General features: G+C 70.5%; 41 protein-coding genes (2 of these 41 only partly in view). 27 read left to right on the top strand and 14 right to left on the bottom strand.

What is annotated here, in order from left to right; all coding sequences use genetic code 11:
* On the top strand, positions 1 to 691 hold the 3' portion of the coding sequence (locus ACE3SG_RS00700; RefSeq protein ID WP_374561952.1) for an FIST signal transduction protein. The gene continues 482 nt to the left of window position 1, outside the view; the window shows 691 of its 1173 coding nt (coding positions 483-1173); its start codon lies off the left edge, out of view; its stop codon occupies positions 689 to 691.
* Positions 688 to 1977, top strand: a complete 1290-nt coding sequence (locus ACE3SG_RS00695) for a sensor histidine kinase (protein ID WP_374561951.1) — start codon at positions 688 to 690, stop codon at positions 1975 to 1977. The genes ACE3SG_RS00700 and ACE3SG_RS00695 overlap by 4 nt, the downstream gene beginning before the upstream one ends.
* A 195-nt stretch (positions 1978 to 2172) precedes the next feature.
* On the opposite strand, the gene ACE3SG_RS00690 is transcribed toward ACE3SG_RS00695, so the two are convergent.
* The 7 genes from ACE3SG_RS00690 to ACE3SG_RS00660 all read right to left on the bottom strand — a co-directional run bounded on the left by ACE3SG_RS00690 (position 2173) and on the right by ACE3SG_RS00660 (position 10344).
* Positions 2173 to 3069: a hypothetical protein gene (locus ACE3SG_RS00690; RefSeq protein WP_374561950.1), complete on the bottom strand. Its 897-nt coding sequence runs from the start codon at positions 3067 to 3069 to the stop codon at positions 2173 to 2175.
* A gap of 171 nt (positions 3070 to 3240) precedes the next feature.
* The gene (locus ACE3SG_RS00685; RefSeq protein ID WP_374561948.1) at positions 3241 to 4386 is read right to left on the bottom strand and encodes a BMP family ABC transporter substrate-binding protein; all 1146 of its coding nucleotides are present in this window, start codon (positions 4384 to 4386) and stop codon (positions 3241 to 3243) included.
* Between the two features lie 55 nt (positions 4387 to 4441).
* A complete protein-coding gene (locus ACE3SG_RS00680) occupies positions 4442 to 5362 on the bottom strand; it encodes an ABC transporter permease (protein WP_374561947.1) in 921 nt (306 codons plus the stop codon).
* Between the two features lie 67 nt (positions 5363 to 5429).
* Positions 5430 to 6506, bottom strand: coding sequence for an ABC transporter permease (locus ACE3SG_RS00675; protein ID WP_374561946.1), 1077 nt, complete (start codon positions 6504 to 6506; stop codon positions 5430 to 5432).
* Positions 6493 to 8040 carry an ABC transporter ATP-binding protein gene (locus ACE3SG_RS00670; protein WP_374561944.1) on the bottom strand — a complete coding sequence of 516 codons (1548 nt, stop codon included), beginning with the start codon at positions 8038 to 8040 and terminating at the stop codon, positions 6493 to 6495. Before ACE3SG_RS00670 ends, ACE3SG_RS00675 begins: the two co-directional genes overlap by 14 nt.
* Entirely contained in the window at positions 8040 to 9368 is a 1329-nt protein-coding gene (guaD, locus tag ACE3SG_RS00665; protein WP_374561942.1) for a guanine deaminase, read from the bottom strand. Before guaD ends, ACE3SG_RS00670 begins: the two co-directional genes overlap by 1 nt.
* 4 nt (positions 9369 to 9372) lie before the next feature.
* Positions 9373 to 10344: a LysR family transcriptional regulator gene (locus ACE3SG_RS00660; protein WP_374561941.1), complete on the bottom strand. Its 972-nt coding sequence runs from the start codon at positions 10342 to 10344 to the stop codon at positions 9373 to 9375.
* 71 nt (positions 10345 to 10415) lie between these two features.
* Here ACE3SG_RS00660 and xdhA point away from each other — a divergent pair, with 71 nt between their 5' ends.
* From xdhA to ACE3SG_RS00635, 5 genes are all read left to right on the top strand, one after another.
* Positions 10416 to 11978, top strand: coding sequence for a xanthine dehydrogenase small subunit (gene xdhA / locus ACE3SG_RS00655; RefSeq protein WP_374561940.1), 1563 nt, complete (start codon positions 10416 to 10418; stop codon positions 11976 to 11978).
* A gap of 5 nt (positions 11979 to 11983) precedes the next feature.
* Entirely contained in the window at positions 11984 to 14329 is a 2346-nt protein-coding gene (gene xdhB, locus ACE3SG_RS00650; protein WP_374561939.1) for a xanthine dehydrogenase molybdopterin binding subunit, read from the top strand.
* Positions 14330 to 14741: 412 nt separating this feature from the next.
* Complete coding sequence (gene xdhC / locus ACE3SG_RS00645; protein ID WP_374561937.1) at positions 14742 to 15539, top strand: xanthine dehydrogenase accessory protein XdhC; 798 nt, start codon at positions 14742 to 14744, stop codon at positions 15537 to 15539.
* A 289-nt stretch (positions 15540 to 15828) separates the two neighbouring features.
* Entirely contained in the window at positions 15829 to 16605 is a 777-nt protein-coding gene (locus ACE3SG_RS00640) for a sulfite exporter TauE/SafE family protein (protein WP_374561936.1), read from the top strand.
* Positions 16606 to 16703: 98 nt separating this feature from the next.
* Positions 16704 to 17285, top strand: a complete 582-nt coding sequence (locus ACE3SG_RS00635; protein ID WP_374561935.1) for a hemerythrin domain-containing protein — start codon at positions 16704 to 16706, stop codon at positions 17283 to 17285.
* On the opposite strand, the gene ACE3SG_RS00630 is transcribed toward ACE3SG_RS00635, so the two are convergent.
* The 3 genes from ACE3SG_RS00630 to ACE3SG_RS00620 form a co-directional block, all read right to left on the bottom strand.
* Complete coding sequence (locus ACE3SG_RS00630; protein WP_374561934.1) at positions 17282 to 18721, bottom strand: aldehyde dehydrogenase family protein; 1440 nt, start codon at positions 18719 to 18721, stop codon at positions 17282 to 17284. The two genes, ACE3SG_RS00635 and ACE3SG_RS00630, sit on opposite strands and share 4 nt — an antisense overlap.
* Before the next feature lie 269 nt (positions 18722 to 18990).
* Positions 18991 to 19902 carry a 5-dehydro-4-deoxyglucarate dehydratase gene (gene kdgD / locus ACE3SG_RS00625; protein ID WP_374561933.1) on the bottom strand — a complete coding sequence of 304 codons (912 nt, stop codon included), beginning with the start codon at positions 19900 to 19902 and terminating at the stop codon, positions 18991 to 18993.
* A gap of 204 nt (positions 19903 to 20106) precedes the next feature.
* Positions 20107 to 20850, bottom strand: coding sequence for a FadR/GntR family transcriptional regulator (locus ACE3SG_RS00620; RefSeq protein WP_374561932.1), 744 nt, complete (start codon positions 20848 to 20850; stop codon positions 20107 to 20109).
* Positions 20851 to 20973: 123 nt separating this feature from the next.
* Here ACE3SG_RS00620 and ACE3SG_RS00615 point away from each other — a divergent pair, with 123 nt between their 5' ends.
* The 7 genes from ACE3SG_RS00615 (at position 20974) to ACE3SG_RS00585 (ending at position 31299) form a co-directional block, all read left to right on the top strand.
* A complete protein-coding gene (locus tag ACE3SG_RS00615) occupies positions 20974 to 21804 on the top strand; it encodes an NAD-dependent epimerase/dehydratase family protein (RefSeq protein ID WP_374561931.1) in 831 nt (276 codons plus the stop codon).
* A 12-nt stretch (positions 21805 to 21816) separates the two neighbouring features.
* Positions 21817 to 22680 carry an SMP-30/gluconolactonase/LRE family protein gene (locus ACE3SG_RS00610; protein ID WP_374561929.1) on the top strand — a complete coding sequence of 288 codons (864 nt, stop codon included), beginning with the start codon at positions 21817 to 21819 and terminating at the stop codon, positions 22678 to 22680.
* 38 nt (positions 22681 to 22718) lie between these two features.
* Complete coding sequence (locus ACE3SG_RS00605; RefSeq protein WP_374561927.1) at positions 22719 to 23696, top strand: TRAP transporter substrate-binding protein; 978 nt, start codon at positions 22719 to 22721, stop codon at positions 23694 to 23696.
* Complete coding sequence (locus ACE3SG_RS00600; protein ID WP_374561926.1) at positions 23693 to 24223, top strand: TRAP transporter small permease; 531 nt, start codon at positions 23693 to 23695, stop codon at positions 24221 to 24223. The genes ACE3SG_RS00605 and ACE3SG_RS00600 overlap by 4 nt, the downstream gene beginning before the upstream one ends.
* Positions 24223 to 25518: a TRAP transporter large permease gene (locus ACE3SG_RS00595; protein ID WP_374561924.1), complete on the top strand. Its 1296-nt coding sequence runs from the start codon at positions 24223 to 24225 to the stop codon at positions 25516 to 25518. The genes ACE3SG_RS00600 and ACE3SG_RS00595 overlap by 1 nt, the downstream gene beginning before the upstream one ends.
* Positions 25519 to 25619: 101 nt before the next feature.
* Positions 25620 to 28580 (top strand): PAS domain-containing protein, encoded by a 2961-nt coding sequence (locus ACE3SG_RS00590; protein ID WP_374561922.1) that lies wholly within the window; start codon positions 25620 to 25622, stop codon positions 28578 to 28580.
* A 70-nt stretch (positions 28581 to 28650) separates the two neighbouring features.
* A complete protein-coding gene (locus tag ACE3SG_RS00585) occupies positions 28651 to 31299 on the top strand; it encodes a PAS domain-containing protein (protein ID WP_374561921.1) in 2649 nt (882 codons plus the stop codon).
* Between the two features lie 43 nt (positions 31300 to 31342).
* On the opposite strand, the gene ACE3SG_RS00580 is transcribed toward ACE3SG_RS00585, so the two are convergent.
* From ACE3SG_RS00580 to uraH, 4 genes are all read right to left on the bottom strand, one after another.
* Complete coding sequence (locus tag ACE3SG_RS00580) at positions 31343 to 36235, bottom strand: PA14 domain-containing protein (protein ID WP_374561919.1); 4893 nt, start codon at positions 36233 to 36235, stop codon at positions 31343 to 31345.
* A gap of 165 nt (positions 36236 to 36400) precedes the next feature.
* A complete protein-coding gene (locus ACE3SG_RS00575) occupies positions 36401 to 40900 on the bottom strand; it encodes a PA14 domain-containing protein (protein ID WP_374561917.1) in 4500 nt (1499 codons plus the stop codon).
* Positions 40901 to 41077: 177 nt separating this feature from the next.
* A complete protein-coding gene (locus ACE3SG_RS00570) occupies positions 41078 to 42271 on the bottom strand; it encodes a urate hydroxylase PuuD (protein ID WP_374561916.1) in 1194 nt (397 codons plus the stop codon).
* A gap of 8 nt (positions 42272 to 42279) precedes the next feature.
* Positions 42280 to 42627, bottom strand: coding sequence for a hydroxyisourate hydrolase (uraH, locus tag ACE3SG_RS00565; protein WP_374561914.1), 348 nt, complete (start codon positions 42625 to 42627; stop codon positions 42280 to 42282).
* Positions 42628 to 43018: 391 nt separating this feature from the next.
* On the opposite strand from uraH, the gene ACE3SG_RS00560 reads away from it, so the two are divergent.
* The 13 genes from ACE3SG_RS00560 to ACE3SG_RS00500 form a co-directional block, all read left to right on the top strand.
* Positions 43019 to 43780 (top strand): GntR family transcriptional regulator, encoded by a 762-nt coding sequence (locus ACE3SG_RS00560; RefSeq protein ID WP_374561913.1) that lies wholly within the window; start codon positions 43019 to 43021, stop codon positions 43778 to 43780.
* Positions 43777 to 44715, top strand: coding sequence for an allantoinase PuuE (gene puuE / locus ACE3SG_RS00555; protein WP_374561912.1), 939 nt, complete (start codon positions 43777 to 43779; stop codon positions 44713 to 44715). The genes ACE3SG_RS00560 and puuE overlap by 4 nt, the downstream gene beginning before the upstream one ends.
* Positions 44716 to 44720: 5 nt before the next feature.
* Positions 44721 to 46493 carry a 2-oxo-4-hydroxy-4-carboxy-5-ureidoimidazoline decarboxylase gene (uraD, locus tag ACE3SG_RS00550; RefSeq protein WP_374561911.1) on the top strand — a complete coding sequence of 591 codons (1773 nt, stop codon included), beginning with the start codon at positions 44721 to 44723 and terminating at the stop codon, positions 46491 to 46493.
* A complete protein-coding gene (locus ACE3SG_RS00545; protein ID WP_374561909.1) occupies positions 46490 to 47731 on the top strand; it encodes a M20/M25/M40 family metallo-hydrolase in 1242 nt (413 codons plus the stop codon). Before uraD ends, ACE3SG_RS00545 begins: the two co-directional genes overlap by 4 nt.
* A 110-nt stretch (positions 47732 to 47841) precedes the next feature.
* Positions 47842 to 49746 (top strand): DUF1631 family protein, encoded by a 1905-nt coding sequence (locus ACE3SG_RS00540; protein ID WP_374561907.1) that lies wholly within the window; start codon positions 47842 to 47844, stop codon positions 49744 to 49746.
* On the top strand, positions 49743 to 50621 hold the full coding sequence (locus ACE3SG_RS00535; RefSeq protein ID WP_374561905.1) for an urease accessory protein UreD: 879 nt from the start codon (positions 49743 to 49745) through the stop codon (positions 50619 to 50621). The genes ACE3SG_RS00540 and ACE3SG_RS00535 overlap by 4 nt, the downstream gene beginning before the upstream one ends.
* A gap of 221 nt (positions 50622 to 50842) precedes the next feature.
* Entirely contained in the window at positions 50843 to 51721 is an 879-nt protein-coding gene (locus ACE3SG_RS00530) for a BadF/BadG/BcrA/BcrD ATPase family protein (RefSeq protein ID WP_374561903.1), read from the top strand.
* Positions 51718 to 52461 carry a GntR family transcriptional regulator gene (locus ACE3SG_RS00525; RefSeq protein WP_374561901.1) on the top strand — a complete coding sequence of 248 codons (744 nt, stop codon included), beginning with the start codon at positions 51718 to 51720 and terminating at the stop codon, positions 52459 to 52461. Before ACE3SG_RS00530 ends, ACE3SG_RS00525 begins: the two co-directional genes overlap by 4 nt.
* A gap of 189 nt (positions 52462 to 52650) precedes the next feature.
* The gene (nagA, locus tag ACE3SG_RS00520; RefSeq protein ID WP_374561899.1) at positions 52651 to 53775 is read left to right on the top strand and encodes an N-acetylglucosamine-6-phosphate deacetylase; all 1125 of its coding nucleotides are present in this window, start codon (positions 52651 to 52653) and stop codon (positions 53773 to 53775) included.
* Positions 53768 to 54778 carry an SIS domain-containing protein gene (locus ACE3SG_RS00515; RefSeq protein WP_374562440.1) on the top strand — a complete coding sequence of 337 codons (1011 nt, stop codon included), beginning with the start codon at positions 53768 to 53770 and terminating at the stop codon, positions 54776 to 54778. Before nagA ends, ACE3SG_RS00515 begins: the two co-directional genes overlap by 8 nt.
* 5 nt (positions 54779 to 54783) lie before the next feature.
* Positions 54784 to 56280 carry a beta-N-acetylhexosaminidase gene (nagZ, locus tag ACE3SG_RS00510; RefSeq protein WP_374561898.1) on the top strand — a complete coding sequence of 499 codons (1497 nt, stop codon included), beginning with the start codon at positions 54784 to 54786 and terminating at the stop codon, positions 56278 to 56280.
* A gap of 48 nt (positions 56281 to 56328) precedes the next feature.
* Complete coding sequence (locus ACE3SG_RS00505; RefSeq protein WP_374561896.1) at positions 56329 to 57657, top strand: MFS transporter; 1329 nt, start codon at positions 56329 to 56331, stop codon at positions 57655 to 57657.
* Positions 57654 to 57671, top strand: partial view of a glycoside hydrolase family 16 protein gene (locus ACE3SG_RS00500; RefSeq protein ID WP_374561895.1) — the start only. 939 nt of this gene lie beyond the right edge of the window; only the first 18 of its 957 coding nucleotides appear in the window; its start codon is at positions 57654 to 57656; its stop codon lies off the right edge, out of view. Before ACE3SG_RS00505 ends, ACE3SG_RS00500 begins: the two co-directional genes overlap by 4 nt.

Below are 57671 nucleotides of genomic sequence, written 5' to 3'. Positions count from 1 at the left end.
CGACAACCAGATGCAGCAGTGCTACGTGTTCTGCAACGGCCAGATCCTGACCGACCACGTGGTGATGGTGGCGATCGACGGCGAGCTGAGCTTCGACATCTCGATCGGCAACTCGCTGAACCCGGTCGGCAGCGCCGGCCGCGTCGACCGCGCCAGCGGCACCAACGTGATGCAGATCGACGGCCTGGAAGCGATGGCCTTCATCGAGCGCGAAACCGGCAAGCAGGTGCTGCAGACCGACCGCGGCGTGCTGGCGTTGACGGTGATCGACAGCGACCGCCGCGACGAAAAGATCCTGCGCGCGATCGTGCCCGACTTCAGCGTCGAATCGGGCTCGCTCGGCCTGTACGGCGGCATCCGCACCGGCAAGCATGTGCGCGTGTGCCTGGCCGAGCCCGAGCAACTGATCAGCGAGGTCTACCGCATCGCGGCCGAGGCGCGCTCGCGCCATTTTGAGCCGGCCGCCGCGTTCTTCGTCAGCTGCAATGGCCGCAAGTGGCTGCTGGGCGAGCAGATCCGCCATGAAACGCTGGCGCTGTCCGAGACCTTCGGCCAGAACCTGCCGCTGATCGGCTTCGCGTCGTTCGGCGAGATCGGCCCGCTGAAGGCCGCCGACGGCGGCTACACCCGCAACCTGTTCCACAACATGACCTACGTGCTGCTGCTGATCGGCCAGACCCGCGCCGCATGACGGACCCCGCCAGCCTGTTCTACAGCACCATCGACCCGGCACCGCCGGGCTTCGAGCGGGTGCGCTTGAGCAAGCGCCACCTGCTGGGCGGCACGGTGGTGGTGCTGGTGGCCTCGCTGGACGAGTTGCGCGCGGTGCTGCCGGACTTCGACCAGCGCATGCGCGGCGTGGTGCTGCTGCGCCGGAGCACCACGGCCTGCGACGACCAGCCCGCGCCGGGCGGCGCAGGCGCGCTGGGCCCGCTGCTGTGGTGCCTGACGACGCCGCACGAACACTGGGGCGACATGCGGGCCTGGCTGGCCGCGCTGCTGTCGGCGATCGACCGCGCCTGCACCCACGAAGAAGCGCAGCGGGTGGCGCTGCTGGACAACGACCGCCTGCGCTTCGAGCTGGGCCGCGTGCGCGACGACTACAACCGCGTCACCAACAAGCTGCAGAAGCAGGTCAACGAGCTGACCGGGGCCAAGGCCCTGCTCGAATCGTGGAACGAGCAGCTGGAGGTCAAGGTCACCGAGCGCACCGCCGAGCTGGCCCGCTCGCGCAAGCTGGCCAGCCTGGGCTCGCTGATGGCCGGCTTCGCGCACGAACTGAACACGCCGCTGGGCAACGCGCTGCTGTCCGGCACCACGCTCGGCGACGAAGCGCGGCGGCTGGAGGCCGACCTGGCCGGAGCGCGCCTGAAGCGTGCCGAGCTGGAGTCATTTCTGCAGATGTGCCACGAAACGATGGACGTGATCCAGCGCAACCTGCGGCGCGCGGCCGACCTGATCCAGCACTTCCGGCACGCCGAGGGCGACACCGTGAGCGAGCCGCGGCAGCGGTTCTCGCTCGCTGACGTGGTGCAGGACACCGTCACCAGCTTCGACCCCAGCCTGCGCGCCGGCCAACACGAGGTGGCGCTGGACGTGCCGCCGGACCTGGCGCTGGAAAGCTACCCCGGCGCATTGAGCCAGGTGCTGTCCAACCTGATCAGCAACGCGCTGCGCCACGGCTTCGAAGACGGCCCGCCCGGGCGCATCACGGTGACGGCGCAGGCACGACCCGACGACATGGTGGCCCTGCAATTCGCCGACAGCGGCCGCGGTATCCCGAGCGGCCAGCTGGACAAGATCTTCGACCCCTTCTACACCACCCGGCTCGGCCAGGGCGGCTCAGGCATCGGCCTGTACCTGGTCTACAAGCTCGTCTACCGCGTGCTCGGCGGCACGGTCCACGTGCGCAGCGAGCCCGGGCAAGGCACGCATTTCGAAATCACCTTGCCCCGAAAAGCCGAACCTGCCCCATAAACACCAACGGCCCGCGCAAAGCGCCGGGCCCCCCAAGTGGCGTGCGCGGATCCGGCTTTGCCGGGCCGCTGCGCGGTCTTGCAGACCGCGGCGGGCCAGTGGCCCGCCCCTTCGCCAGGCACGAAAGGTCCACTGGACCTTTCATGTCCGGGCTCAGCCCCTTCGAGGGGCAGCCCCCGGAGGGGGCGTGGGGGCTCAAGCCACCCTGTCGATCTGCATGAAGGTACTGCGCGTCGCCTGCAGCACGGTGCCGGTCACCTTGTGGCGAATCATCCCGTAGACCCGGTCGCCGGGGAAGATCTCGGTCGACGCGCTGTGCGAGATCTGCCAGGCGTCGCCCGAATTGCCGCGGGTGGCCGTGGCGCTCATCGCAACGACCTTCAGCAGCCCGGGGCTGACCTGCACCGCCGTCGACAACGGGTTGTGGATCGACACACTGATCGTGTCGTCGGCCACCACCTTGGCATGCACCACCAGCGACATCACGGCCTCGGGCGGCAACGCGTCGGGCGCGACCTTGGTGTGCGAGGCCATCACCATGTCGCCCAGCCGCACGGTGCCGGCCGGCTCGACCTTGATCTCGGTGCTGACCGTGCCGCCGGCCGCGATCGCCGGTGGTGCCCAGGCACCCTGGTAACGCGCCATGCGCGGCGGGTCGGAGGCCGGCGTGTTGAAAAAGCCGATGCGCTCATGCGGCGGCAGCGGCTCGTCGGGCTGGTCGGCGCGCTGCAGCCGCAGGCCGATCTGCCGCAGGTCGATGTCGAACCCGGTCTTCAGCTGCCAGTCGGCCGAGAACACCAGCTCGTACAGGCCGTGGGTGTGGAACAGCACCTTGCCGTCCGGCTGCAGGCTGAAGTCGGCACCGGTCTGGAACTGCACCAGGTTCCACGGCACCAGGTTGTCGCTTTCGGGCGGGCAGCCGAAGTCGGCCTTCAGCTTGTAGCGCCCGCGTGAATCGAAGCGGCTTTGCGCCCAGGCGCTCAGCGGCGCGAGGCCGGCCAGCGCCAGGCCCGCCGCACCCTGGCCGAGCAGGCGCCGGCGGCGCAGGTCAAGGCCCAGGTCGAGCCTGGGCTCGGGTCGTCTTGCGGTCATCACACTCTCCCTGTCAATCGAAGGTTAGCGCCATGTGGCGCCCCCGGGTTGTAGCCGCGCACGGGGCGTGTGTCGATGACGGGTGATGACAAAAGAGAAACAAAAAAGCCGCCGGGCGGGCGCCGGCGGCTGGGGTGGTGCAGTGCGCGAAGGTTGCGCTGACTCGGCGGGTTACTTGCCGTCGCCCGGCACCTTGCCTTCGACACCCTTGACGTAGAACTTCACGCCGCCCAGGAAGTCGTCGTCGGCGACCACGTCCTTGGCGAGTTGCTCCTTGCCGGTGTTGTCGACGATCGGGCCCTTCCAGATCACGAAGCTGCCGTCCTTCAGGCCGGCCTTCACCGCGTCGAGCTTGGCCTTAGCCTCGGCCGGCACGTCGGCCGCGAGCGAGACGAAGTCGATCGCGCCTTCCTTGACCCCCCACCAGGCCTTGCCGGTGGCCCACTTGCCTTCGAGCGCGTCGCGCGTGGCCTTCACGTAGTACGGGCCCCAGTTGATCACCGCCGAGCCGAGGTGGGCCTTGGGGCCGTAGGCCGACATGTCCGAATCCCAGCCGACGGCACGCTTGCCCTTGTCTTCGGCCGTCTTCAGCACCGCGGCCGAGTCGGTGTTCTGCATCAGCACGTCGGCGCCGCCGTTGATCAGCGAGGTCGCGGCCTCGGTCTCTTTCGGCGGGTTGAACCACTCGTTGACCCAGACCACCTTGGTCTTGATCTTCGGGTTCACGCTTTGCGCGCCGAGCGTGAACGAGTTGATGTTGCGGATCACCTCGGGGATGGGGATCGAGCCGACCACGCCCAGCGTGTTGGTCTTGGTCATCGAGCCGGCGATCACGCCCGCCATGTAGGCGCCCTCGTAGGTGCGCGAGTCGTAGGTGCGCAGGTTGGCGGCTGTCTTGTAGCCGGTGGCGTGCTCGAACTTCACCTCGGGGTGGTCGGCGGCCACTTTCAGCATCGGCTCCATGTAGCCGAAGGTGGTGCCAAAGACCAGCGTGTTGCCCTGGCCGATCATGTCGTTGAAGACGCGCTCGGCGTCGGCGGCCTCGGGCACCTTCTCGACGTAGCTGGTGACGATCTTGTCGCCGAACTCCTTCTCGAGCGCCTTGCGGCCGTTGTCGTGCGCAAAGGTCCAGCCACCGTCGCCGACCGGGCCGACGTAGGCGAAGGCGATCTTCAGCGGCGCCGGCTTGGCCGGCTCGGAGGCAGCCGCGCTCGCAGCCTCGGGTGCTGGCGCTTCCTCCTTCTTGCCGCAGCCCACCAGCGCGGCAAGGGCGGCGACCGCCGCAGTGGCGAGCAGGGTTCGCTTCGAGAGGGTCATGAAGGGCTCCGTGGGGTGTTGGAAAAGACGGGCGGAATGATAGGCGCGGCGTTGGTCAATTGCCCGGAAAGAAAGGCTTGCCGAGCGACGCCGGCATATTGACCTTGATCCAGTTCGGGTTGCGCGAGATCAGCACCAGCACGACGATGGTCGACAGGTAGGGCAGCATCGTCAGCCACTGGCTGGCGATCTGCACGCCTTCGCCCTGCAGGTGGAACTGCAGCATCGTGACGCCGCCGAACAGGTAGGCGCCGAGCAGCACGCGCGTGGGCCGCCAGGTGGCGAAGGTCGTCAGCGCCAGCGCGATCCAGCCCTTGCCGGCGACCATGCCCTCGACCCACAGCGGCGTGTAGATGACCGAGATGTAGGCACCGGCCAGCCCGCACAGCGCACCACCGGCCACCACCGCGGCCAGCCGGATGCGCCGCACCGGGTAGCCCAGCGCATGGGCCGACTCGGGCGACTCGCCGACCGCGCGCAACACCAGCCCGGCCCGCGAGCGGTACAGGAACCAGGCCAGGCCGAAGGCCAGCGCGATCGCGCCGTAGACCAGCGGGTGCTGGCGAAACAGCGCCGGCCCGGCCAGCGGAATGTCGGACAGGAAAGGTATGGCGAACTGCGGCCGCGTGCCGATGCGCTGCTGCGTGAACGAGATGCCGACGAAGGCCGAGAAGCCGCCGCCGAACAGGCTTAAAGCGAGCCCGGTGGCGTACTGGTTGGTGTTGAGCCAGATCACCAGCACGCCGAAGGCCGCGGCCATCAAGGCGCCGGCGCCCATGCCGGCGGCAAAGGCCAGCGTGTCCGAGCCCGAATGCACCGCGGTCGCGAAGCCGGCGATTGCGGCGACCAGCATCATCCCCTCGGCACCGAGGTTGACGACGCCGGCGCGTTCGTTGATCAGCAGGCCGAGGCCGGCGACGGCCAATACCGTGCCCGCATTGAGCGTGGCGGCCAGCAGCAGCGCAATTTCATTCATGTTGCCCCCAAGACGCTGCGCGTCGTCCCCCCGAGGGGGAATTCGCCCTTGGGGCGGCCCTGCGCGCTCATGCCGGCACCCTCTTGCCGAAGCGGACCCTGTAGTGGATCAAGGTGTCGCAGGCCAGCAGCGAGAACAGCAGCATGCCCTGGAACACGCCAGTCAGCGCCTTGGGCAGCCCAAGCCGCGACTGCGCCAATTCGCCGCCGATGTAGAACATGCTCATCAGCACAGCCGAGAAGACGATGCCCACCGGGTGCAGCCGGCCGACGAAGGCGACGATGATCGCGGCGAAGCCGTAGCCGGCCGGCACGTAGGGCGTCAGCTGGCCCAAGGGCCCGGCGGCTTCCAGCGCGCCGGCCAGGCCGGCCAGGCCGCCCGACATCAGCAGCGCCGTCCACAACGCACGGCGCGACGAAAAGCCGGCGTAGCGCGCCGCCGCCGGCGCCAACCCGCCGACCTGCAACGCAAACCCACGGTAGGTGCGAAACAGGAACACCCACAACGCCCCGACCGCCGCCAGCGCCACGACCAGCCCGATGTTCATGCGCAGCCCTTGCACCAGGCGCGGGATCTTGGTCGTCGCGTCGAAGGTGATGGTCTGCGGAAAGTTGTAGCCCGCCGGGTCCTTCCACGGCCCGTAGACCAGGTAGGCCAGCAGCATGTCGGCCACGTAGACCAGCATCAAGCTGACCAGGATCTCGTTGGCGTTGAAGCGGTCGCGCAGCAGCGCCACCAGCGCCGCCCAGGCCATGCCACCCAGCACGCCCGCAAGCAGGATCGGCACGACGATCCCTTTGCCCAACCACGCCGTTCCGGGCCCGGCCTGCATCGCGACCCAGCCGGCCGCCAGCGCACCGACCACGAACTGCCCTTCGGCACCGATGTTCCAGATGTTCGAGCGAAAACACACCGCCAGCCCGAGCGCGATCAGCACCAGCGGCACCGCCTTGATCGACAGCTCGGACAAGGCGTAGGCGCTCTTCACCGGCTCGATGAAGAAGACCTGCAGGCCCCGCACCGGGTCCTTGCCCAACGCGGCGAACAGAGCGATGCCGATCAGCACGGTGATCACCAGCGCCAGCAACGGCGAGCCGATCGACATCGCCTTCGACGGCTGCGGCCGCGCCTCAAGCCGCAGCATGGGCCACCTCGCTCGCGCTTTGCGGCCACAGGCCCGACATCCACTCGCCGATCTGCTCCACCGTGGCTTGCGAGGTGGCGATCGGCGGCGACACACGGCCCCGCGCGATCACCAGCAAGCGGTCGCTGATCTCGAACAGCTCGTCCAGCTCTTCGCTGACGATCAGCAGCGCGCAGCCCTCGTCGCGCAGGCGCAGCAGCTCGCCGCGGATCTGCGCCGCGGCGCCCACGTCGACGCCCCAAGTGGGTTGCGCGACGATCAGCAGCTTCGGCTTGGCATCGATCTCGCGGCCGACCAGGAACTTCTGCAGGTTGCCGCCCGAGAGTGAGCGCGCCACCGCGTCCGGCCCACCGGCCTTGACGTTGAAACGCGTGATCAGGTCGGCGGCCAGCGCGCGTGTCTCGGCCAGCCGCAGCCAGCCGCCGCGGCCCACCGTCTGCGTGCGCGTCAGCAGCGTGTTCTGCGCCAGGCTCAGGCTGGGCACGGCACCACGGCCCAGCCGCTCTTCGGGCACGAAATGCAGACCCAGCAGACGACGCTGGCGCGGTGACGCCGCCGCGATGTCGCGCCCGAACAGCGCCACGCTGCCGGCCGGCGCGCGCCGGTCTTCGCCCGACAGCGCGGCCATCAGCTCCTGCTGGCCGTTGCCCGACACGCCGGCGATGCCGACGATCTCGCCCGCCCGCACCTGCAGCGACACATCGGCCAGGCTGACGCCGAACGGATCGAGTTGCGGCAGGCTCAGGCGCTTCACGTCCAGCGCGACGGCGCCGGTTTTCTCGGGCGTGGCGCTGCGGTTCTTGAGCACCGGCGGCTCGGCGCCGATCATCAGGCGGCTCAACGAAGCGTTGGTCTCCAGCGTCGGGTCGACCTCGCCGGTGACCTTGCCACCGCGCAACACCGTGCAGTGGTGGCACAGGTGGCGGATCTCGTCGAGCTTGTGGCTGATGTAGAGGATGCTGCAGCCCTCGCTGCTGAGCTGGCGCAGCGTGACGAAGAGCTTGTCGACCGCCTGCGGCGTCAGCACCGAGGTCGGCTCGTCCAGGATCAGCAGGCTGGGCCGGGTCAGCAGCGCACGCACGATCTCGACCCGCTGGCGTTCGCCCACGCTCAGCGTGTGCACCGGGCGCAGCGGGTCGACCTCGAGCCCGTAGCCGGCCGCGACCTGGCGGATGCGCTCGGTGACCTCGGCCAGCGTCTCGTGCTTGCCCAGGCCGAGCCACACGTTCTCGGCCGCGGTCAGCGTGTCGAACAGCGAGAAATGCTGGTAGACCATGCTGATGCCCAGCGTGCGCGCCGCCGCCGGGCTGGGCACCTTCACAGGCTCGCCGTTCCACAGCAGCTCGCCCGCATCGGGCTGGGTGGCGCCGTAGATGATCTTCATCAGCGTCGACTTGCCGGCGCCGTTTTCACCCAGCACGGCGTGGATCTGGCCGGGCGCCACGCGCAGCGACACACCATCGTTGGCGCGCACGGCGGGGTACTGTTTGGTGATCCCTCGCAGTTCGAGGCGCAACGGGACGGCGGGCGGCATCAGCAAATGTCGTTGGCGGTATTGGAAGAGTAGGCGCCGCGACGATATCGCTCGACGCCAGCGACACGGGTGCTCACCACGTGGCGCTCGTCGCCCAGCATCAGCCAGGCGAAGACCGCATCATGCAAGTCCCGCGCCACCGATTGTCTGCGAGCTTCCACGGGGCTGGCCGCGCGGTCCCAGACGACGATGTCCGCTTGGCTGCCCGGCTCGAGCGAGCCGATCTCGTGGCCCAGGTGCAGCGCCTCGGCCGCGCCGCGCGTGGCGGCATGCAGCAGCGCCCAGGCCGTGACCCGCCGGTTGGCCATGGCCTGCACCTTGTAGGCATCGGCCAGCGTGCGTGGCATCGACAGGCTGCAACCACCGCCGACATCGGTGCCCATGGTCACCGCGACCCCGGCAGCGCGCGTCGCGGCCCAGTCGAACAGCCCACTGCCGAGAAACAGGTTGGACGACGGGCAATGCGCGATCGCGGCGCCGTGGGCCGCCAGCAAGGCGCGGTCGTCGGCATCGAGCCAGATGCCGTGGGCCAGCATCGCGCGCGGGCCCAGCAGGCCGAACTGGCGGTAGACGTCGAGGTAGCTGCGCGCCTGGGGGAACAGCTGCGCCACCCAGCGCACCTCGTCGGTGTTCTCGGCCACGTGGGTCTGCATGTACAGGCCCGGTGCGGCCGCCATCAACGCGCCGGCCATCGCGAGCTGCGCCTCGGTCGAGGTGGGGGCGAAGCGGGGTGTCACCGCGTAGGCGATGCGCCCGCGGCCATGCCAGCGGGTGATCAGGTCGACGCAGTCGCGCTCGGCCTGGGCCACGTCGTCGCGCAGAAAGTCCGGCGCGTGGCGGTCCATCAGCACCTTGCCGCCGATCAGCCGCATGCCACGCTGCTCGGCCGCGCCGAAGAGCGCGTCGACCGACACCTTGTGCACCGTCGGGAAGACCATCGCCGCGGTCGTGCCGGCAGCCAGCAGCCCGTCGAGGAACAGCGCCGAGATGGTCGCCGCGTGGGCCGCATCGGCCATGCGCGATTCGGCCGGGAAGGTGTGCTGCTCCAGCCAGTCGAGCAAGGCCGTGCCGTAAGCGCCCAGCACGTCGACCTGGGCGCTGTGCACATGGGTGTCGATGAAACCGGGCAGGATCAGCCGGCCGGGGTGTTGCTCGCGCGGCCAGGCCTCGCCCGGCGCGTCGGCCTGCACACCGGCGACGCGGCCGTCGTCGCCGATCAGCAGCCAGTGGCCCGGGCGGTAGCGCACGGCGGGGCTGGTGGTGTCGTCCAGCGCCGGCGCGGCGGTGAAGTCGAGCAGGTCGCCCTGCATGGCCAGGCGTTGGGTCATGCGTTCATGGTCTCGCTTTGGCGGTGCCCGGCGCAGCCAACTCGCTCGCCACGCCGCGCACCTGCTCGCGCAGCCAGCGCTGCGCGGCCGACGCGTGGCTGCGCTCGTGCCAGAGTTGGTAATACGCCATCGGCGGAAACGCCAGCGGGCATTTGACGATGCGCAGCGCCGCCGGGCCGCCGGCAAAACGCTGGCAGAACTGGCGCCCGGTCGTCAGCACCAGCCGGCTTTGCGCCACCATCTGCGGCGCCAGGCTGAAGTGGGCGCAGCGCACGGTGATGCGCCGCTCCAGCCCCTGCAGCGCGAGGTGCTCGTCGATCACGCCGCGGGCGCCGGGGTGCAGCGGCGTGGGTGCGATGTGGTCGCTGTCGAGGTAGCGCGCCACCGTCCAGCCCCGCGGGTTCTTGACGGCCGGGTGGTCGGCCGCCACGAGGCAGACCACCTCGTCGGCCGACAGCCGGCCCAGGTGCAGCTCACCCGGCGGCTCGAGCCAGTTGCCGATCACCAGGTCGACTTCGCCGCCGGCCAGCTTGCGCCGGTAGTCGAACTCGGCCGACAGCGGGTGCAGCTCGAGTCTGGCCTGCGGCGCCAGCTGCTGCAGCCGGGCCACGACGCCGGGCAGGAACAGCGGGTCGAGGTAGTCGCTGGCGGCGATGCGCATCGTCAGCGTCGCCTGGGCCGGCTCGAAGGCGCGGCCGGGGCGCGCGGGGCCGAACAGCGTCTCTGCCTCGCGCAGCAGCCGCTCGGCCGGTGCCAGCAGAGCCAGCGCGGTGTCGGTGGGCGCCAGGCCGGCGCCGGCGCGCACCAGCAGCGGGTCGCCGGTCAACGCCCGCAGACGCCGAAGCTGCGCGCTGACCAACGGTTGCCCGCTGCCCAGCCGCAAGGCGGCCCGCGAAACGCTTTGCTCGGAAACCACGGTGTACAGCACCTTCACCAAGTGGAGGTCGATGTTCGCGAAATCCGGCGGCTGTGCCATACGTCTTGGCGCATGATACGCAGTCGCTTGAAGACACGCCAAGATCCACCGACCAGAGTACCTTCGCAAAGATGAGTGACACGCGCACCGTCCAGTTCGTCTACCGCGGCCAGCCGGTCCGCGTGGCCGTGCCCGAGCCGACCCGCAGCGTGCTGCAATGGCTGCGCGAAGACGCGCGGGCCTGCGGCAGCAAAGAGGGCTGCGCCGAGGGCGATTGCGGCGCCTGCACCGTGATCGTCGCCGAGCTGGCCGACGAGGTGCCCGAGCCGAGCCGCGCGGTGCGCGTGGCGGGCCTTGCGCTGCGGCCGGTCAATGCCTGCATCCGGTTTCTGCCCACGCTGCACGGCAAGGCGCTGCTGACGGTGGAAGACTTGGGGAAACAGAGCCCCCAGGGGAGCCCGTTGGGCTCCCCGCCCCCCGAGGGGGTGAGTCGGCTCGGGAGCGGCCCTTCACCGACTCACGACGAGCTTCATCCGGCGCAACGCGCGCTGGTGCAGCACCACGGCTCGCAGTGCGGCTTTTGCACCCCGGGCTTCGCGGTGTCGCTGGCGCTGTGCCACGAGCGGCATGCCCAGAGCGGCACCGTGCCGACGCGGCCCGAGCTGGCCGACGCGCTGAGCGGCAACCTGTGCCGCTGCACCGGCTACCGGCCGATCCTCGATGCCGGTGAGGCGATGAACACCCTGCCCGGCCCGCGGCTGCCGCTAGAGGGCCTGGCCGATCAGCTGCGGGCGCTGCGCGACGGGCCTGCCCCGTCGATCGACGGCTTCCACGCACCGCGGTCGTTGACGGCACTGGCAGCGCAACGCGAGCAGCAGCCCGACGCGACGCTGCTGGCCGGCGCGACCGACATCGGCCTGTGGGTCAACAAGCAGTTCCGCGCGCTGCCGCAGCTGATCTACCTGGGCGACGTGGCCGAGTTGCGCACGATCGCGGACGATGGTCATGCGTTGCGCATCGGCGCTGCGGTGACGCTGGAAGACGGCTGGGCCGCGCTGGTTCAGCGCTGGCCGGCCCTGGGCGAAATGCACCGCCGCTTCGCCGGCCCGCCGGTGCGCCACGCCGGCACACTGGTCGGCAACCTGGCCAACGGCTCGCCGATCGGCGACACCGCGCCGGTGCTGATCGCACTGGGCGCGACGCTGACCCTGCGCAAGGGCCCGGCGACACGCGAGCTGCCGCTGCAGGATTTCTACGTCGACTACATGAAGAACCAACTCGCGCGCGGCGAGTTCGTCGAGGCCGTCTCGGTGCCGCTGCCGGCGCCGGGTTGGCAGGTGCAGGCGCACAAACTCTCCAAGCGCTTCGACTGCGACATCTCGGCGGTCAGCGCGGGTTTCGCGATCCGGCTCGATGGGGAGCTCGTGGCCGAAGCACGGCTGGCTTTCGGCGGCATGGCGGCGATCGTCAAGCGCGCGGCGGCCACTGAGGCCGCGATCGTCAGCCAGCCGTGGGTCGAAGCCACACTGCGCGCCGCGCAGAAGGCCCTGGCCACCGACTTCCACCCGCTGACCGACCTGCGCGCCAGCGCCGACTACCGCCGCCAGGCCGCCGCCGCCTTGCTGGAGCGGCTGTGGCTGAGCACGCGGCCCTCGCAGCCGCTGGCGCTGCACGACCTGCGGGTGTTCGCCTGATGGACATGACCCCGCCCCGAAGCGCCGGCGCACCGGTCGTCGGCTCGGCACTGCCGCATGAATCGGCCACGCTGCACGTGACCGGCCGCGCCGCCTATGTCGATGACCTGCCCGAACTCGCCGGCACGCTGCACTGCGCGCTGGGCCTGTCGCCGGTCGCTCATGGGCGCCTGCTGACGATCGATGTCGACGCGCTGAGGCGCGAGCCGGGCGTGGTCGCGGTGCTCAGCGCCGCCGACATCCCCGGCCGCAACGATTGCGGGCCGATCGAGCACGACGACCCGATCCTGGCCGACGGCGTGCTGCGCTACCTTGGCCAGCCCGTCTTCGCCGTCATCGCGCACGATCGCGAGGCCGCGCGCCGCGCCGCCGCGAAGGCCAAGCAGGTGCTGCGCATCGAGCCGCTGCCCGCGGTGCTCACCGTGCGCGAAGCGCATGCGAAGCAAGACTACGTGGTGCCGCCGATGCACCTGGCGCGCAGCCAGTCGGGCGACGGCGAGGCCGGCGTGAGGCGGGCGATCGCCGCCGCGCCGCACCGGCTGGCCGGCCAGTTCTCGCTCGGCGGCCAGGAGCAGTTCTACCTCGAAGGCCAGATCGCCTATGCGCTGCCGCAAGACGATGGCGGGCTGAAGGTGCATTGCTCGACGCAGCACCCGAGCGAGATGCAGGCGGTCGTGGCGCATGCGCTGGGGCTGAGCGCGAACCAGGTGCTGGTCGAATGCCGCCGCATGGGCGGTGGCTTTGGCGGCAAAGAATCGCAATCGGCGCTGTTCGCCTGCGTGGCCGCGCTGGCCGCGAAGACACTGAACCGCCCGGTCAAGCTGCGGCCCGACCGCGACGACGACTTCATGGTCACCGGCCGCCGCCACGGCTTCGAGTTCGATTGGGAGGTGGGCTTCGACAACGAGGGCCGGGTGCTCGGCTACGAACTCACGCTGCTCGGCCACGCCGGTCACTCGGCGGACCTGTCGCCGCCGGTGATGACGCGCGCGATCTGCCATGTCGACAACGCCTACTGGCTGCCCGAGGTCGCGATCCACGGCTACCTGCCACGCACCAACACGCAGAGCAACACGGCGTTCCGCGGCTTCGGCGGGCCGCAGGGCGCGTTGGTGACCGAGGTGGTGCTCGACACCATCGCCCGCCACCTGGGCCGCGACGCCCTCGATGTGAGGCGCGCCAACTGGTACGGCGTCGACGAGCGCAACGCCACCCCCTACCGCCAGACTGTCACTGACAACATCATGGCGCCGTTGGTCGACGAGCTGGCCACCAGCGCCGACCACGCCGCGCGGCGCGAGGCGATTGCCCGGTTCAATGCAGCGAGCCCGGTGCTGAAGAAGGGCCTCGCGCTGACCCCCGTGAAGTTCGGCATCTCGTTCAACGTCAACCACTTCAACCAGGCCGGTGCGCTGGTGCATGTCTACACCGACGGCTCGGTGCTGGTGAACCATGGCGGCACCGAGATGGGCCAGGGCCTGAACACCAAGGTGGCGCAGGTGGTGGCGCACGAGCTGGGCCTGCCACTGACACGCGTGCGCTGCACCGCGGCCGACACCAGCAAGGTGGCCAACACCTCGGCCACCGCCGCGTCGACCGGCTCGGACTTGAACGGCAAGGCCGCGCAGGACGCGGCACGCAAGATCCGCGACCGGCTGGCCGCGTTGGCGGCTGACACGCTGGGTGCGCCGGCCGACCAACTGCACTTCGCCAACGCACAGGTCATCGCACCCGGCGGTGCGACGATCCCATTCGACACGCTGGTGCAGAAGGCCTACCAGGCCCGCGTGCAGCTGTGGTCCGACGGCTTCTACGCCACGCCGGGCTTGCACTGGGACCGCGTGACACTGACCGGCCGGCCGTTCTACTACTTCGCCTACGGCGCGGCATTGAGCGAGGTGCTGCTGGACACGCTGACCGGCGAATGGAAGCTGACGCGCGCCGACCTGCTGCACGACGTCGGCGCTTCGCTCAACCCGGCCATCGACATCGGCCAGATCGAGGGCGCCTTCGTGCAAGGCATGGGCTGGTTGACGACCGAGGAACTGGTCTGGCACCCACAGACCGGCGCCCTGCTGACCCACGCCCCGTCGACCTACAAGATCCCGACCGCGAACGACGTACCCGACGCGTTCACGACACGGCTGTATGCCAACCGCAATGCCGAAGACAGCATCCACCGCAGCAAGGCGGTCGGCGAGCCCCCGTTGCTGCTGGCGTTCTCGGTGTTTCTGGCCTTGCGCGACGCGGTGGCCGCTTGCGGCGCACCGCGTTGCCAGCCGCCGCTGTCGGCGCCGGCGACGCCGGAGGCTTTGCTGCGCGCCGTCAACGCCGTGCGCGGCAAGGTCTGAGAGGGCACCCGGTATGCGTGCTGCTGCCATTGGCGCGTGGCCTCGACCGGGTCTGGGTGGCGGCTTGAGCGGGCCGACGGGGCACTCTGCTCCGCTCGTGTCCCCCGCCGCCGGCCTTTGGCCGCCGGCTCCTCCTTTACCTCGCTGCGCAGAGCGCCCCGTCGACCCGCTCAGGCACCGTGTCCGCCGTGCGACCGCAGTCCTCCAACGATGGTCGCCGTGGGGGGCGGGTGACCGGCGCAGCGAAGTAAAGGAGGAGCGCCGAGCACCGCTCGGCGCGGGGGACATGAGCGGAGCCGGTCACCCGCCGCCCTCGGCCCGCGTTGACCTCAACCTGCGTCCCCCCTCGAAAGTCGCGACGCATCGAACGTCTCCAGCCCGCACACCGCGCCACGACGCGCGGAGCACCTGAGTGCTGGACCCGGACCGCCACACCGCCGCGCGATGGCTCGCCCGCGGCACCCGTGCGATGCTGATCGAGGTCATCGACGCACGCGGCTCGGTGCCGCGTGAAGCCGGCACGCGCATGCTGGTCGGCGCTGACGAGGTGGCCGGCACCATTGGCGGTGGTCACCTGGAATGGCAGGCAATCGCACGGGCGCGCGAGCGGCTCGCAGCCGGCGACACCGCTCCACTGGATTGGCCGGTCGCGCTGGGCCCGTCGCTCGGCCAATGCTGCGGCGGCGCGCTCACGCTACGGCTGTCGCCATTGACCGACGCCACGGTCGCGGATTGGCCCGCGCCGCGGCCGCTGTTTCGCCTGCACCTGTTCGGCGCCGGCCACGTGGGCCGTGCGTTGGTGCAGGTGCTGGCGGGCGTGCCGTGCGAGATCGTCTGGGTCGACGAGCGTGAGAGCGAGTTTCCGAGCGGCCCGCTGCCGGCCCAGGTGGAGCGTGTGTGCGTCGAGCCCGTCGAGGCCGAGGTGGCGAGCGGCCGACCCGGCGACGCCTACCTGGTGCTGACGCACAGCCACGCGCTCGATCTGGCGATCACCGAAGCCATCTTGAAACGCGGCGACTTCGGCTGGTTCGGCCTGATCGGCTCGGCCACCAAGCGTGCCCGCTTCGAGCACCGCCTGCGCGAGCGCGGCATCGCAGAGGCGGTGCTGGCCCGCATGAACTGCCCCATCGGCCTGCCGGGTATCGCCGGCAAGCAACCGGGGGTCATTGCTGTGGCGGTCGCCGCCCAGCTGCTAAGGACTTACCCTTAGTCAAACTGGGGGTGACGCGCACCTCGGCGCGACGCCCGCCTCATGCGAATTTCGCGCTTGGATCCCGGTTTTTAGCAGGGCAGCGCCCATGCGCAGGCCAGACTCGAAAGCCGTGCGAGTCCATCGGCCGAAGGTGCCCGACATGCGAAGTTATGCCGGGGCCGTGTATCGATAGCCGCTTTTCGCATAACCCGGCCCGCACAATGCCGCCACGCACAGGGCAGCGCAACGGCGACCGGTCCCAGTTTGCGCATTCAACGGGACGGGAGCAGTTGTGGAAATTAATGGCATGAGGGCCGCGGCCGGCCTGATGGTCGGCACCATCGTCGGGATCACCGGCGTGGGCGGCGGGGCGTTGATGACGCCCTTGCTGGTGTTGATGTTCGGCATCGCGCCGCAAACCGCGGTCGGCACCGACCTGCTGTACGCGTCGATCACCAAGATGTTCGGCGTCGCCGTGCACCAGAACCACGGCACCGTGGACTGGGGCATCGTCGGCCGCCTGGCGATGGGCAGCCTGCCCGCCGCCGCCGCCACGCTGGCGTGGATGCACTACAGCGACGCGCACCAGGTCAAGAGCGGCTTCATCATCAGCTCGGTCGCGATCGCGCTGATGATCACCGCGGTCGGCATGCTGGCCAAGGACTACCTGCACCGCGTCGGCCGCAGCCTGCGGGTGACGGACGCGAGCTACTTCAAGCACGTGCAACCGGTGGCCACGGTCGTCGCCGGCATCGTGCTGGGCGTGCTGGTCACGCTGACCTCGATCGGCGCCGGCGCGCTGGGCACCGTGATGCTGGTCTACCTGTACCCGATGCGGCTGAACGCCAGCAAGCTGGTCGGCACCGACCTGGCCCATGCGATCCCGCTGGCGCTGATCGCGGGCGTGGGCCACCTTTCGCTGGGCCACACCGACTACGGCCTGCTGGGCAACCTGCTGCTGGGCTCGATCCCCGGCGTGCTGATCGGCTCGTACATCAGCACCCGCGCCCCGCTGACCTTCATCCGCTACGCGATCGCCGGCGTGCTGGGCCTGGTCTCGCTGAAGATGTTCGGCCTGTTCTGAACTGACGCCGCCACCGGCACGACGATGAGCCTGCCGGCGCCAGGCCCTTGACGGGGCGGCGCCGGCAGGCTTTTTCACGAGAAGCAGAGAATGCCGGGATGGCCACCTCTCTGCCCTTTCCGACCAGCGGCTCGCCCGCGCGCGACGGCACGCTGCACACGGCCCCGGCCGCCGGCCTGGACGAACCCTTCGAACTGCTGGCCGCCTGCCACGAGCGCGTGAAACGCTCGCTCGCGCTGCTGCTCAAGCTGGTGGCGCACGCCGAGCAGCACGGCGCCGACGCGCAGGCCGCCCAGGCCGCGCGCGACGTGCTGCGCTACTTCGGCCTGGCCGCGCCGCTGCACCACGAAGACGAAGAGAAGCACCTGCTGCCCCTGCTCTACGCCAGCGAGCGGGCCGAGCTGGTCGAGGCGGCCGAGCAGATGGCGGCCGATCACCGGACCTTCCGCGCGCTGTGGGCCGCCCTGGCCGACGGCCTGCAAACCCTGGCCGACGGGCAGTTGCCCGACCTACCCCGGCTGCGCCGCGAGGCCGAGAGTTTCTCGGCGCTGCACGACAGCCACCTCGCGCTCGAAGACAAGCTGGTGTTCCCGGCCACCGCCGCGCTGGCCGGGCCGGCCCAGCGGCAGGCCATGTCCGAAGACATGGCCGCGCGCCGAGGCGTGAAACTGCCGCGTTAGGCCAGCGTGTAGGCCGTTTTGACCGTGGTGTAGAACTCGGCCGCGTAGCGACCCTGCTCGCGCGGCCCGTAGCTCGAGCCCTTGCGGCCGCCGAAGGGCACGTGGTAGTCGACCCCCGCGGTCGGCAGGTTGACCATCACCATGCCGGCCTGCGCGTGGCGCTTGAAGTGGGTGGCGTACTTCAATGACGTGGTCGCGATGCCGGCCGACAGGCCGAACGCGGTGTCGTTGGCAAAGGCCAGCGCCTCGTCGTAGTTCTTCGCCCGCAACACGCTGGCCACCGGGCCGAAGATCTCTTCGCGGTTGATGCGCATCGAGGCCGTGGTCTCGGTGAACAGCGCCGGGGTCAGGTAGTGGCCCGGCGCACCGTCGGCGTTGGTGCCCAGCGCCACGCCACCGGCAACCAGCCTGGCGCCTTCGGCCTGGCCGATGGCGATGTACTCCAGGTCTTGCGCGAGCTGGCTGTCGTCGACCACCGGGCCGATGTCGGTGCCGGCCGCGCGCGCGTCGCCGATCTTCAGCGCCGCCATGCGCTCGACCATCGCGGCGACGAAACGGTCGTGGATGCCTTCGGTGACGATGATGCGCGACGACGCGGTGCAGCGCTGGCCGGTCGAGAAGAAGCCCGAGTTGATCGCCGCGCCGACCGCGACGCCGAGGTCGGCATCGTCGAGCACGACGAACGGGTTCTTGCCGCCCATCTCGAGCTGCACCTTGGCGCCGCGCGAAACGGCCGCCGCGGCCACGCGCTTGCCGGTGGCCACCGAGCCGGTGAAGCTGATGCCGGCGATGCGCTCGTCTTCGAGCAGCACCGCGCCCACGTCCGAGCCGCGCCCCATCACCAGGTTGAACACGCCCGGCGGGAAACCGGCGCGCGACAGGATGTCGGCCAGCGCCCAGGCCGAGCCCGGCACCAGCTCGGCCGGCTTGAAGACCACGCAGTTGCCGTAAGCCAGCGCCGGCGCGATCTTCCACGCGGGGATCGCGATCGGAAAGTTCCACGGCGTGATGATGCCGATCACGCCCAACGGCTCGCGCGTGACCTCCACGCCCACGCCCGGGCGCACCGAGGGCACCACCTCGCCGCCGGTGCGCAGCGCTTCACCGGCGAAGAACTTGAAGATGTTGCCGGCACGCACGACCTCGCCCACCGCCTCGGGCAGCGTCTTGCCTTCTTCGCGCGCCAGCAAATCGCCCAGCTCGGCCTTGCGGGCCAGGATCTCGCTGCCCGCCGCGTCGAGCGCATCGAAGCGTTGCTGCGGCGTCGACAGGCTCCAGGCGGGGAACGCGGCGTGCGCAGCGGCCACGGCGTCCAGCGCCTGCTCGCGGCCGGCCACGGTGTAGTCGCCCACCACGTCGCGGGTGTCCGACGGGTTGATGTTGCGGTAGCTGCGCGGGCCTTCGGTCCAGGCGCCGCCGATCAGGTTCAGCTTCATGGGATCTCCTCGTTGGAATGGGAAGCGCCCGCGCCAGTGCAGTGATTCGTGCTGGGTGGTGCTTATGGGCCAGCGGATTTGGCTTCGTGGCGAGGCGCAAACCACAGCGATACCCCTTGGTATCGCGAGGATTTGCAACACTGCCACGGGGGCAAAGCTGCGGCTCCACAAGTGCCAGCCAGCACGAATCACTGCACCGGTGCACCAGTGCGGCGGGCGGCATGGGCTGGATTGTGCGGCGGCCGCCGCGGCGCGCCGGCAATGGCCGGCTACTGCGGGCCGAGCGTGGCGATCAGCGTGGCCAGCGTGTCGACCTCGGCCGGCTTCAGGCCCGACAGCGGCGGGCGCACCGGGCCGGCCGAATGGCCGACGATCGTCGCACCGGCCTTCACGATCGACACCGCATAGCCCTCGCCCTGGTTGCGCAGCGCGATGTAGGGCAGGAAGAAGTCGCGCACCAGCCGGTCGCAGGTGGCGGTGTCGCCGGCCGCATGCGCGTTGTAGAAGGCCATCGCGGTCTTCGGGATGAAATTGAAAACGGCCGACGAGTACACCGGGCAGCCCATCGCCTTGTAGGCGCCGGCAAAGACTTCGGCCGTGGGCAGGCCGCCGAGGTAGGCGAAACGCTCACCCAGCGTCTGGCGAATGGCGACGAACTTCTCGATGTCGCCGACACCGTCCTTGAAGCCGATCAGGTTCGGGCAGCGTTCGGCCAGTTGCAGCAGGCTGGCGGGCGTCAGCCGGCAGGCGCCGCGGTTGTAGACCACGACACCGAAGCTCACGCTCTTGCAGACCGCTTCGACATGCGCGACCAGCCCTTCCTGGCTGGCCTCGGTCAGGTAGTGCGGCAGCAGCAGGATGCCTTGGGCGCCCCGGGCTTCGGCCTCTTGCGCGTACTTGATCGCCAGCGTCGTGCCGCCGCCCGCGCCGGCGATGATCGGCGTGCGGCCGCGGCAGGTGTCCAGCGCCACCTGGATCACCTCGGCGTATTCCTGCGGCTCGAGCGAAAAGAACTCGCCGGTGCCGCCCGCGGCGAACAGCGCCGAGGCGCCATAAGGCTGCAGCCATTCCAGCCGCTGGGCGTAGGCCCGCGGCGCAAACCGCAGCTGGGCGTCGAAGTCGGTCAACGGAAACGACAGCAGGCCAGCCTGCAGCACGCGCTTGAGTTCTTGGGGTGACATGGGCTGGGCCTCCGGTGGGGTGAGAGCGGGGAATCGCGACAGGTTTTGCGATTAGTTGTATGTCATCGTACAACTAGAATCCAGCCGAGGTCTACGTGAGACCGCGTAGGTCGGTGAACTGGACGCGGGCCGGGGAGCGTGCCCCTCGCCGGCACAACGCCGCGCCGCGCCGGTTGCGGCGTGGCGCCGCCGGTCGGCCGATGCTCAGCGGCCTTCGGCCTGCTGGGCCCGGCGCCTGCGTTCGCGGCTGTTCGCCAGGTGGGTGCGCATCGCCGCGCGGGCGGCGTCGGCATCGCCGGCGCTGATCGCGTCGAAGATGCTCTCGTGCTCGCCGTTGACCCGGCGCAGGTACTGCAGCCGCTCGTCGCTCATCGGCTCGTTCAGCCCCTCGGCCTGGGCCAGCCGGGCGCGCGGAATGATCGAGCTGCCGAGCGTGGCCATCATGTCGGCGAAGTGGCTGTTTTGCGTGGCCCGCGCAATCTCGAGGTGAAACTGGAAGTCGGCACTCACCGCGTCGCGGCCTTCGTCCACCGCCTGCGCCACCGCGTCCAGCGCCTGGCGCATCGCGGCCAGGTTGGCCGGCGTGCGTCGCTGGGCGGCGAGCGCCGCGGCCTCGGTCTCGACGCCAATGCGCAGCTCGAGCACCGCGATCACGTCGCGCAAGGTGCTGTACTGCTCGGGCCCGATCTTGAAGCCCGGGGCGTCGCCCAGGCCGATGACGAAGGTGCCGATGCCGTGGCGCGTCTCGACCTGGCCCGAGGCCTGCAGCTTCGAGATCGCTTCGCGCACCACCGTGCGGCTGACCTGGAACTCGCCCATGATCGCGGCCTCGGTCGGCAGCTTGTCGCCAGGCGCCAGGCGGCCATCGCGGATGCGGTCACCCAGCGCCTCGACCAGCTCGAGGGCCAGCGTGCGGGGCTTGCGGCGGGTGGGCGAGGTCAGGCTCATCGTGCTCGGTGTTATCCCTATCGGGCGTGTCGCATCAGGGCCGTACAGTCGACTCAAGTTGTACGACAACAGACGACAGACCACAAGGCTGGTTGTCACTGTAGCGAAGGTCTGCCGCCCCCCATGCCCGCCCCCGCTCCCGCCCACCCCACGCCGATCCGCTTCGGCCGCCTGCTGTTGACCGGCGCCGCCGGCGGCCTGGGCCGCACGCTGCGGCCCCGCCTGGCGGCTTATTGCCAGCGGCTGCGGCTGTCGGACATCGCGCCGCTGGGCGACGCCGCCGCCCACGAAGAGCTGCACCCCGCCCGGCTCGAAGACGCCGCCGCCGTGCAGGCGCTGCTCGACGGTGTCGATGCCGTGGTGCACCTGGGCGGCGTGTCGACCGAGCAGGCCTGGGCGCCGATCCTGCGCGCCAACATCGAGGGCGTCTTTCATCTCTACGAGGCCGCGCGCAAGCAAGGCGTGAAACGCATCGTCTTCGCCAGCTCGAACCACGTGACCGGCTTCTACCGGCAAGACGAGGTGATCTCGCCGCAAGACCCGGTGCGCCCCGACGGGCTGTACGGCGTGTCCAAGGCCTTCGGCGAGAACCTGGCCCGGCTGTACTTCGATCGCCACGGCATCGAGACGGTGTGCCTGCGCATCGGCTCGTCGTTCGCCGAGCCGAAGAACCGCCGCATGCTGGCCACCTGGCTCAGCTTCGACGATCTCGAGCGGCTGGTGGTCGCCAGCCTCACCGCGCCGGTGGTCGGTTGCTCGGTCATCTACGGCCTGAGCGACAACACGACGAGCTGGTGGGACAACACCGGTGCCCGGCACCTCGGCTACCGCCCGCAAGACAGCTCGGAGCCCTTTCGCGCCGCGCTCGAAGCCGCCGAGCCGACACCCGATGCCCGCGACCCCGCCACGCTGTACCAGGGCGGCGCCTTCGTGCGCACCGACCCGTTCGACTGAAGAGCCTGCGCGATGGAAAGGCTGGTCGCCGACCACCAGGACAGCGTGGGCGAAAGCCCGTTGTGGCATGCCGCCGAGGCCGCCTGGTACTGGGTCGACATCGAGGGCTGCGCGCTGCGGCGCTGGCGCGACGGGCGGCTGCGCAGCTGGCCCTTGGCCGAGCGCATCGCCTGCCTGGCGCTGCATGCCGAGGGGGGCCTGGTGGCGGGGCTCGAATCGATGCTCGTGCACCTGCGCCCGCGCGACGACGGAGGCTTGGCGATGGCCCCGCTGGCCACGGTGGACCACGCGCTGCAAGGCATGCGCTTCAACGACGGCCGTTGCGACCGCGCCGGCCGCTTCTTCGCCGGCACGATGCTGCGCGACATGGCCGCCGCCGCGCCCGCCGGTGCGTTGTACCGGCTCGATGGCTGCGGGCTGAGTGCGCCATTGGTCGACGGCCTGATCGTGCCCAACGGCCTGGCCTTCAGCCCCGACAACCGCACGATGTACCTGAGCGACAGCCACCCGACCGTGCGCCAGGTCTGGGCCTTCGACCTCGGCGACAGCGGCCGGCCGGCGAACCGCCGCCTGTTCGTCGACATGAACCAGCACCCCGGCCGGCCCGACGGCGCGGCGATCGACATCGACGGCGGCTACTGGGTCTGCGCCAACGACGCCGGCCTGGTGCACCGCTTCAGGCCCGACGGCCGGCTGGACCGCTCGATCGAAGTGCCCACCGCCAAGCCCTCGATGTGCAGCTTCGGCGGCGCCCGGCTCGACGAGCTGCTGATCACCAGCATCCGCCCGGCGGGCGACACCAGCGCCACCGCCGGCGCCGTCTTCATCACCCGCCCCGGCACGCAAGGCCTGCCCGAAGCGCCGTGGCGGCCCTGACCCGTTTCACACCCCATCCTCAGACGCGGAGACACCCCATGCGCCATCCCACCCCGTTCGTCACGGCATCGTTGCTGGCCTCGTTGATCGCCTGGGCCGCGGCCGCCCAGGCGACCGAGTTCCGCTCGTCCGACATCCACCCCGACGACTACCCGACCGTGATGGCGGTGCGCCACATGGGCGAAACGCTGGCCAAGGCGACCAACGGCAAGCACACGGTCAAGGTCTACGCGAAGTCGGCGCTGGGGGCCGAGAAAGACACCATCGAGCAGACCAAGCTCGGCGCGATCGCGATGACGCGCGTCAACGTGGCGCCGATGAACAACATCTGCCCGGCCACGATGGTGCCGACGATGCCGTTCCTCTTCCGCTCGACCGAGCACATGCGCAAGGTGCTGGACGGTGCGATCGGCGACGAGATCCTCAAAGACTGCGAGGCGCAGGGCTTCATCGGCCTGGCCTTCTACGACTCGGGCTCACGCTCGATCTACACGGTCAAGAAGCCGGTCAAGACGCTGGCCGATGCCAAGGGCCTGAAGATCCGCGTGCAGCAAAGCGACCTGTGGGTCTCGCTGATCGAGGCGATGGGCGCCAACGCCACGCCGATGCCGTTCGGCGAGGTCTACACCGCGCTGAAGACCGGCCTGGTCGACGCGGCCGAGAACAACTACCCGAGCTACGAGAGCTCGCGCCACTTCGAGGTCGCCAAGTTCTACAACAAGACCGAGCACTCGATGGCGCCCGAGATTCTGCTGTTCTCGAAGAAGGTGTGGGACACGCTGTCGCCCGACGAGCAAAAGGCCATTCGCGCTGCGGCGAGGGAATCGGTCAGCTACATGCGCAAGCTGTGGGACGAGCGCGAGGAGAAGTCGCTGGCCACCGTCAAGGCCGGCGGCGCGCAGATCGTCGACGTCGACAAGGCCAGCTTCCAGGCGGCGATGAAGCCGGTCTACGACAAGTTCCTGAAAGACCCGCACCTGCAGGACCTGGTCAAGCGCATCCAGGCCGTGCAATGACGCAAGCCGCTGCCTTGATCGACCTCGTCACGCCGCCGCGCACGCCCGCCTACAGCCGGCTGTGCGCGGCTGTCGCGCGCGTGTGCCTGCGCATCGGCATCGGCGGGCTGGTGCTGCTGGTGGTCGCGGTGCTGTACCAGGTGGTCGGCCGCTACGTCTTCAACGACACGCCCACCTGGGCCGAGAGCGGCGCCGTGCTGCTGGTGCTGTACGTGACGATGCTGGGCATGGCGGTCGGCGTGCGCGAAGCCAGCCACATCGGGCTCGAATCGTTCCTGGTGCTGGCGCCGCCCCGGCTGCGCCACGCGATGGAATACCTGATCCACGCGCTGGTCGGCGTGTTCGGCCTGGTGATGGCGTGGCAGTGCGCGCTGCTGGCCGAGTCGGTGGCCGGCTACAAGATCCCGACGTTGGGCATCTCCGAGGCCTTCAAGTACGCGCCACCAGCATTGGCCGGCGTGCTGGTCGCGATGTTCTCGCTCGAACACATCCTCGCGCTGGCGCGGGGCAGCGAGGTGAGCTCCTGATGGCCTTGAGCATCTTGTGCATCAGCTTCACGCTGCTGCTGTTGATGGGCGTGCCCGTCGCGTTCTCGATCGGGCTGTCGTCGCTCGCCACGCTGCTGTACGAAGGCCTGCCGATGGCGGTGGGCTTCCAGCAAATGATCTCGGGCATGAACCCGTTCTCGTTCCTGGCGATCCCGTTCTTCATCTTCGCCGGCGAGATCATGATGTACGGCGGCATCGCAGACCGCATCGTCGCCTTCGCCAAGAGCCTGGCGGGCCACGTGCGCGGCGGGCTGGGCATGAGCAACGTGCTGGCCTGCACGCTGTTCGGCGGCGTCTCGGGCTCGCCGGTGGCCGATGTGTCGGCGATGGGCGCGGTGCTGATCCCGCAGATGAAGAAAGAGGGTTACCACGCTGACTACGCGGTCAATGTGACGACCCACGCCTCGCTGGTCGGCGCGTTGATGCCGACCTCGCACAACCTGATCATCTTCACGCTCGCGGCCAGCGGCAAGGTCAGCATCGCGGCGCTGATCCTGGCCGGCATCGTGCCGGCGCTGGTGCTGACGATCTGCAACCTCGTCGCGGCCTACGCGGTGGCGGTCAAGCGCGGCTACCCGGCCGGCAGCTTCCCCGGCTGGGCGATCGTCGGCCGCTCGTTCGCGCAGGCACTGCCGGGACTGGCGGTGGTGGCGATCATCGTCGCCGGCATCCTGTCGGGCGCGTTCACCGCCACCGAGTCGGCCTCGGTCGCGGTGCTGTGGGCGTTGTTCCTCGCCGCCGTCGTCTACAAGAGGCTGACGCGCGAGCAGTTCATGAAGGCCGCCGCGAAGGCGGTGAAGACCACCGGCACCGTGCTGCTGCTGATCGGCATCTCGTCGATGTTCGGCTACCTGATCGGGCTGTACAGCGTGGCCGAGCTGACCGGCCAGGCGCTGGCCTCGATGAGCTCGCAGCCGTGGGTGATCTTCCTGCTGGTCAACGTGATCCTGTTCCTGCTCGGCACCTTTCTCGACATGGCGGCGACGATCCTGATCTGCACGCCGATCTTCCTGCCGATCTGCCAGCAGTTCGGCATGAGCACCGAGCAGTTCGGCATCGTGATGCTGATCAACTGCGCGCTCGGCCTGAACACGCCGCCGGTGGGCACGACGCAGTTCGTGGGCTGCGCGATCGGCGGGGTCTCGGTCGGCACGGTGATGAAGACGATCTGGCCGTTCTACGGCGGGCTGCTCGCCGCGCTGATGCTGGTCACCTATGTGCCGGCGTTCTCGCTGTGGCTGCCGAACCTGCTGTTGAAAGGCGGCGCACCCTGACGGGTTGACCGCGGCCGCGGCCGCCCTCGCGTGACGGGCGGCACGGCGGTTTCGCGTGCGCCCGCTTGTCGCATGAAACGGCGCCGTGCTGTAATTCCCCGATGGCTGCTGAGCACGGTGCCGTTGCCTTCTGGTTGGCCGTGGCGGTCGTCCTGGGGCTGCTGGCATTGCTGTGGGGCCTGACGATGCGCCGCATCGTGGCGCGCCGCACGCGCGAGCTGGTCGACGAGCGCCAGCGCCTGCACACCCTCGTCAGCACGCTGCCCGATCTCGTCTGGCTGAAAGACCTGCAAGGCGTCTACCGCTTCTGCAACCCCGCGCTGGCACGCCTGCTCGGCCGCAGCGAAGCAGACATCGTCGGCCACCTCGATCTCGACCTGACCAGCCAGGCCCGCGCCGAGGCCTTTCGCCGCAACGACCTGGCGGCGCTGAACGCCGAGACGCCGATCCGGGTCGAGCAGAGCATGCCCAGTGCCGGCGACGAGAACGGGCTGTACGAGGTCATCAAGACGCCGCTGCGCGACTCGACCGGCCGCGTGATCGGGGTGCTGGGCGTGGCGCGCGACATGAGCGTGCAGCGCGCGGCCGAGCGGCGGCTGATCCGCATCAACCGCCTGTACAAGGTGCTGACCGAGGTCAACGGGCTGATCGCGGCGCGGCCCGACCGGCGCCAGCTGTTCCAACAGGTCTGCCAGGTGGTGGTCGACGACGGCGGGCTGCCGCTGGCCTGGATCGGCGAGCCCGACCCGGTGCGGCGCGTGTTGCGCCCGGCCGGCTGCGCCGGCGATGCGTCGGCCTATGCCGACGAGGCCACGCTGTCGATGGACGACGTTCCGCAAGGCCGCGGCCCGGGTGGGCGGGCCTTCCGCGAGGGCCAGCCGCGGGTCGCGCGCGATTTCGGCAGCAACGACGCCATGAGCCCCTGGCGCGAGCTGGCGCAGCGCTTCGGGCTGGCGGCGGCCGGCGGGTTCCCGATCAAGGTCGGCGGCGAGACCCGCGCGGTGCTGCTGGTCTATTCGCGCCAGCCCGATTTCTTCGACGACGAGCAGGTGGCGCTGCTGGCCCGGCTGGGCGCGCAGCTCGGGCTGGCCTGGGGCGCGGCCGAAGCCGAGGCCACCCGCGAGCAGGCGATGCAGGCGCTGCGCCAGAGCGAGGCGCGGTTCTCGCTGATGTTCCAGACCAGCCCGGTCGGCATGGCGCTGGGCCTGATGAGCGACCAGCGCTTCGCCGACGTCAACCGCGCCTGGCTGCAGATGTTCGGCTACGTGCGCGACGACGTGCTGGGCCGCAACGGCGTCGAGCTGGACCTGTGGTGCGACGGCGATACCCGCTCGGCCGCCTTGGCCACGCTGGCCGCGCAGGGCCACGTCGAGGGCGTCGAGTCGCGTTTCCGGCGGCAGGACGGCACCGTCCGCGAGATGGCGTTCGCGGCGGTGCGGGTCACGGTGGGTGCCGAAGACTGCATGTTGTGCAGCTTTGTCGACATCACCTTGCAGCGCGAGGCGACGCGGTTGCTGGCGCAACAGGCGCAGGACCTGGAGCAGCAGGTCTCGCGCCGCAGCGCCGAGCTGAACAGTATCTTCCAGGCCCTGCCGGACCTGTACTTCCGCATGGCGGCCGACGGCACCATCCTCGACCACCGCACCAGCCGGCCCGAAGACCTGGCTGTGCCGCCCGAGCAGTTGCTGCGGCGGCGCATGCCCGATCTGCTGCCACCCGAGGCCAGCGCGCTGGTGGACAACGCGCTGCGCCAGGTCGCCTCGGGCGCCGGGATGCAGTCGATCGAATACGCCCTGCCGTTCGAGGGCGGCGAGCGCTGCTTCGAGGCCCGCTTTCTGCCCACCGATGACGGCGAGGTGGTCGCCGTGGTGCGCAACATCTCGGACCGCCGCGCGCTCGAGCAGGCGCGCGAGGCCGCGCGGCTGGAGGCCGAGCGCATCGCACGCCAGCGCAGCGAATTCCTCGCGACGATGAGCCATGAGATCCGCACGCCGCTGAACGGCATCCTCGGCTTTGCGCAGATCGGCTTCGACCAGACCAACGGCCAGCCCGCGCAGGCCGGCTACGCCCGCATCCTCGAATCGGGCCGCCTGCTGCTGGGGGTCGTCAACGATGTCCTCGACTACTCGAAGATCGAGGCCGAGCGGCTGGACATCGAGTCGATCCCGGTCGACCCGGTGGCGGCCACCGAGGGCGCCGTGGCGCTGGTGCGCGACGGCGCGCTGGCCAAGGGCCTGACGCTGGAGGTGGCGCACAGCCCGGACCTGCCGCTGGCGTGCCTGACCGACCCGCTGCGGCTGCAGCAGATCCTGGTCAACCTGCTGTCCAACGCGGTCAAGTTCACCAACCAGGGTGGCATCCGGGTCTGGATCGGGCGCGACGGCGACGCGCTGGTCTTTCGCGTCGCCGACACCGGCATCGGCATGAGCGACGACCAGGTCGACCAGCTCTTCATCGCGTTCCGCCAGGCCGACTCGTCGATCACCCGCCGCTATGGCGGCACCGGCCTCGGGCTGGCGATCAGCCGCCGCCTGGCCGAGCTGATGAACGGGCAGTTGGCGGTGCGCTCGGCCCCGGGCCGCGGCAGCGAATTCGAGCTGCGCCTGCCGCTGCGCGAGGCGCGCCTGCCGGCAGTGCCCCTGCAGCCGCCCGCCACGGCGACACCGGCGGCCCAGCCGCTGCAGGGCCTGCGCCTGCTGGTGGCCGAGGACAACCTCGTCAACCAGATGGTCATCGAGCAGTTGCTGACCCGGGCCGGCGCGCAGGTGCAGCTGGCACGTGACGGCGCCGAGGCGGTGCAGCTCGTGGCCGACGCCCCGAGCGGCTTCGACGCGGTGCTGATGGACGTGCAGATGCCGGTGATGGACGGCATCGAGGCCACGCGCCGCATCGCCGCGCTGGCGCCCAGCCTGCCGGTGGTCGGCCAGACGGCCCACGCGATGCCGGAAGAGCGCGCGCAGTGCCTGGCTTGTGGCATGGTGGCGCATGTGGCGAAGCCGATCGAGATCGACCGGTTGATCGCCACCTTGCGCACCGTCACCGGTGCCGCGCGGCCCGCCTGAGGCCACCGCGGCGGCCGGGCCGGTGCCTCGCACAACCACCAAAACCAAGGAGACGCCCCTGGCCCACGCCGTGCCGACCGATCGACGCCAGCGCCTGCGCCGGCTGGGCCTGCGGCTGACGCTGATCGCCCTGCTGTGCGTGCTGTTCGGGCTGATCGGCAGCACGGTGCTGCTGGCCAGCAAGACCGATGCGGTGATGGCCAACTCGGCCCGCCGGGCAGACCTGGCGCTTCGCACCCGCCTGCTGCAGACCACGCTGATCGCGCTGGGCGACGCCGAATCGGGCCAGCGCGGCTACCTGCTGACCAGCAAGCCCAGCTACCTGGCGCCCTACCAGGCCGCAATCGGACGCCTGCCCGAGCTGATGGCTGCGCTCGACGGGGTCGAGCTGCCGAACCCGACGTTTCGCAGCCATGCCGAGCGGGCGCACGCGCTGGTCCAGCAGAAGCTGGCCGAGATGGCCGAGACCATCCGGCTGCACGACCTGGGCCAGCCCGAGCAGGCGCTGGCGCTGATCCACAGCGACGCGGGCCAGCTCTACATGGAGCAGGCGCGCGGCGAGATCCAGGCCGCGCTGGACATCATCAACCGCGAGCGCGAACGCCTGATCGCCGAAGCGGCCGAAGGCCTGGCCGGCAACCAGCGCCTGCTGGTGGTGATGGTCACGCTGCTGGTGCTGCTGACCGCATTGGCGCTGGGGCAGTTGATGGTCTTTCGCAGCGGCCGCCTGCGGGCCGAGCAGGCGCTGCGCGACAGCGAAGAGCGTCACCGCGCGATCGTCGAAGAGCAGCATGAACTGATCTCGCTGGCCAGCGCCGACGGCACGCTGCTCTACATCAACCCCGCCTACTCGCGCCACTTCGGCCGCACGCCGCAGCAGTTGACCGGCACCAACCTGTACGACCTGGTCGAGCCGGCAGACCGCCCGGCCGTGCGCCAGCTGGTCGACGAGGTGCTGCGCAGCGGCGCCACCCGCCACGGTGAGAACCGCATGCTGACGCCGGGTGGCGGCGAGCGCTGGGTCGCCTGGACCAACCGGCGCCAGGTCGATGCCAACGGCGTGGCCACCCTGCATTCGGTGGGCCGCGACGTCACCGAGCGCAAGCAGCTGGAACAGCGCCTGGCCGACAGCGAGCGCTTCATGCGCCAGATCGCCGACAGCCTGCCGATGCGCATTGCCTACCTCGACCGCGAGACCCGCTTTCGTTTCGCGAACCTGGCGCACAGCCAGCGCTTCGGCCGGCCGATGGACCAGATCATCGGCCGCACCCGTGCCGAGCTGACCGGCGGCGAGGCCGACGACGCGGTGCGGCAGCATGTCGAGGCGGTCCTGCGCGGCGAGCCGCAGCGCTTCGAGTTCGAAGAGAAGCTGGGCGGCCAGGTGCGGCGCATCGAGAGCCAGCTGATCCCCGACTGGGGGCCCGATGGCACGGTGCGCGGCTTCTACAGCACCGGCTCGGACATCACCGCGCGCGTGGCCACCGAGCGCGCGCTGCGCGACCTGACCGAAATCTTCGACAGCTCGACCGACTTCGTCGTGCAGGCCGACCGCAACGGCCAGGTCAGCTACATCAACCCCGCCGCGCGGCGCGCCCTGGGCCTGGGCCCCGACGCCCCGGCCAGCGCCCACCACTTCGCCGAGTTCAACACGCCCGAGACCAACCAGCGCTACATCGACGAGATCAACCCCACCGTCAAGGCGCATGGCGTGTGGCTCGGTGAAACAACCGTGTTCACCGCCGGGCGGCGCGTGATGCCGGTCAGCCACATGGTGATCGCGCACCGCGACAGCAACGGCCGCATCGCCCGCTTCTCGGCGGTGATGCGCGACATCACCGCCGCGCTGCAGGCCCGCCACGAGCTGGCGCTGCAATCGGCCACGCTGCAATCGATCATCGAGTCGATGCCGGCGATGGTCGCGGTCGTCGGCGCCGATGGGTGCTACCGCTTCGTCAACACCGCGCAAGAGCGCTGGCTCGGCCGGCCACGCGACCAGATCATCGGCCGGACCGTCGAAGCGGTGCTGGGCGCCGACGAGCTGGCACAACGCCGGCCCTGGATCGAGCGGGCGATGACCGGCGAGACCGTCCACTTCGAACGCAGCTTCCCCGAGCGCCACCAGGGCCGGCACCTGGGCATCAGCTACATCCCGCTGCGCAGCGGCGACACGGTCGAGGGCTTTGTCGTCGTCTCACAAGACATCACGCCGCACAAGGAAGAAGCCGTGCGGCTGACCCGGCTGGCCGAGCGCGACGCCTTGACCGGGCTGCTGAACCGCGCCGGCTTCGAAACCTACCTGGATCAGCGGGCGCGTGAAGGAACGGCCGACTCGCTGGCGCTGCTGTACATCGACCTCGACCATTTCAAGCCGGTCAACGACACCCACGGCCACGCGGTGGGCGACCAGCTGCTGCGCCTGTTCGCGCAACGCATCCAGGCGCTGGTGCGGCCGTCGGACGCGGTGGCGCGCCTGGGCGGCGACGAGTTCGCGGTGGCGCTGAGCGGCGTGCGCGAGCGGGCCCATGCCGACCGCGTGGCCGACAAGATCCTGCGTGCCGCACACGAGCCGTTCGAGGTCGGCGAGCTGATGCTGCGCATCGGCGCCAGCGTGGGCGTGGCCTTCAACGCCGACTACGAAACGAGCTGGCAGAGCCTGGTCGAACACGCCGACTCGAAGCTCTACCAAGCCAAGGCCGCGGGGCGCGGCCGGCGCGGCTGAGGCGCGCCGGGCCCGGCCCCGCCGGCGTGCGCCGCGTCGGCGCTCAGTTCGGGTACAGCCGGCTCGCCGGCACCGCCACATAGCTGCTGCTGCCCGGCACGCGCCAGCGCCAGCGCATCTCGCTGCCGCCGCCGTTCTCGTAGTAATCGAGCGTCACGGTGTAGCGGCGGCCGGCGGTCAGGCTGATGCCGCCCGAGGTGTTGGTGGTCGGGGCGTGGTCGGTCCAGTTGGTGATCAGCTGCGTGCCGTTGACGCTCAGGCGCACGCCGTCGTCGGACACCGTCTGGAAGTAGTAGACCCCGCTCACGGTGGGCTCGATGGTGCCGGTCCAGCGGACCGAGAAGTTGTCGCTGCCGATACCGGCGCCGGGGGAGCCGGTGCCCCAGTTGAAATCGATCGCCTCGTTGCGCACCAGGGCCGGCGTGCCGCTGAGTGTGCGGTTGTTGAAGTAACTGCCCGCCAGGCCGGTGCCGCTGGCGATGCTGGGCAGCAGTTGCGCGGCGGGGATCGCTGCGTATGCGGTCGCGCCCGGCGGCAGCCACTGCAGCCTCATCACCGCGCCGCCGCCGCGCTCGTAGTATTCGAGCCGGATGTCGGCCTGCGTGCCGGCGCTGAGCGTGATCGCCGCGCTGGTGTTGGCGGTGGGCGCATGGTCGGTCCAGTTGTCGATCACCAGCGCGCCGTTGACCCACAGCCGCACGCCGTCGTCCGACGAGGTGCGCAGGGTGTAGGCGCCGCTGGTCGGCACGATCAGCTTGCCGGTCCAGCGGACCGAGAAGTTGTCGGCCGCGATGCCGGCGGCGGGCGCGCCGCTGCCCCAGTCGAAATCGACCGCTTCGTTGCGCAGCACGGTGTAGCTGCCGCTCAGGCCGATGTTGTTGAAGTACTGGCCGCTCAGGCCGGTGCCGTTGCCGGCCGTGCCTGCCGGCGCCGAGACCTCGTCGCCGCCGATCTCGCGCAGGTAGGCCACCAGGTTGCCCATGTCGTTGCCGCTGAGTGCCATGCCGCGGTGGGCGGCGACCGCAGCGTCCAGCGTCGCGGCAGAGCCATCGTGCAGGTACGGTGCGCTGGCCCACAGGTCGCGCAGCGTCGGCACGTCCAGCCCGGTCAACAGGCCACCCAGGCGCTGGCCGCTGCTCGGCTTGATCGTGCCAACGTCGACCAGGCCGAGGCTGCCCGATCGGCTGAACGCCGTGCCGGCGTGGCAGGCCGCGCAGTTCTGGGCCTGGAACACGGCCTTGCCGAGCGTGGCGGCGCTGCTGAGCGTGCCGGCGGTGGGGCGGGCCGGGCTCGGGTCGAAGGTCGACAGCGACGCCACATAGGCCGCCAGCGCGTCGAGGTCGGCGCTCTGGCCGGCCTTGGCATCACCCAGCGGCTGGCTGCGCGTGCCGGCGAAATAGGCCGCGTCGCTCATCAGGCCGGTGCCGCCGGCCAGGCGGCGGATCTGGCCTTCGAAGTCTTGCAGCTCGTCGAAATTGCCGCTCCAGTGCAGCGGGCCGTGGCCCATCGCCGCGCGGCCACGCAGGTTGATCGTGCTGCGCAGGCCTTCGCCGCCATCGGTCAGGTCCCACACGCGGCCGTCGGCCGCACCGTCCTGGTGGCAGGCGGCGCAGCTGATGTAGCGGTCGCGCGCCAGCCGGGTGTCGCGGGCGTCGTAGAACAGGCGCTTACCTTGCAGCACCTGGGCCGCCAGCTTGTCGGTGGCGATGGTTGCCACGGTGGCGACGACCGGCAGGCTCAGCTGGCCACGCTCGATCAGCGGCTTCAGGTCGACCACGCTGACGCTGCGGTCCATGAAGTTGCTGACCAGCAGGCTCAGGCCGTCGGGCGACAGCGCCAGGCCTTGCGGCGCGCGGCCCACGTCGATGCGCATCAGCTGCGCACGCGAGTGGGCATCGAGCAATGCCACCTCGCGGCTGGTCTCCAGCGCCACGAAGAGGTAGACGCCGCGGGGGTCGAACAGCGCCGCGCTAGCCAGGCCGGCGTTGTCGTGGTCGATGCGGGCGCCCAAGTCTTCGGCCCGCGCGGCCAGGTCGATGCGCGAGCTGACCGCGCGGACCGTGTTCTGGAAGTTCAGCGGCTGGCCATCGCGCAGCGCGCCACGCTTGATGTTGTCTTGCTTGCTGGGCACGAAGCCCTGGCTGCCGTCGGGCGAGATCGCCAGTCCGCCCAGGTAGTTCGGGATGCCGCGGCCCTGCGTTTCGGCATCGGCCTTGTCCGAATGCTGCAGCACGATGGTCCGCTGCAGGCTCATCGCGGTGGCATCGACCACCAGCAGCTGGCCACCGGTGGCCGCCGTGGGTGCGACGTTGGCGCTGCCTTCGCCCGGCAACGGCGGCGTGACGAAGCGCGAGACGTAGACCCGTGCGCCGTCGTCGCTGACCGCCAGGTGGCGCGCATGCAGGCCGACGGCGAGCGTGCCGGTCTGGCTGCGGCTGGCGCTGTCGAAGCGCAGCAGCTGGCCGGCAGCCTCGAGCGTGACGTAGGCCTGCGCGCCATTGGGCGACATCACCACCGCATACGGCTGCGAGCCGCGCGGCAAGGCGATCGTCGCGGCCACCGTGAGGCTGGCCGGGTCGATCACGCTGAGGCTGGCGCCGCGCAGGTTGGCGACCCAGATGCGCCCATCGGCCGCACGCGCCAGGCTGCGCGGCGCGGTGCCGACGGCCACCTCGGCCAGCTTGGCGCGCGTGACCAGGTCGATCACGCTGACGCTGTCGTTGTCGGGGTTGACGACCCACAGGCGTGGGTTGCCGCCGGACGGCTGCTCGGTGAGCATCGGGCCCGACGCCGTGGGCCGCGACGTGGTGGGCGCCAGGTAGACCACCTGCAGGAAGCTCTGGCTCTGTTCGATGCCGTAGCTGTCGCGCACCGTCACGGTGGCGTAGAAGGTGCCGGCACGGCTGTAGCCGTGGCTCGCCGCACCGCTGTCGGACCAGGCGGTGACGGGGCTGCCATCGCCGAAATCCCAGCGGTATTGCACGCTGCTGCCGGTGGCACTGGCATTGAAGCTCGCATTGGTACCCGACAGCACCGGGCCAGCCGGCACGACCGGGGCCAGTTGCAGCGCCACGTCGCCATTGACCTGCCAGCTGAGGTTGGCGGACACGGCGTTGTAGCCGTCACTGGCGCTGACCACGACGTTGTAGTTGCCAACCTGCGTCGGCTGGCCGGTGATGCGGCCGGTCGCTGCGTCGATGGCCAGGCCGGGCGGCAAGCCCGCAGCGCTGTAGCTCAGCGTGTCGCCGTTCGGGTCGGTGGCTTGCAGCGCCAGATCGACGCTGGTGCTCAGCGTGCTGGTCTGGTTGGCCGGCGGGGCCAGCACCGGCACGACCGCCGGGTTGGGGTCGCTCGCCACGCCCATGAACAGCAGCTTGGCGACCGAGGGCACGCCGTTGGCGTCGAACACGAACAGCTGGTAGTAGCCCGGCGGCACGTCGGCCGCGTGCGTCGGCGCCTGCACGCGCAGGCGGTTGCCTTCGGCGCGGAACGGCAGCTCGACAAAGCGCTGTTCCATGTTCCAGCCGTGCGTCGTCGAGCCGGTCTTGACCAGCGTGACGCGGCTGATCGCACTGGCACTGTCGACGTCCACGGTCACCGTCTTGCCGACCTGCAGATAGTCCGGCGTGGCGACGATCGCGGGGCGCGGCGCCTCCTGGCCATCGGCGGTGAACAGGTACGGCGGGTAGTAGATCTCGGCGTTGAGGTTGTTCAACGGCCCCGGCGCGCCGCCACCGGCCACCAGCACGGTGGCATCGGGCAGCAGCAGCGCGTTCGAGTGGTACAGCCGGGCGACGGCACCGGCGGCGCCGACCGTCCACTGGCCGGTTTGCGGGTCCCAGATCTCGGCGTTCAGCGCCGCGTTGTTGATGTCGTTCCAGACCGGGCTGCCGCCGGTGGCCAGCACGCGGCCGTCGGCCAGCAGCGTGGCGGTGGCGAGGCGGCGCTGCGAGGCCATCGACTGGGTCGGCGTCACCACCGGTGCGCCGCCGGTGATGTCGATCACCGCCGCGCCATTGGACGAGCCGCCGAACTGCAGGATGCGCCCGGGGCGGAACATCGCCGCGCTGGCGTCGGAGCCGCGGTAGGCGCCAGCAAACTGGCCGGCCATCGTCAGCACGCCGCGGGCCGTGTCCAGGTAGTACATGCGGCCGTTGCTGTCGTAGCCGAACACCCGGCCATCGGGGGCGACGAAGTTGCGCGGGTACATGAAGTCCAGCGCGCTGGTGTCGGCAGAGAGCAGGCGGAAGCTGCCGTCTCGGCCGCGGATCTCGGGCCGGTCGGTGCCGCCGGAACCACCCTGCACCAGCACCTCGCCGTTGAGCAGCACGGTCGAGGTGGAATACCAGCGCGCGCGGTTCATGTTGATGCCGCGCGTCAGCGAGTTGGTGCCGGCGTTCAGCAGGTTGCTGTTGTTGTTGCCGGTGTTGGTGGTGGCGCTGCCGGTCCAGTTGTCGCCGCCGGCGATGAAGACCTGGGTCGACGACGGGTCCGGCAGCAGCACCTGCGAGCTGCAGAAGATGTCGGTCAACGTGCCGTTGGGCAGCGTGGTGTGGCCGCTGTCGACGGCCTGGCTGCTGTCCCACAGGTCGTAGTTGAAGTAGCCGGTCTGCTGGCCATCGGGCTTGGTGCCGTAGCTCATCACGCGGCCATCGGGCATCAGCACCGCATGCACCGCGATCACCGGCCAGTTGGCCAGGCGGCCGAACATGCCTTTTTGCGCGGCGTCGGCCGGGATCGTCGTGCCCGGCGGGACGACGCTCATCGCACGTTCACGCCGCGCCGACGCAGCCGTCTTCTTGCTGGCCGTGGCAGCGGGCGGGTCGTCGGCCTCACTGCCACCACCGCACGAACTGAGCACCAAGGCGCCGATCAGCGCCGACACGCCCACGCGCCAGCCGCGCGCAGGCGCGCTCCCCCAAAACTTTGCTTGCATGACCCCGCCCTCCAGCGGACAACCTCTCACTCTCAGGGGCGTGATTGTCGGCAGGCCGGTTACATGCACAGCCCCCTTGTTTCAGGGGGTTGCGTGTGCGCTTGTGCACAGATCGTGGCGCCGGTTGCCCGCGCAACCGGTTCCACGGTGGGAGTTGCTAACCGGTCAGTTGGCGTACAGCTTGTCGGCGGGGACGGCGACGTAGGTCGGGGCCCCCGGCGGCTTCCAGCGCAGGTGAATCTCGGCCGGGCCGCTGTTGTCGAAATACTCCAGCGTCACCGCCACGCGCTGGCCGGCGGTCAGCGCGATCTTCTTCGAGGTGTTGGTGGTCGTGGTGTGGGTGGTCCAGTTGGCGATCAGCTTGACGCCGTTGACCCACAGCCGAACGCCGTCGTCCGACGTGGTCTGGAAGAAGTAGTTGCCGGTCGTCGGCACCTCGAGCGTGCCGGTCCAGCGGGCCGAGAACAGGTCGCTGTGCACGCCGGGGCCCGGCGCGGCGGTGCCCCAGTCGAAGTCCACCGCTTCGACGCGCGTCAGCACCGGCGTGCCGGTCAGCTTCTTGTTGTTGAAGTACTGGCCTTGCAGCCCGGTGCCGGGCGCCGGCGCGGCCGTTTCTTCGCTGCCGATCTCGCGCAGGTAGGCGACCAGGTTGTTCAGGTCAGCGGTGTTCAGCACCACGCCGCTGTGGGCCGCCACCGCCGCCTCCAGGGTCGGCGCCGATCCATCGTGCAGGTAGGGTGCGCTGGCCCACACGTCGCGCAGCGTCGGGATGTCGATGCCGGTCAGCGGCCCGCCCAGGCGTTGGCCGCTGGTGGGCTTCAAGGTGCCGATGTCGACCAGGCCCATCGTCGCCGAGTTGGTGAAGCCCGCGCCACCGTGGCACAGCGCGCAGTTCTGCGTCTTGAACACGGCCTTGCCGGCCAGGGCGGCGCTGCTCAGCGCACCGTTGGCCGGGCGGTTCGGGCTGGCATCGAACGCCGAGAGTGAGCTGACATACGCGGCCAGCGCGTCGAGGTCGGCGCTGAGGCCGGCCTTCGAGTCGCCCAGCGGCTGGCTGCGGGTGCCGGCAAAGTAGGCCGCGTCGCTCATCAGGCCCGTGCCACCGGCCAGGCGCCGGATCTGGCCTTCGAAGTCCTGCAGCTCGTCGAAGTTGCCGCTCCAGTGCATCAGGCCTTGGCCCATCGCCGCACGGCCGCGCAGGTTGATGGTGTTGCGCAGGCCTTCGCCGGCGTCGCTCAGGTCCCAGACGCGGCCGTCGCTGCCGCCGTCGTGGTGGCAGGCGGCGCAGCTGATGTAGCCGTCGCGCGCCAGGCGCGGGTCGCGCGCATCGTGGAACAGCTGCTTGCCCAGCAGCACCTGCGGCGACAGCGGCTCGTTGGCGACGCTGGCCACGGCCGCCGCGAGCGGCGGCACGCTGAGCTGGCCCTGTTGCAGCAGCGGGCGCAGGCCGAAGGCGTCGATCGACCGGTCCATGTAGTTGCTGACGAACAGCGTCAAGCCATCGGGCGACAGCGCCAGCCCGCGCGGCGCGCGGCCCACGTTCAGCCGCAGCAGCTGCTGGCGCGAATGGGCGTCGAGCAAGGCCACCTCGCGACTCGTTTCGAGCGCGACGAACAGCAGCACGCCGCTGGGGTCGAACAGCGCGGCGCTGGCCAGGCCGGCGTTGTCATGGTCGATGCGGCCGGCCAGGTCTTCCTGCTGGCTGGCCAGCACGATGCGCGAGCTGATCGCCCGCATGGTGTTCTGGAAGTTCAGCGGCAGGCCGTCGCGCTGCTGGCCGCGCGCCACGTTGTCTTGCTTGGACGGCACGAAGGCCTGGCTGCCGTCGGGGCTCAGCGCTGGCGCGCCCAGGTAGTTCGGCAGGCCCCGCCCCTGGTTCTCGAAATCGGGCTTGTCGCTGTGCTGCAGCACGATCGTCTTCGCCAGGCTCATCGCCGACGCATTGACGACCCAGACCTCGCCGCCGTTGGCCGGCGTGGGCGCAACGGTGGCGGTGGCTTCGCCCGGCAGCGGCGCACTGACGAAGCGCGAGACGTAGACGCTGGCGCCATCGCCGCTGATCGCCAAGCCGCCGGGCTGCGGCCCCAGCGCCAGCAGGCCGGTCTGCGCGAAGCTGCCGGTGTCCAGCCGCATCAGCTGCCCGGTCGCCGACAGGCTGACAAAGGCCTGCGCCCCGGTGGGTGACATCACGATGCCTTGCGGCTGCGACGCGCGCGGCATCATCAGCGTGGCGATCACGCCGAGCGTGGACGGGTCGATCACGCTGACGCTGGCGCCGCGCTGGTTGGTGACCCAGAGGCGCCCATCGGCCGCGCGGGCCAGCGCTCGCGGCGAGGCGCCCACGGCGATCTCGGCCAGCTTGTTGCGGCTGGCTGCATCGAAGACGCTGACGCTGTCGCTGTCGGGGTTGACGACCCACAGCCGCGGGCTGCCGCCGGCCGGCACTTCGACCAGCAGGCCGGTCGACGATGCCGGCTGTGCGCCGCTGACCGGCAGCTGCACCCGCTGCACGAAGCCCTGGCTCAGTTGGCGGCCGGTACCGTCGCGCACCGTGACGGTGACGTTGAAGACCCCCGCGTGGTCGTAGACGTGGCTCGCGTGGCCATCGGCAGACCACGCCGTCTCGGCCGTGCCGTCGCCGAAATTCCACTTGAACTGGACCTGGTAGCCGCTGGCCGCGGCGACCACGTCGAGCTGGCTGCCGCTGACCGCCAGGCCGGGCGGCAGCAACGATTCGAGCAGCAAGGGCACGCTGCCGCTGACATCCCACACCACGTGGACACTGGCGTTGTTGTAGCCGTCGCTCACCGCCAGCGTGACATCGAAGCTGCCGGTCGCCGTCGGGCTGCCGGTGATGCGGCCGGTGTCGGTGTCGATCGCCAGGCCCGGCGGCAGGCCGGCGGCGCTGTAGTGCAGCACATCGCCGTTGGGGTCGCTGGCGCTGAGCGCCAGGTCCACCGACGCGCCCAGGCTGCTGCTCTGGTTGCCGGGCGACGCCAGCGCCGGCGTCACGTTGGGGTTGGGGTTGGCCGCCACACCGAGGTTGAGGATGCGCGCGGTCGACGGCACGCCAGCGGCATCGAGCACGAACAGCATGTAGTAGCCCGGCGGCACCTCGGCCGCGTGCGTGGGCGCCTGGGCGTAGAGGCGGTTGCCCTCGCTGCGGAACGGCAGCTCGAGAAACCGCTGGTCCATGTTCCAGCCGTGCGTGACGGAGCCGGTCTTGATCAGCACCACGCGGCTGATCGCGCTGCTGCTTTGCACGTCGATCGAGATCGTCTTGCCGACCTGCAGGTAGTCGGGCACCGCGGTGATGGCTGGGCGGGGCGCGGCCTGGCCGTCGGCGGTGAAGAGGTACGGCGGCTGGTAGATCTCGGCGTTCAGGTTGCTCAGCGGGCCCGGCGCCCCGCCGCCGGCCACCAGCACCGTGGCGTCGGGCAGCAGCAAGGCGGTCGAGTGGTACAGCCGCGGCACCGCGCCGGCCGCGCCCAGCGTCCACTGGCCGGTCTGCGGGTTCCAGATCTCGGCGTTGAGGGCGGCGTTGCTGGCGTCGTTCCAGACCGGGCTGCCGCCGGTCGCGAGCACACGGCCATCGGGCAGCACGGTGGCGGTGGCCAGCCGGCGCTGCGACGACATCGTGACCATGCCCGACAGCACCGGCGCCTGGCCGTTGATGTCGATCACGATCGACTTGTTCGAGAAGCCGCCGAGCTGCAAGATGCGGCCGGGCCGGAACATCGCCGCGGTCGCGTCGGCGCCGATGATGCCGTCGCCGATCTGCCCGGCCATCGTCAGCACACCGCTGGCGGTGTCGACGTAGTACATGTGGCCGAAGGTGTCGAAGCCGAAGACCCGGCCGTCCGGCGCGACGAAGTTGCGCGGGTAGTAGAAGTCGAGCCCGCTGGTGTCGGTGGCGAGCAGGCGGTAGCTGCCGTCGGCGCCGCGCACCTCGGGGTGGTCGGTGCCGCCCCAGCCGCCCTGCAGGTAGACCTCGCCGTTCTGCAGCACCGTCGAGCTGGCGTACCAGCGCGCGACGCGGGTGTCGGCACCGCGGGTCAGCGTGTTGGACTGCGGGTCGAAGATGCTGCTGCGGCTGTTGCCGGTGTTGGTGGTGCTGTCGCCGACCCAGTTGTCGCCGTTGGAGATCACGACCTGCGGCGCCGCGCCGTTGCCGTTCAGCGGCACCAGCACCTGCGAGCTGCAGAACAGGTCGGTGGCCGTCAGGTTGGGCAGCGTCAGGTGGCCTGCGTCGGGCGCCTGGGTGCTGTCCCACACGTCGTAGACGAAGTAGCCGGTCTGCTGGCCGTCTTGCTTGGTGCCGTAGCTCATCACCCGGCCATCGGGCAGCAGCACCGCATGGATCGCGATCAGCGGCCAGTTGTACAGCGGCGAGAACACGCCCTTCTGTGCCGCGTCGGCCGGGATGTTGGTGCCGTCCGGCAGGCCGAGCGCGCGGCTGCGGGGGGTGGTGGCAGCCGCCTGCACCGGCGCCGCTTCAGCCTGCTCGGCCCGCTGCACGCCAGCGTTGCGCGCTTCAGCGCTGTCGTCTTCGCCACCGCCGCAGGCGTTGAGCAGGGCCGCGGCGGCCAACAGCCACGACCACGCCGCCACGCGACCAGCGCGTGCTGGCCGGCGCGGAGCCAGGCCTGTTGCCTTGCGGTTCATCAAAAACACCCTCCAGCGGCCTTTAGAAAGGCTCGATCAAGCGAAGGATGGTCCGCCGTTCAGGACATCGGCACTATCCCCAGGACACGGGGGCGGCCCACACAATAAGTTGATGAACTGGGGGCAGAAGTGATCGGCCCGGGCGGTGGCGTGGCGTCGAAGCGCCGGCCGATGGTGTCAGGGCTGCCCGGCGTCGTACCAGCGCTGGATCAGTGCCCGCTCTTCTTCGGTGATCTGGGTCGCGTTGTTCAGCGGCATCTGCCTGAGCAACACCGCCTGCTGGTAGATCGCCTGGGCGTGCTGGCGCACCAGGGCCTCGGTGTGCAGCGCGACGTTCTTGTTCTGCACCTGCGCGTTGTGGCACAGCACGCAGCGCTGCTGGATCACCGCCTGCACCTGCACGAAGCCCACCGCCGCGGGCGCCTGGCCGGCGGCCGGGCCGCGCTCGGGCATCAGCGCTATGGCCAGGCCCACCAGCAGCAGCACGCCGGTGGCCGCCGTGCCCCAGGGCGGTGCAGTGCCCAGGCGCTTGGCGGCATGGCGCGCGACAAAGAAGTGGCGGATCAGCGCCCCGGCCAGCATCAGCACCAGCAGCACCAGCCAGTTGTGCCTGGCCTGCACCAGCCAGCCGTAGTGGTTGGACAGCATCGCCACCAGCACCGGCAGCGTGAAGTAGGTGTTGTGCACGCTGCGTTGCTTGCCGCGCTGGCCGTGCACCGGGTCCACCGGCTGGCCGGCGCGCAATTGCGCCACCACCTTGCGCTGGCCCGGGATGATCCAGAAGAACACGTTGGCGCTCATCGCGGTGGCGATCGCCGCGCCGGTCAACAAGAAGGCCGCGCGGCCGGCGAACCAGTGGCAAGCCAGCCAGGCCGTCAGCGCCACCAGCAGCAGCACCGCGAGGCCGACGTTGCGGTCGCCATGCGCCCCCTGGCCGAGCAAGCGGCAGGCCGCGTCGTAGGCCAGCCAGAAGACGACCAGAAAGCCGAGCGCCACGCCCACCGCCGCCGCGGGCGACCAGTCGAACACCGTCTTGTCGACCAGGAAGTGGCCGGCGTTGAACAAGTACAGCACCGTGAACAGCGCGATGCCGGTCAGCCAGGTGCTGTAGCTTTCCCAGTAGAACCAGTGCAGGTGGTCGGGCAGCGTCTTCGGCCCGGTCGGGTATTTCTGCGGGTGATAGAAGCCGCCGCCGTGCACGGCCCACAGCTCACCGCCCACGCCTTTGGCCTTGGCGTCGGGGTCGCTCGGCGGTGTCAGGCTCGCGTCGAGAAAGACGAAGTAGAACGACGAGCCGACCCACGCGATCGCGGTGATCACATGGGTCCAGCGCAGCAGTAGGTTGACCCAGTCGAGCCAGTACGCGTCCATTCAGTGCCCTATGAGCCGCGGTAGGTGGAATAGGACCAGGGGCTCGCCAGCAGCGGCACGTGGTAGTGCGCGGCGGCGTCGGCGATGCCGAAGTCCAACACCACGTCGCCGAGGAACGGCGGATCGGGCAAGGCGACGCCCTGGGCGCGGAAGTAGTCGGCCACTGCGAACACCAAACGGTAGCGGCCGGCCGTGAAGGCCGGGCCGGTCAGCAGCGGGCCGTCGGCGCGGCCGTCGGCGTTCAACACCAGTTCGCGCAGCGGTGCCGGCTCGCCCGTGCGCCACAGCGCCACCGCCATGCCGGCAGCGGGTCGACCCTGCATGGTGTCGAGCACGTGGGTGGTGAGCTGGCCCATGGCGAAGTTGGCAGCGCGGGCTAGTGTCCTTTCCCGCAAATAGCTGCCGTTGCGACGGGCCGCAATGGGGATGATCGCGAGACGACGAGCCGGGCAGATACCGGGTGGTATCTGCCCGGCTTGGCGGCGCTGCGAGCGCCCCATTTCGGCCCGCCCTTCGGGTTCGACCAGATGGCGCGCTCGCGCGCCCGGCCATCAGGGCAGATACGCTGGGTATCTGCCCAGCCGTCCGAACGCACGATCATCACCATCTGATCGAATCTCAATGGCAGTTATTTGTGGGAAAGGACACTAGTGGCCGCCGGTTGTGGCGATGGCCGCAAAGTGTATACACTTTCGCATACACCGCAAGCCGTTCGACGCCAGCTCGCCGCTTGATCCACCCTGCCCCATGGCCCCGCGCAGCCCCAGCCTGAAGGTGATCCGCCCCGCCCGCGCCGCCGTGCGCGTGGCAGACGATGCCGACGCGCAGACCACCACCCGCCGCATCGTCGACGCGGTCAGCGCCGCGATCGTCGAACGCCGGCTGATGCCCGGCACCAAGCTGGCCGAACAGCGCATCGCCGACATCTTCAAGGTCTCGCGCACCGTCGTGCGCCAGGCGTTGAACCAGCTCTCGCGCGACCGGCTGATCGTGCTCGAACCGGGCCGCGGCGCGTTCGTGCGCCAGCCCAGCGCCGAAGAGGCGCGCCAGGTCTTCGAGGCCCGCGCGCTGGTCGAAGCCGGGCTGGTCAAGCAGCTGTGCGCCCAGCTCACCGAGGTGCAGCTGGCGCGCCTGCGCGCGCACTTGGCCGACGAGGCCGAAGCGGTCGCGCGCACCGACGTGCCCGGCCGCACGCGGCTGCTGGCCGACTTTCATGTGCTGCTGGCCCAGTTGCTGGGCAACGAGGTGCTGGCCGAGCTGATGAGCGACCTGCTCTCGCGCTCGTCGCTGGTCTCGCTGATGATGCAGTCGGCCCATTCGGCCGAAGAATCGCATGCCGAACATGTCGCCATCGTCGAGGCCTTGTCACGGCGCGACGCCCGCGCCGCCGCCAGGCTGATGAGCGGCCACCTCGGCAGCGTCGAACGCAACCTGCGGCTGCACCCGCGCAGCGGCGATCTGGCCGCGGCGCTGCAGCCCGCTCCTCCACCGAAGAAGAAGCGCGCATGAGCTACCCCAGAGACCTGCGCGGCCATGGCCGCCACCCGCCCGACGCGCAATGGCCGGGCCAGGCCCGCGTCGCGATGCAGTTCGTGCTGAACTACGAAGAAGGCGGCGAGAACTCGGTGCTGCATGGCGACGCCGGCAGCGAGCAGTTCCTGTCCGAGATGGCCAGCCCTGCCAGCTACCCGGCGCGGCACCTGAGCATGGAGAGCATCTACGAATACGGCTCGCGCGTCGGCGTCTGGCGGTTGCTGCGCGAGTTCGAGCGGCGCGGCCTGCCGCTGACCGTGTTCGGCGTGGCGATGGCGCTGGAGCGTTGCCCCGAGGTCACCGCCGCCTTCGTCGAGCTGGGCCACGAGATCGCCTGCCACGGCTGGCGCTGGATCCACTACCAGAACCTCGACGAAGACATCGAGCGCGAGCACCTGCAACGTGGCCTGGCGATCACCACGCGCCTGATCGGTGATGCGCCGCTGGGCTGGTACACCGGCCGCGACAGCCCCAACACCCGCCGCCTGGTCGTCGAGCACGGTGGGCTCGAATACGACAGCGACTACTACGGCGACGACCTGCCGTTCTGGCTGCAGGTGCGCAAGAGCGACGGCGCGCTCGCGCCGCACCTGGTCGTGCCCTACACGCTCGACTGCAACGACATGCGCTTCGCGCTGCCGCAAGGTTTCAGCCACGGCGACGAGTTCTTCCAGTACCTGCGCGACAGCTTCGATGTGCTGTATGCCGAGGGCGCCGACCACCCATCGATGATGAGCATCGGCATGCACTGCCGCCTGCTCGGCCGGCCCGGGCGGCTGCGCGCGCTACAGCGTTTTCTCGACCACGTGCAGGCGCACGACCGGGTCTGGGTCACGCGGCGGATCGACATCGCGCGCCACTGGAAAGCCACCCACCCCTTCGACGCCGACACCGCCTTTGTCTGGGAATGACGCGGATGCTGAGCCTGGCCACCCTGAACACCGCCGCGACGGCGCGTGAATTCGCCGCGTTGCTGGACGGCGTCTATGAACACTCGCCGTGGATTGCCGAGGCGGCCTGGGCCCGGCGCCCCTTGGCCAGCCTGGCGGCGCTGAAGCATGCGCTGGCCACCGTGGTGCGAGAAGCGCCGGTCGAGGCCCAACTCGGCCTGATCCGCGCCCACCCCGAGCTGGCCGGCAAGGCGATGGTCAGCTCGCGCCTGACCACCGAATCGACCGGTGAACAAAACCGCGCCGGCCTCACCGACTGCAGCCCCGAAGAGTTCGACACGCTGCAGCGTTTGAACGCCGCCTACAACGGCAAGTTCGGCTTCCCGTTCATCCTCGCGGTGCGTGGGCCGCGCAGCATCGGGCTGAGCCGGCGCGAGATCATCGAGACCTTCACCCGCCGGCTCGACAACACCCCGGCCTTCGAGCGCGCCGAGTGCCTGCGCCAGATCCACCGCATCGCCGAAATCCGGCTGAACGACAAGTTCGGCGTGGTGCCGCTGCAAGGCCGCCAGGCCTGGGACTGCGCCGAGCTGCTGGCCCGCCACAGCGATGTGCACGGCGAGGGCGGCGACGCGGTGCTGACGGTGACCTACCTGACCGACGCGCACCAGGCCTGCCAGGTGCAGCTGCTGCGCTGGATGCAGGACTGCGGCTTCGACGAGACGCGCGTCGATGCGGTGGGCAACGTGGTCGGCATCTACCACGGCAGCGACACCCACGCGCCGCGCCTGCTCACAGGTTCGCACTACGACACCGTGCGCAACGCCGGCCCATACGACGGCCGGCTCGGCATCTTCGTGCCGTTGATCGCCGTGCGCGAGCTGCACCTCGCCGGCCGCCGGTTGAAGCACGGCATCGAGCTCGTGGCCTTTGCCGAAGAAGAAGGCCAGCGCTATGCTGCCACCTTCCTCGGCTCCAGCGCGTTGACCGGCAGCTTCACCCCCGCCTGGCTGGACCAGGTCGACGCCGACGGCATCGGCCTGCGCGAGGCCATGCGGGCCGCCAGGCTGCCCGCGACGATCGAGGCCATCGCGGCCGAGCAACGCGACCCCACGCGTTACCTCGGCTTCGTCGAGGTGCACATCGAGCAGGGCCCGGTGCTCAACGAGCTGGATCTGCCGCTGGGCATCGTCACCTCGATCAATGGCAGCCGGCGTTTCGTCGGCGAGGTGATCGGCACCGCCAGCCATGCCGGCACCACGCCGATGGACCGCCGGCACGACGCGGCATTGGCCGTGGCCGAGCTGGCGCTGGTGGTCGAGCGCGCGGCGCGGCGCGAGCCGGACCGTGTCGGCACCGTCGGCATGCTCAACGTGCCCAACGGCTCGATCAATGTGGTGCCGGGCCGCTGCCAGTTCAGCCTGGACCTGCGCGCGCCCACCGACGCCGCACGCGACGCGCTGGCCGACGAGGTCACCGGCGCGCTGCAACGCATCGCCGACGCGCGCGGCCTGCGCTGGCGCCTGACCGAGACCATGCGCGCCTCGGCCGCCCCCAGCGCCCCGGCCTGGCAGGCGCGCTGGGAGGCCGCGGTGCAGTCGCTCGGCCTGCCGCTGCACCGCCTGCCCAGCGGCGCCGGCCACGACGCGATGAAGCTGCACGACGTGATGCCGCAAGCGATGCTGTTCGTGCGCGGCGGCAACTCCGGCATCAGCCACAACCCGCTCGAAAGCGTGACCGACGACGACGCCCAGCTCGCCTTCGACGCCTTTCGCCAACTGCTGGAAGGACTCGCATGAGCCACGTGCACGAAGCCCTGGACACCTGGATCGACACCCACTTCGACGAGGAGGTGCGCTTTCTGCAAGCCCTGGTGCAGGTGCCGACCGACACGCCGCCAGGCGACAACGCGCCGCACGCCGAGCGCACCGCCGCGCTGCTGGCCGAGATGGGGCTGCAGGCCGAGCGCTTTCCGGTGCCCGCGGCCGAAGTGCAGGCCCAGGGCATGGTCTCGATCACCAACCTGGTGGTGCGGCATCGGCTGGGCCAAGGCGGCCTCACGATTGCACTGAACGCCCATGGCGACGTGGTGCCGCCGGGCGACGGCTGGGCCCACCCACCGTATGGCGGGGTGATCGACAAAGGCCGGCTCTACGGCCGCGCCGCGGCGGTCAGCAAGAGCGATTTCGCGACCTACACCTTCGCGCTGCGGGCCCTGGCCGCGGTCGCACCCACGCTGCATGGCGCGATCGAGCTGCACTTCACCTACGACGAAGAGTTCGGCGGCGAGCTGGGCCCGGGCTGGCTGCTGCGCCACAAGCTGACGAAGCCCGACCTGTTGATCGCCGCCGGCTTCAGCTACCAGGTGGTCACCGCCCACAACGGCTGCCTGCAGATGGAGGTCACGCTGCACGGCCTGGCCTCGCACGCGGCCTACCCCGAGACCGGGGTCGACGCGCTGCAGGCCGCCAACAAGCTGCTGACCGCGCTGTACGAGCACAACACGCTGCTGCGCCTGCGCCGCTCGCAGGTGCCGGGCATCACCCACCCTTACCTCAACGTCGGCCGCATCGAAGGCGGCAGCAACACCAACGTCGTGCCCGGCAAGGTGGTGCTGAAGCTGGACCGCCGGATGATCCCGGAAGAAGACGCGATCGAGGTCGAGGTCGAGCTGCGTGCGCTGATCGCCGAGACGGTGGCACAGTGCCCCGGCATCCGGGCCGATCTGCGCCGGCTGCTGCTGGCCCGCTCGCTGAAACCGCTGCCCGGCCACGAGAAGCTGGCGGCCACCGTGCAGCAGCACGCGCAGGCCATCTTCGGTGAGCCGATCCCCTGCTGCGGCACGCCGCTGTACACCGATGTGCGGCTGTACGGCGCGGCCGGCGTGCCGGCGGTCATCTACGGCGCCGGGCCGCGCACGGTGCTCGAAAGCAATGCCAAGCGGGCCGACGAACACCTGCTGCTCGAAGACCTGCGCCGCGCGACCCAGGTCGTCGCCCGCACGCTGGCCGACCTGCTGGCCGAAGGCGCGGCGTGAAAGCCGGCACACCCGGGCGCGCGGCCGGCAACAGGCGGGCAACGCACCGGCGGTGACAATCGGCGCGTGCCCCGCAGTACCCTGTGAGCGTTGACCCACGCCGCCTGCCGATGAGCCCTGCCCCGTCCCCCGCCGCGCCCGCCGCCAGCGCCACGCTGTACCAGCGTTACCTCGCGCAATGCCAGGCCGACGCCGCGGCGCTGCTGGCCCAGGTCTGCCGCGAGGCGGGTGCGGCGCCGGCCGGCGGCAGCATCTGGGTCACGCCGGCCCAGCGCCAGGCGCGGCAAGAGCTGCCGCAACTCGCCACCGCCTGGGCCACCCAGCTGTGGCAACCGGTGGCCAAGGCGCCGGCGGCCAGCGCACCGATGCCGTTCTTCGCCAGCGGCTTCAATGTGCCCAGCGGCCTGGGCTTGATGTCCGACGACGACGTCGACGAAGACATCGAATCGACCCGCGCCGTGCAGGCGATCGAGGGTACGGCCGAATGGTCCTTGCGTGACCTGCGCAGCCGCCTGGCCAGCGCGCCCCCGGTGGCCGGCGCGGCGCGCGACGACACGCTGCCGCTCGGCCCGGCGCGTGTGGTCGGCGCACTGTGCGCCACCCTGCACGGCGCCGGCCTCAACCCCGCCGTGCGCCTGGCCGCGCTGCGCACCGTGGCCGACCCGCTGGCCCACGCGCTGGCGGGCCTGTACCAGCAGCACGCCGAGATGCTGAACGACTGGGGCCTGCAGCCGGCGCGCTACACGATCCGGCGCGAGCCCGAGGCCCGCCCGGCCGCCGGGGCCCGCCCAGGCGGCCCCGGCGCGGGCGGCCACAGCGTCGGCGTTGCCAGCGGCCAGATCCCGGCGCTGCTGGCCCAGGTGGCCGGCGAAGCGGGCCTGAGCACCGGCATGCAGGCGCTGATGGCTCGGCTGGCGGCGCCGGTGGCGCGCAGCGTGGCGGCCGACCAGCGCCTGCTCGATTCGGTCGACAACCCGTTGTGGCGGCTGGTCGATCGCCTGGCCGCGCTCGGCCAGCTCGACACCGACGCGACCCCGGGCAGCCTGCAGCTGCCGCTGCACCTGCGGCTCGAGCCGATCATCGCCCGCCTCGAAGCCGCGGCCCAGCCGATGCCTGCCGAGCGTTACGCGCAGGCCCTGGCCGAGGCCGAGGCCGAAGCGCACGACGTGGCCGACACCGGCGCACGCAGCCAGACCTCGACCGGTGGCTGGCAGCTGGGCACCGCGCCACTGCCGCTCGGCGCCACAGCCGCCGAACCCCCACGGCACGACCTGGAGCCCGTGATGCGGGCGCAGATGGCCGCCCGCCTGCGCGACGACCCGGTGCTGGCCGAGGTGCGGCAGTTTCTGCTCGGGCCGTGGCTGCAGGTCGTCGTCAAGGCCTATGCCGAGCAAGGCGAAGAAGCACCCGGCACGCAGCGGGTGCTCGGCGCGGTCGAGTCGCTGATCGAAGCCGGCAGCTACCGCCGCCGCACGCCGCTGAGCCGGGCCGAGCTGGACTGCCTGCGCATGGAGGCCGAAGACGGGCTGCTGAAGATCGCCCGCATGCCCGGCGACCGCGTGCAGCAGCATGTGATGGACCTGACGCGGGCGCTGGCCACCTGGCCGCGGCCCGCACCCGACACCGAATTCAGCGCCCTGCTCGACGAGCACGACGAGGTCGCCACGCCCGATCCCGACGCCTGGCCCAGCCACGACGAGCTGGCCACGGTGCCGATCGCGCTGGACGCGCACAACCCCGACGAACGCTCGCTGCGCGACTGCGAGGCCTGGCTCGACAGCCTGGCCGCCGGCGACATCTGCCGCATCCAGCGCCAGGGCCAATGGGCCACGCTGCGGCTGAACTGGCGCAGCGACACCGGCACCTACTTCGCCTTCGGCAACTCGACCGGCCTGGCCTTCGGCTCCAGCCGGCGCGTGCTGGGCCGCATGCGGCTCGAAGGCCTGGCGACGACCATGGCGCGCGGCCAATGGGTGCGCCGCGCCGTCGACACGCTGCCGATGGCGCTCGAATGAGCGCCACGCTGGCCGCGGGCGGGCCCACCGCTGACGCCACCGCCGGGTGGCGCGGCCGCCTGGCCATCGACTACCGGCGCGACGGCGACCGCACCGTCTCGCACGACGTTCACGAAGGCCCGCTGCGGGTGCTGCAGCGCCTGTACCCGGAGGGCCCGGGCATTTGCCACCACGTGCTGGTGCACCCGCCCGGCGGGCTGGTCGCCGGCGACGAGCTCGACGTGACCGTGCAGCTCGCCCCCGGCAGCCACGCCGTGCTCACGACACCGGGTGCGGCGCGCTTTTACCGCAGCACCGGCGCGCCCGCCGTGCAGCAGGTGACGGCCCGCCTGGCCGACGGCGCGCGGCTCGAATGGCTGCCGCTGGAGACCATCGCCTACCGCGGCTGCCAGGCCCACAACCGGCTGCGCTTCGAGCTGGCCCCCGGCGCCCAGATACTGGGCTGGGACATGCTGGCGCTGGGCCTGCCCGCAGCGGGCGAGCCCTTCGACAGCGGCGTGGTCGAGCAGCGGCTCGAATGGCCCGGCGTCTGGCTCGAACGGGGCCGCATCGCCGCCGCCGACACCGCGCTGCTGCAGTCCCCCCTCGGGCTGGCCGGGCACGGCGTGCTGGCCACGCTGTGGTGGGCCAGCGGCAGCCCATTGGGCACCGCCCAGCGCGACGCGCTGCTCGACAGCGCCCGAGCCCGCTTCGCCGAGCACCCGGCGCTGGCCGGCCACGCCGGGGTCAGTGCGCTGGATGCGCGGCTGGTCGTCGCACGGGTGCTGGCCCACCGCGTCGAGCCGGTGTTCACGCTGTGGCGGGCGGTGCGCGAGCAATGGCGTACGCTGGGCTGGGGCCTGCGCGGCGAGGCGCCCAGAATCTGGCGCACCTGAACACCCCGTGAATACCTGCTGAACACCGCCGAACAACCGGTGCCAGCCGGTGGGCATCGATGGTCTCTAATTGGTATTAATACCAAGATACCCCGGCAACTTTCCCGATGCCGACGGATCGGCAAACCGGGGAGGCAATACCACGTTGACCCCGGTCAGCTCTGGTACTATACTGGTATCAGACCAATTCACTGGAACTGCCACCGGCAGGAAATCACCTCGTGACTGTGAGCTTCCTCATCGGCGTTGACGGCGGCGGCACCGGCACCCGGGCCCGGCTGTGCAACGCCAACGGCCAGGTCCTCGCCCAGGGCGAGGCCGGGCCGTCCAGCCTGTCGCATGGCGTGACCGGCGCCTGGCAGCAGATCATCCAGGCGGTCACGCAGGCTTTCGCCCTGGCCGGCCTGCCCACCGCCGCCTGGCGAGACTGCGCGCTGGCCGCTGGGCTGGCCGGCGTCAATGCGCCCGAACAAGCGGCCGAATTCAAGGCCCACAACCCCGGCTTTGCCGAACTGGTGGTCGACACCGACAGCTTCACCGCGCTGGTCGGCGCCCACGGCGGCCAGCCCGGCCTGGTGCTGATCGCCGGCACCGGCAGCGTGGCCGAGGTCTGGCATGCCGACGGCCTGCGCCGCATCGCCGGCGGCTGGGGTTTCCCGATCGGCGACGAAGGCGGCGGCGCCTGGCTCGGCTTCGAGGCGGTGCGCCTGGCCCAGCAGACGCTCGACGGCCGCGCCAGCCCCGGGCCCTTGTCGCGGGCGGTGTGCGCCGCCACCGGCACCGATGCCGACACGATGCTGGGCTGGTGCGCCCGCGCCAACCAGACGGCCTACGCGAGCCTGGCACCGCTGGTGTTCGATCACGAAAAGACCGATGCGCAGGCCGCCGCGCTGCTCGACGCCGCCGTGCTGTCGTTGGCCGCACTGGTGCGTGCGCTCGATGCCGCCGGTACGCTGCCGGTGGTGTGCAGCGGCAGCGTCGCGCGCCGCCTGCAAGGCCGCCTGCCAGCCTCGCTGCGCACGCGCTGCCGTGACCCCCAGGGTGACGCCGCCGACGGCGCGCTGCACCTGCTGCGCAAGAAGCTGGCGGAGGCCCCATGATCAACGGCTTGCCCTTCGAGCTGCGGCCCGACGAGCGGACCACGGTCCCGCTGTACGTGCAGCTGTCGCAGAAGATCGCCCAGGCCATCCGCGCCGGCCGCTACCAGGCCGACGAGGCGCTGCCGTCGGAACGCATGCTGAGCGAATCGCTGGGCCTGTCGCGCGTCACCGCCCGCAAGGCGATCGACCAGCTGGTGGGCCAGGGCCTGGTGGTGCGCAAGCGTGGCTCGGGCAACTACATCGCGCCGAAACTGGAGCAACCCTTGACCCGGCTGACGAGCTTCTCCGAAGAGCTGCAGCAGCGCGGCTTCCGGCCGTCGTCGCGCTGGCTCAAGCGCGCCTTGACCGCCGTCTCGCCCGACGAGCAGTTGACGCTGGGCCTGTCGACCGGCGCCCGCGTGGCGCGGCTCGAGCGGCTGCGCCTGGCCGACGATGTGGTGATGGCCTACGAGGTCAGCGTGCTGCCCGAGCAGATCCTGCCGGACCCGGGCGCGGTCGAGGCCTCGCTCTATGCCCATCTCGAACACAGTGGCAAGGCGCCGGTGCGAGCCTTGCAGCACCTGCGTGCGCTGAATGCCGATGCGACGCTGGCCCAGCGCCTGAACGTGCCCACCGGCCAGGCCGTGCTGCACATCAGCCGCGTGGGCTATCTGGAAACCGGCCAGCCGGTCGAGCTGACGCAGTCGTACTGCCGCAGCGAGTACTACGGCTTCGTCGCCGAAATGCGACGGGAGCCATGAGCCCCCACGCCCCCTTCCGGGGGCTACCTTGCAGGCCGCGCCGAGCCAGAGGCTCGGCCCTGAGGCAGGCACGAACAGTCCTCAGGACTGTTCATGTCCGGCCTCAGCCCCCCGAGGGGACCCGCGCACGCCACTTGGAGGGTGGCGGCTCCTGCGGAGCGCCACGATTGGGAACGGATTAGGACTGGAATGAGAGATTCGATTCAAGGCGCGATCCTGACGCCGTTCGGCTGGCGGCTCGGCGAGCTGCAGCATGAGCACGGCAGGATCGTCGCGATCAATGGCCGCGTGGTCGACGAGGCCGAGGTGCGCGCAAGCGATGCGCCGATCGTGCTGCCGGGTTTCATCGACCTGCACGTGCACGGTGGCGGTGGCCACGACACGATGGACGCGGGTGAAGCCGCGTTCCACATCGCCCGCACCCACGCCCGCCACGGCACGACCTCGATGCTGGCGACGACGATGACGGCGCCGGCCGAAGACATCCTGCATGCATTCGAGGCGTTAGGCCCGGTCTGCCGCAGCCGGCCGGCCAACAGCGCACGCGTGCTCGGCGTGCACCTCGAAGGGCCGTACATCAACCCCGGCAAGCTCGGCGCGCAGCCCGACTTCGCGCGGGAGGCCTCGCTCGACGAAGTGCGCGCGCTGCATGCGCTGGCGCCGATCCGCCTGATCACCGTGGCGCCGGAGCTGAAGGGCCACATCGAGCTGATCGCGCAACTGGTGCGCGAGGGCTACCGCGTGCAGCTGGGCCACAGCGCCGGTTGTTATGAAGACGGCGTCGCGGCATTGAACGCCGGCGCCGCCGGCTTCACGCACCTGTTCAACGCGATGACCGGCCTGCACCACCGCGACCCCGGCATGGCCGGTGCGGCACTGGCCCACGCCGAGTACTCGGAGATCATCCCCGACCTGCTGCACGTGCACCCCGGTGCGCTGAAGGCCGCGCTGCGCGCGATCCCCAAGCTCTACGGCGTCACCGACTCGACCGCCGCCACCGGCATGCCCGACGGTGAATACCGCCTGGGCCGCCACAAGGTCTTCAAGTGCCTGGGCGGCGTGCGGCTCGAAGACGGCACGCTCGCCGGCAGCGCGCTGACGATGGACCAGGCGCTGCGCAACTTCGTCGGCCTGGGCCTCGACGTGGCCGAGGCGTCGGCCCGCACGTCCACCTACGCGGCCGACTACCTGGGCCTGGCCGAGCACGGCCGGCTCGCCCCGGGGGCTGTCGCCGACATCGTCGTGATGGACCCTGCATTGAACCTGACGCGCGTCGTCATCGAAGGAGAGACCCTTGACCACCCGGATGCTTGAGGAAAGCCGCGAGGCGCCCCAGGCCGTGGCGCGCCAGCTGGCCGCCGACGCCGACACCTACGCCGCCTTGACCCGGTTGCTGCGCGAGACGCCGCCCGAGGGCGTGCTGACGATCGGCCGCGGCAGCTCGGACCACGCCGCGCACTACATGGCCTACCTGGTGATGGCGCGGCTGGGCCGGCTGGTCACCTCGCTGCCGATGTCGGTGGTCACGCTGTACCAATCGCAGCTGCAATGCGAGGGCCTGGTCTCGCTGGCGTTCTCGCAATCGGGCCAGAGCCCGGACCTGGTCTCGCCGACGCGCTTCTTGCGCGCAGGTGGCGCGCGCACCGTGGCGATCGTCAACCAGCCCGACTCACCGCTGGGCGAAGCCGCCGAATGGGTGTTGCCGCTGCACGCCGGCCCCGAGCGCAGCGTGGCCGCCACCAAGAGCTACATCGCGCAGTTGGTGGCCGGGGCGCGCATCGTCGCCGGCTGGGGCGAAGACCCGGCGCTGCAATCGGCACTGCAAGGCTTGCCGCTGGCGATGGCCCAGGCGCTGGACTGCGACTGGACGCGCGGCGTCGAGGCCCTGCACCGCGCCGACCGCCTGTTCGTGATCGGCCGCGGCACCGGCCTGGCGATCGCGATGGAAGCCGCGCTGAAGTTCAAGGAGACCTGCAACATCCAGGCCGAAGCCTTCTCGGGCGCCGAGGTCAAGCACGGCCCGATGGCGCTGGTCGAAGAGGGCTACCCGCTGCTGGTGTTCGCGCCGCGCGGGCCGGCACAGGCCGGGCTGATCGCACTGGCGGCCGAGATGCGCGACCGCGGTGCGCGCGTGCTGCTCGCCGCACCGCTGGGCACACCCGGTGCCGAGCTGCCGCTGGCCATGACTGCGCACGAAGACCTGGACCCGATCGCCGCGGTGCAGAGCTTCTACCCGATGGTCGAGGCGCTGGCCCGTGCGCGTGGGCTGGACCCGGACCAACCGCGCCACTTGGCGAAAGTCACCAAGACGCACTGATCCAAATGAGCATGTTGCAACCCGGCCACCTGGTGATGGTGGACATCGAAGGCAAGGCGCTGTCGGCGGAGACCGCGGCCTTCCTGCGCGAGCACCACATCCGCGCCGTCTGCCTGTTCCGCAAGAACCTGGGCACGGAAAGCGAAGTGCGGCGACTGGTGTCGGACCTGCGCGAGGTGCTGGGCCCGCAGGCGCTGATCGGCATCGACCAGGAAGGCGGCTCGGTCGCCCGCGCCACCTTCTTGCCGCAGGCACCGGCCGCGATGGCGCTGGGCGCGATCGAAGACACGGCGCAGGCCGAAGCCGCGGCCGAAAGCACCGGCGCCGCGGTCGCGCGCGGGCTGCGTGGCCTGGGCATCAACTGGAACTTCGCACCGGTGCTGGACGTGAACAACAACCCGGCCAACCCGGTGATCGCCGAGCGCAGCTTCGGCGCCGACCCGCACCGCGTCGCCCGGTTGGCCGGCGCCTGGATGCGCGGCTCGCTGGCCGAAGGCGTGGCCTGCTGCGTCAAGCACTTTCCCGGCCATGGCGACACGCATGTCGACTCGCACCATGCGCTGCCCACCGTCGACAAGAGCCTGGCCGAGCTCGAAGCGCTCGAGCTGATCCCTTTTCGCGCGCTGAAAGACGAAGCGCCGGCGCTGATGACCGCGCACATCGTCTACCCGCAGCTCGACGCCGAGCACCCGGCCACCTTGTCGCGCCGCGTGCTGACCGGCCTGCTGCGCGACACCATCGGCTACCGCGGCGTGGTGATCAGCGACGCGCTGATGATGAAGGCCATCTTCGACCGCTATGGCCACGCCCGCGGCGCCGTGCTCACACTCGCCGCCGGCGCCGACATGGCGCTCGCGCAGGGCACGCTCGCCGACCAGCGCGCCGCGATCGAAGCGGTGGGCGAAGCGCTGCGCGACGGCCGACTCGACCCGGCCGCGATGCAAGCCTCGCGCCTGCGGCTGGACACGCTGGCCCGCCGCTACCCGGCCGGCGCGGCCCCTTACGCCGACGCACGACGCACCGACGACGACACGCTGATGCGCGCGATCTGGGCCCGCGGCTTGAGCGCCTTCGGCGGTGCCACCGCCCCCGGCCTCGCCACGCCGCTGCGCGTGGTCACGCAAGACCGCGTCGACACCGACGGCGTCAGCGAAGCCGGCCTGGCCGCCGATGACGTGGCCGCGCTGTTCGCCGAGCACGCCGATGTCGAGCTGCTGCGCGTGCCCGACCTGCCGAACTTCGACCCCGCCACGCTGCCGCGCGACGGCCGCAAGACCATCCTTGCGTCCAACCACCGCAAGCGTTATGGCGAGTCGATGGTCGGCTGGCGGCCCGATCTGCACCTGGCGTTGTGGAATCCCTTCCAGATCGCCGACATCGCCGCACCGGCCGTCGTGACCTGGGGCTACGCCGACGGCGCACTGGCCGCGCTGCGCGATTGGCTTGCCGGCCGCGCGAGCGCCAACGGCGTGGCGCCGGTGGCGCTGGCCCCGCACGCTTGACGTGAAAACTGCACTGACCTCTTTTCAGCCGTCCTTCGGAGTTCAACCGTGACCACCGACACCCACGCCACCGCGGCTCCGAAGCGCTCACCGATGACCTGGGTGCCCAGCCTGTACTTCGTGCAGGGCCTGCAGTTCTTCGTCGTGATGCTGATCGCCGGCCTGATGTTCAAGAACATGGGCGAGCCGAACGACCGCATCGCCCGATGGACCGGCGTGCTCGGCCTGGCCTGGGCCTTCAAGCCGCTGTGGAGCCCGTTCCTCGAACTGGCCAAGAGCAAGAAGCTGATCGTCGTGGTGATGCAGTTCACCGGCGCCGCCGGGCTGGCATTGATGGCGGTGGCGCTGCAGTTGCCGGTGTACTTTGCCGCCTGCATCGGCGTGCTGTTCCTGCTGGCCTATGCCTCGGCCACGCACGACATCGCCTGCGATGGCCTCTACATGGCCAGCCTGAGCCCGAAGCTGCAGGCGGCCTACGCCGGCTGGCAAGGGGCGTTCTTCAACGCCTCGAAGTTCCTCACGCTGGGTGGCCTGCTGGTGCTGGCCGGCCACCTCGAAAAGAGCATCGGCGTGGCGCCGGCCTGGTCGACCATCTTCGCCATGCTGGCGGTGGTCCTCGGGCTGCTGGCCGCCTACAACGCCTGGGCCCTGCCTGGTGCGCTGAACACCGAGCATGCCGACCTGTCGGCCAGCAGCGTGATGAAGACGCTGGGCGAGGTGATCGCCGATTTCCTGCAAAAGCCCGGCATCTGGCTCGCGATCCTGTTCATCGTGCTGTTCCGCTTCGCCGAAGGCCAGGTGCAGACGATCGGCCCGCTGTTCCTGATCGAGCCGCGCGAAAAGGGTGGCCTCGGCCTGACGACCGAGCAGGTCGGCGTGGTCTACGGCAGCGCGGGCACGCTCGCCTTTCTCGTCGGCAGCGTGCTCGGCGGCTACTTCACCGCCTGGCTCGGCCTGAAGCGCGCGATGGCGGTGCTGATCATCGCGATGGCGGTGCCGAACATGACCTTCTACGCGCTGGCCGTGATGCGCCCGACCGAGATGTCGACCATCGGCGCGCTGGTCAGCCTGGAAATGTTCGGCTACGGCTTCGGCTTCGTCGGCATGATCCTGTACCTGATGCAGGCGGTGGCGCCCGGCAAGTACCAGACGGCCCACTACGCGCTGGGCACCGGCGTGATGCAGCTGGGCTTCATCTTCTCGAAGACGATCAGCGGCGACATCCAGGTCGCGATGGGCTACGAGCGTTTCTTCCTCTGGACGATCGCCTGCGGCGTGCCGGCGCTGGTGTTGATGTTCTTCGTGCGGCTGCCGGGGCGCGACACCACGGCCGCCACCGATTCGCCGAGCCCCGGCACCGCCGAAGCCACCGCATGAAGCCGCGCCACGCC

This window comes from Ideonella sp., from assembly GCF_041914305.1.
GTDB lineage: Bacteria > Pseudomonadota > Gammaproteobacteria > Burkholderiales > Burkholderiaceae_C > Ideonella.
This window is presented reverse-complemented; position numbering and strand designations above follow the sequence as displayed.

What these genes read in the sequence shown, in the direction of transcription:
- ACE3SG_RS00660 (WP_374561941.1), bottom strand. Translation starts at nt 10,344, where the DNA reads ATGGCACAGCCGCCGGATTTCGCGAACATCGACCTCCACTTGGTGAAG.
- ACE3SG_RS00515 (WP_374562440.1), top strand. Translation starts at nt 53,768, where the DNA reads ATGCTTGAGGAAAGCCGCGAGGCGCCCCAGGCCGTGGCGCGCCAGCTG.
- ACE3SG_RS00620 (WP_374561932.1), bottom strand. Translation starts at nt 20,850, where the DNA reads ATGAGCCTGACCTCGCCCACCCGCCGCAAGCCCCGCACGCTGGCCCTC.
- ACE3SG_RS00580 (WP_374561919.1), bottom strand. Translation starts at nt 36,235, where the DNA reads ATGCAAGCAAAGTTTTGGGGGAGCGCGCCTGCGCGCGGCTGGCGCGTG.
- ACE3SG_RS00685 (WP_374561948.1), bottom strand. Translation starts at nt 4,386, where the DNA reads ATGACCCTCTCGAAGCGAACCCTGCTCGCCACTGCGGCGGTCGCCGCC.
- ACE3SG_RS00590 (WP_374561922.1), top strand. Translation starts at nt 25,620, where the DNA reads ATGGCTGCTGAGCACGGTGCCGTTGCCTTCTGGTTGGCCGTGGCGGTC.
- xdhA (WP_374561940.1), top strand. Translation starts at nt 10,416, where the DNA reads ATGAGTGACACGCGCACCGTCCAGTTCGTCTACCGCGGCCAGCCGGTC.
- ACE3SG_RS00680 (WP_374561947.1), bottom strand. Translation starts at nt 5,362, where the DNA reads ATGAATGAAATTGCGCTGCTGCTGGCCGCCACGCTCAATGCGGGCACG.
- nagA (WP_374561899.1), top strand. Translation starts at nt 52,651, where the DNA reads ATGAGAGATTCGATTCAAGGCGCGATCCTGACGCCGTTCGGCTGGCGG.
- ACE3SG_RS00575 (WP_374561917.1), bottom strand. Translation starts at nt 40,900, where the DNA reads ATGAACCGCAAGGCAACAGGCCTGGCTCCGCGCCGGCCAGCACGCGCT.
- ACE3SG_RS00610 (WP_374561929.1), top strand. Translation starts at nt 21,817, where the DNA reads ATGGAAAGGCTGGTCGCCGACCACCAGGACAGCGTGGGCGAAAGCCCG.
- uraH (WP_374561914.1), bottom strand. Translation starts at nt 42,627, where the DNA reads ATGGGCCAGCTCACCACCCACGTGCTCGACACCATGCAGGGTCGACCC.
- xdhB (WP_374561939.1), top strand. Translation starts at nt 11,984, where the DNA reads ATGACCCCGCCCCGAAGCGCCGGCGCACCGGTCGTCGGCTCGGCACTG.
- ACE3SG_RS00635 (WP_374561935.1), top strand. Translation starts at nt 16,704, where the DNA reads ATGGCCACCTCTCTGCCCTTTCCGACCAGCGGCTCGCCCGCGCGCGAC.
- ACE3SG_RS00540 (WP_374561907.1), top strand. Translation starts at nt 47,842, where the DNA reads ATGAGCCCTGCCCCGTCCCCCGCCGCGCCCGCCGCCAGCGCCACGCTG.
- ACE3SG_RS00605 (WP_374561927.1), top strand. Translation starts at nt 22,719, where the DNA reads ATGCGCCATCCCACCCCGTTCGTCACGGCATCGTTGCTGGCCTCGTTG.
- ACE3SG_RS00535 (WP_374561905.1), top strand. Translation starts at nt 49,743, where the DNA reads ATGAGCGCCACGCTGGCCGCGGGCGGGCCCACCGCTGACGCCACCGCC.
- ACE3SG_RS00560 (WP_374561913.1), top strand. Translation starts at nt 43,019, where the DNA reads ATGGCCCCGCGCAGCCCCAGCCTGAAGGTGATCCGCCCCGCCCGCGCC.
- ACE3SG_RS00615 (WP_374561931.1), top strand. Translation starts at nt 20,974, where the DNA reads ATGCCCGCCCCCGCTCCCGCCCACCCCACGCCGATCCGCTTCGGCCGC.
- ACE3SG_RS00695 (WP_374561951.1), top strand. Translation starts at nt 688, where the DNA reads ATGACGGACCCCGCCAGCCTGTTCTACAGCACCATCGACCCGGCACCG.
- ACE3SG_RS00600 (WP_374561926.1), top strand. Translation starts at nt 23,693, where the DNA reads ATGACGCAAGCCGCTGCCTTGATCGACCTCGTCACGCCGCCGCGCACG.
- ACE3SG_RS00630 (WP_374561934.1), bottom strand. Translation starts at nt 18,721, where the DNA reads ATGAAGCTGAACCTGATCGGCGGCGCCTGGACCGAAGGCCCGCGCAGC.
- nagZ (WP_374561898.1), top strand. Translation starts at nt 54,784, where the DNA reads ATGAGCATGTTGCAACCCGGCCACCTGGTGATGGTGGACATCGAAGGC.
- ACE3SG_RS00525 (WP_374561901.1), top strand. Translation starts at nt 51,718, where the DNA reads ATGATCAACGGCTTGCCCTTCGAGCTGCGGCCCGACGAGCGGACCACG.
- ACE3SG_RS00670 (WP_374561944.1), bottom strand. Translation starts at nt 8,040, where the DNA reads ATGCCGCCCGCCGTCCCGTTGCGCCTCGAACTGCGAGGGATCACCAAA.
- uraD (WP_374561911.1), top strand. Translation starts at nt 44,721, where the DNA reads ATGCTGAGCCTGGCCACCCTGAACACCGCCGCGACGGCGCGTGAATTC.
- ACE3SG_RS00690 (WP_374561950.1), bottom strand. Translation starts at nt 3,069, where the DNA reads ATGACCGCAAGACGACCCGAGCCCAGGCTCGACCTGGGCCTTGACCTG.
- kdgD (WP_374561933.1), bottom strand. Translation starts at nt 19,902, where the DNA reads ATGTCACCCCAAGAACTCAAGCGCGTGCTGCAGGCTGGCCTGCTGTCG.
- puuE (WP_374561912.1), top strand. Translation starts at nt 43,777, where the DNA reads ATGAGCTACCCCAGAGACCTGCGCGGCCATGGCCGCCACCCGCCCGAC.
- ACE3SG_RS00545 (WP_374561909.1), top strand. Translation starts at nt 46,490, where the DNA reads ATGAGCCACGTGCACGAAGCCCTGGACACCTGGATCGACACCCACTTC.
- ACE3SG_RS00570 (WP_374561916.1), bottom strand. Translation starts at nt 42,271, where the DNA reads ATGGACGCGTACTGGCTCGACTGGGTCAACCTACTGCTGCGCTGGACC.
- ACE3SG_RS00595 (WP_374561924.1), top strand. Translation starts at nt 24,223, where the DNA reads ATGGCCTTGAGCATCTTGTGCATCAGCTTCACGCTGCTGCTGTTGATG.
- guaD (WP_374561942.1), bottom strand. Translation starts at nt 9,368, where the DNA reads ATGACCCAACGCCTGGCCATGCAGGGCGACCTGCTCGACTTCACCGCC.
- ACE3SG_RS00640 (WP_374561936.1), top strand. Translation starts at nt 15,829, where the DNA reads ATGAGGGCCGCGGCCGGCCTGATGGTCGGCACCATCGTCGGGATCACC.
- ACE3SG_RS00675 (WP_374561946.1), bottom strand. Translation starts at nt 6,506, where the DNA reads ATGCTGCGGCTTGAGGCGCGGCCGCAGCCGTCGAAGGCGATGTCGATC.